This is a genomic window from Vibrio sp. 16, from assembly GCF_963681195.1.
Taxonomy (GTDB): domain Bacteria; phylum Pseudomonadota; class Gammaproteobacteria; order Enterobacterales; family Vibrionaceae; genus Vibrio; species Vibrio sinaloensis_D.
Map to the genome: position 1 here is coordinate 1,325,621 of NZ_OY808998.1, position 57,671 is coordinate 1,383,291.

The 57,671-nt window shown below is 47.3% G+C and carries 45 protein-coding genes and 2 tRNA genes (2 of these 47 running past the window's edge); 29 read left to right on the forward strand and 18 right to left on the reverse strand.

All coding sequences use genetic code 11. The features are described 5' to 3' along the window. Nucleotides 1-228, forward strand: partial view of a Lon protease family protein gene (locus U9J37_RS20185; protein ID WP_005473686.1) — the end only. The gene continues 2,133 nt to the left of window position 1, outside the view; 228 of the gene's 2,361 nt are visible here — the last part of the coding sequence; the start codon falls outside the window, past its left edge; its stop codon occupies nucleotides 226-228. 90 nt (nucleotides 229-318) lie between these two features. Here the strand turns inward: U9J37_RS20185 and U9J37_RS20190 are convergent, their stop codons facing one another. Next, nucleotides 319-1,347, reverse strand: coding sequence for a methionine synthase (locus tag U9J37_RS20190; protein ID WP_005473714.1), 1,029 nt, complete (start codon nucleotides 1,345-1,347; stop codon nucleotides 319-321). A gap of 22 nt (nucleotides 1,348-1,369) precedes the next feature. Continuing rightward, nucleotides 1,370-2,347: a DUF1852 domain-containing protein gene (locus U9J37_RS20195; protein WP_005473637.1), complete on the reverse strand. Its 978-nt coding sequence runs from the start codon at nucleotides 2,345-2,347 to the stop codon at nucleotides 1,370-1,372. Nucleotides 2,348-2,683: 336 nt separating this feature from the next. On the opposite strand from U9J37_RS20195, the gene U9J37_RS20200 reads away from it, so the two are divergent. Continuing rightward, nucleotides 2,684-3,466, forward strand: a complete 783-nt coding sequence (locus tag U9J37_RS20200) for a sulfite exporter TauE/SafE family protein (RefSeq protein ID WP_005473680.1) — start codon at nucleotides 2,684-2,686, stop codon at nucleotides 3,464-3,466. A gap of 48 nt (nucleotides 3,467-3,514) precedes the next feature. Here U9J37_RS20200 and U9J37_RS20205 read toward each other — a convergent pair whose 3' ends face one another. The 5 genes from U9J37_RS20205 to U9J37_RS20225 all read right to left on the reverse strand — a co-directional run bounded on the left by U9J37_RS20205 (nucleotide 3,515) and on the right by U9J37_RS20225 (nucleotide 11,274). Further along, a complete protein-coding gene (locus U9J37_RS20205) occupies nucleotides 3,515-4,234 on the reverse strand; it encodes a 3'-5' exonuclease (RefSeq protein ID WP_005473684.1) in 720 nt (239 codons plus the stop codon). A gap of 9 nt (nucleotides 4,235-4,243) precedes the next feature. Further along, a complete protein-coding gene (locus U9J37_RS20210; protein ID WP_005473647.1) occupies nucleotides 4,244-6,133 on the reverse strand; it encodes a DUF294 nucleotidyltransferase-like domain-containing protein in 1,890 nt (629 codons plus the stop codon). A 137-nt stretch (nucleotides 6,134-6,270) separates the two neighbouring features. Next, nucleotides 6,271-8,019 carry a formate--tetrahydrofolate ligase gene (locus tag U9J37_RS20215; protein WP_005473683.1) on the reverse strand — a complete coding sequence of 583 codons (1,749 nt, stop codon included), beginning with the start codon at nucleotides 8,017-8,019 and terminating at the stop codon, nucleotides 6,271-6,273. 252 nt (nucleotides 8,020-8,271) lie between these two features. Beyond that, nucleotides 8,272-9,726, reverse strand: coding sequence for a pyruvate kinase (gene pyk, locus U9J37_RS20220; RefSeq protein WP_005473614.1), 1,455 nt, complete (start codon nucleotides 9,724-9,726; stop codon nucleotides 8,272-8,274). Between the two features lie 168 nt (nucleotides 9,727-9,894). Further along, nucleotides 9,895-11,274, reverse strand: coding sequence for an MFS transporter (locus U9J37_RS20225; RefSeq protein ID WP_039480791.1), 1,380 nt, complete (start codon nucleotides 11,272-11,274; stop codon nucleotides 9,895-9,897). A 288-nt stretch (nucleotides 11,275-11,562) separates the two neighbouring features. Here U9J37_RS20225 and U9J37_RS20230 point away from each other — a divergent pair, with 288 nt between their 5' ends. From U9J37_RS20230 to U9J37_RS20245, 4 genes are all read left to right on the forward strand, one after another. Beyond that, on the forward strand, nucleotides 11,563-12,861 hold the full coding sequence (locus U9J37_RS20230; RefSeq protein ID WP_232280835.1) for an ABC transporter substrate-binding protein: 1,299 nt from the start codon (nucleotides 11,563-11,565) through the stop codon (nucleotides 12,859-12,861). Further along, on the forward strand, nucleotides 12,858-15,218 hold the full coding sequence (locus U9J37_RS20235) for an ATP-binding protein (protein ID WP_005473645.1): 2,361 nt from the start codon (nucleotides 12,858-12,860) through the stop codon (nucleotides 15,216-15,218). Before U9J37_RS20230 ends, U9J37_RS20235 begins: the two co-directional genes overlap by 4 nt. Further along, the gene (locus tag U9J37_RS20240; protein ID WP_005473651.1) at nucleotides 15,205-16,467 is read left to right on the forward strand and encodes a sigma-54-dependent transcriptional regulator; all 1,263 of its coding nucleotides are present in this window, start codon (nucleotides 15,205-15,207) and stop codon (nucleotides 16,465-16,467) included. The genes U9J37_RS20235 and U9J37_RS20240 overlap by 14 nt, the downstream gene beginning before the upstream one ends. A gap of 234 nt (nucleotides 16,468-16,701) precedes the next feature. Continuing rightward, nucleotides 16,702-18,618 carry a GGDEF domain-containing protein gene (locus U9J37_RS20245; protein WP_005473605.1) on the forward strand — a complete coding sequence of 639 codons (1,917 nt, stop codon included), beginning with the start codon at nucleotides 16,702-16,704 and terminating at the stop codon, nucleotides 18,616-18,618. 51 nt (nucleotides 18,619-18,669) lie between these two features. Here U9J37_RS20245 and U9J37_RS20250 read toward each other — a convergent pair whose 3' ends face one another. Both U9J37_RS20250 and U9J37_RS20255 read right to left on the reverse strand, forming a co-directional pair. Next, complete coding sequence (locus tag U9J37_RS20250) at nucleotides 18,670-18,858, reverse strand: hypothetical protein (RefSeq protein WP_005473708.1); 189 nt, start codon at nucleotides 18,856-18,858, stop codon at nucleotides 18,670-18,672. A 40-nt stretch (nucleotides 18,859-18,898) separates the two neighbouring features. After that, complete coding sequence (locus U9J37_RS20255) at nucleotides 18,899-21,256, reverse strand: fatty acid cis/trans isomerase (RefSeq protein ID WP_043887150.1); 2,358 nt, start codon at nucleotides 21,254-21,256, stop codon at nucleotides 18,899-18,901. 209 nt (nucleotides 21,257-21,465) lie between these two features. Between U9J37_RS20255 and U9J37_RS20260 the strand changes: the two genes are divergently transcribed. Beyond that, nucleotides 21,466-22,155: a M23 family metallopeptidase gene (locus tag U9J37_RS20260; RefSeq protein ID WP_005473705.1), complete on the forward strand. Its 690-nt coding sequence runs from the start codon at nucleotides 21,466-21,468 to the stop codon at nucleotides 22,153-22,155. Nucleotides 22,156-22,161: 6 nt separating this feature from the next. Here U9J37_RS20260 and U9J37_RS20265 read toward each other — a convergent pair whose 3' ends face one another. From U9J37_RS20265 to U9J37_RS20275, 3 genes are all read right to left on the reverse strand, one after another. Beyond that, nucleotides 22,162-23,772: a VRR-NUC domain-containing protein gene (locus tag U9J37_RS20265; RefSeq protein ID WP_005473643.1), complete on the reverse strand. Its 1,611-nt coding sequence runs from the start codon at nucleotides 23,770-23,772 to the stop codon at nucleotides 22,162-22,164. A 64-nt stretch (nucleotides 23,773-23,836) separates the two neighbouring features. Beyond that, nucleotides 23,837-25,069 carry an L-lactate MFS transporter gene (locus tag U9J37_RS20270; protein ID WP_005473679.1) on the reverse strand — a complete coding sequence of 411 codons (1,233 nt, stop codon included), beginning with the start codon at nucleotides 25,067-25,069 and terminating at the stop codon, nucleotides 23,837-23,839. Between the two features lie 329 nt (nucleotides 25,070-25,398). Further along, complete coding sequence (locus U9J37_RS20275) at nucleotides 25,399-26,856, reverse strand: DUF3360 family protein (protein ID WP_038136561.1); 1,458 nt, start codon at nucleotides 26,854-26,856, stop codon at nucleotides 25,399-25,401. A gap of 365 nt (nucleotides 26,857-27,221) precedes the next feature. Here U9J37_RS20275 and U9J37_RS20280 point away from each other — a divergent pair, with 365 nt between their 5' ends. Continuing rightward, on the forward strand, nucleotides 27,222-29,783 hold the full coding sequence (locus U9J37_RS20280; protein ID WP_005473677.1) for a DUF294 nucleotidyltransferase-like domain-containing protein: 2,562 nt from the start codon (nucleotides 27,222-27,224) through the stop codon (nucleotides 29,781-29,783). Between the two features lie 5 nt (nucleotides 29,784-29,788). Here U9J37_RS20280 and U9J37_RS20285 read toward each other — a convergent pair whose 3' ends face one another. Continuing rightward, nucleotides 29,789-31,447, reverse strand: a complete 1,659-nt coding sequence (locus tag U9J37_RS20285; protein WP_005473716.1) for an electron transfer flavoprotein-ubiquinone oxidoreductase — start codon at nucleotides 31,445-31,447, stop codon at nucleotides 29,789-29,791. Nucleotides 31,448-31,599: 152 nt separating this feature from the next. On the opposite strand from U9J37_RS20285, the gene U9J37_RS20290 reads away from it, so the two are divergent. The 3 genes from U9J37_RS20290 (at nucleotide 31,600) to U9J37_RS20300 (ending at nucleotide 35,157) form a co-directional block, all read left to right on the forward strand. After that, nucleotides 31,600-32,352, forward strand: coding sequence for an electron transfer flavoprotein subunit beta/FixA family protein (locus U9J37_RS20290; RefSeq protein WP_005473613.1), 753 nt, complete (start codon nucleotides 31,600-31,602; stop codon nucleotides 32,350-32,352). Nucleotides 32,353-32,362: 10 nt separating this feature from the next. Continuing rightward, on the forward strand, nucleotides 32,363-33,322 hold the full coding sequence (locus U9J37_RS20295) for an electron transfer flavoprotein subunit alpha/FixB family protein (protein WP_005473681.1): 960 nt from the start codon (nucleotides 32,363-32,365) through the stop codon (nucleotides 33,320-33,322). A 188-nt stretch (nucleotides 33,323-33,510) separates the two neighbouring features. Then, entirely contained in the window at nucleotides 33,511-35,157 is a 1,647-nt protein-coding gene (locus tag U9J37_RS20300; RefSeq protein WP_005473656.1) for a methyl-accepting chemotaxis protein, read from the forward strand. A 49-nt stretch (nucleotides 35,158-35,206) separates the two neighbouring features. Here U9J37_RS20300 and U9J37_RS20305 read toward each other — a convergent pair whose 3' ends face one another. From U9J37_RS20305 to U9J37_RS20320, 4 genes are all read right to left on the reverse strand, one after another. Then, nucleotides 35,207-36,337, reverse strand: coding sequence for a dihydrolipoamide acetyltransferase family protein (locus U9J37_RS20305; protein WP_005473692.1), 1,131 nt, complete (start codon nucleotides 36,335-36,337; stop codon nucleotides 35,207-35,209). After that, nucleotides 36,334-37,317, reverse strand: coding sequence for an alpha-ketoacid dehydrogenase subunit beta (locus tag U9J37_RS20310; protein ID WP_005473695.1), 984 nt, complete (start codon nucleotides 37,315-37,317; stop codon nucleotides 36,334-36,336). Before U9J37_RS20310 ends, U9J37_RS20305 begins: the two co-directional genes overlap by 4 nt. Further along, a complete protein-coding gene (pdhA, locus tag U9J37_RS20315) occupies nucleotides 37,310-38,401 on the reverse strand; it encodes a pyruvate dehydrogenase (acetyl-transferring) E1 component subunit alpha (RefSeq protein ID WP_005473690.1) in 1,092 nt (363 codons plus the stop codon). The genes U9J37_RS20310 and pdhA overlap by 8 nt, the downstream gene beginning before the upstream one ends. 441 nt (nucleotides 38,402-38,842) lie before the next feature. Next, a complete protein-coding gene (locus tag U9J37_RS20320) occupies nucleotides 38,843-40,393 on the reverse strand; it encodes an alanine/glycine:cation symporter family protein (protein ID WP_005473616.1) in 1,551 nt (516 codons plus the stop codon). Nucleotides 40,394-40,947: 554 nt separating this feature from the next. Here U9J37_RS20320 and U9J37_RS20325 point away from each other — a divergent pair. From U9J37_RS20325 to citC, 11 genes are all read left to right on the forward strand, one after another. Further along, nucleotides 40,948-41,487, forward strand: coding sequence for a DUF3332 domain-containing protein (locus tag U9J37_RS20325; protein ID WP_005473659.1), 540 nt, complete (start codon nucleotides 40,948-40,950; stop codon nucleotides 41,485-41,487). 195 nt (nucleotides 41,488-41,682) lie between these two features. Beyond that, nucleotides 41,683-41,757, forward strand: a tRNA-Gly gene (locus U9J37_RS20330). Nucleotides 41,758-41,781: 24 nt separating this feature from the next. Continuing rightward, nucleotides 41,782-41,856: transfer RNA gene (locus tag U9J37_RS20335), tRNA-Gly, on the forward strand. Between the two features lie 197 nt (nucleotides 41,857-42,053). Next, nucleotides 42,054-43,118 (forward strand): HlyD family secretion protein, encoded by a 1,065-nt coding sequence (locus U9J37_RS20340; protein WP_039473847.1) that lies wholly within the window; start codon nucleotides 42,054-42,056, stop codon nucleotides 43,116-43,118. Next, nucleotides 43,108-44,112 carry a DUF2955 domain-containing protein gene (locus tag U9J37_RS20345; protein WP_005473635.1) on the forward strand — a complete coding sequence of 335 codons (1,005 nt, stop codon included), beginning with the start codon at nucleotides 43,108-43,110 and terminating at the stop codon, nucleotides 44,110-44,112. Before U9J37_RS20340 ends, U9J37_RS20345 begins: the two co-directional genes overlap by 11 nt. A gap of 77 nt (nucleotides 44,113-44,189) precedes the next feature. After that, nucleotides 44,190-44,870, forward strand: a complete 681-nt coding sequence (locus tag U9J37_RS20350) for a hypothetical protein (protein WP_038136594.1) — start codon at nucleotides 44,190-44,192, stop codon at nucleotides 44,868-44,870. A gap of 21 nt (nucleotides 44,871-44,891) precedes the next feature. Beyond that, nucleotides 44,892-45,227 carry a hypothetical protein gene (locus tag U9J37_RS20355; RefSeq protein WP_005474550.1) on the forward strand — a complete coding sequence of 112 codons (336 nt, stop codon included), beginning with the start codon at nucleotides 44,892-44,894 and terminating at the stop codon, nucleotides 45,225-45,227. A 277-nt stretch (nucleotides 45,228-45,504) separates the two neighbouring features. After that, nucleotides 45,505-46,494 carry a Bug family tripartite tricarboxylate transporter substrate binding protein gene (locus tag U9J37_RS20360; RefSeq protein ID WP_005474582.1) on the forward strand — a complete coding sequence of 330 codons (990 nt, stop codon included), beginning with the start codon at nucleotides 45,505-45,507 and terminating at the stop codon, nucleotides 46,492-46,494. 85 nt (nucleotides 46,495-46,579) lie between these two features. Continuing rightward, on the forward strand, nucleotides 46,580-47,074 hold the full coding sequence (locus U9J37_RS20365; protein WP_005474542.1) for a tripartite tricarboxylate transporter TctB family protein: 495 nt from the start codon (nucleotides 46,580-46,582) through the stop codon (nucleotides 47,072-47,074). Nucleotides 47,075-47,083: 9 nt separating this feature from the next. Beyond that, entirely contained in the window at nucleotides 47,084-48,589 is a 1,506-nt protein-coding gene (locus tag U9J37_RS20370; protein WP_005474580.1) for a tripartite tricarboxylate transporter permease, read from the forward strand. A gap of 200 nt (nucleotides 48,590-48,789) precedes the next feature. After that, nucleotides 48,790-49,887: a [citrate (pro-3S)-lyase] ligase gene (citC, locus tag U9J37_RS20375; RefSeq protein ID WP_043887208.1), complete on the forward strand. Its 1,098-nt coding sequence runs from the start codon at nucleotides 48,790-48,792 to the stop codon at nucleotides 49,885-49,887. Between the two features lie 44 nt (nucleotides 49,888-49,931). Here the strand turns inward: citC and citX are convergent, their stop codons facing one another. Further along, a complete protein-coding gene (gene citX, locus U9J37_RS20380) occupies nucleotides 49,932-50,417 on the reverse strand; it encodes a citrate lyase holo-[acyl-carrier protein] synthase (RefSeq protein ID WP_005474506.1) in 486 nt (161 codons plus the stop codon). Between the two features lie 269 nt (nucleotides 50,418-50,686). On the opposite strand from citX, the gene U9J37_RS20385 reads away from it, so the two are divergent. From U9J37_RS20385 to citE, 7 genes are all read left to right on the forward strand, one after another. Continuing rightward, the gene (locus tag U9J37_RS20385) at nucleotides 50,687-50,941 is read left to right on the forward strand and encodes an OadG family protein (RefSeq protein WP_005474536.1); all 255 of its coding nucleotides are present in this window, start codon (nucleotides 50,687-50,689) and stop codon (nucleotides 50,939-50,941) included. A 9-nt stretch (nucleotides 50,942-50,950) separates the two neighbouring features. After that, nucleotides 50,951-52,750, forward strand: coding sequence for a sodium-extruding oxaloacetate decarboxylase subunit alpha (gene oadA / locus U9J37_RS20390; protein ID WP_005474564.1), 1,800 nt, complete (start codon nucleotides 50,951-50,953; stop codon nucleotides 52,748-52,750). A gap of 9 nt (nucleotides 52,751-52,759) precedes the next feature. Beyond that, nucleotides 52,760-54,064, forward strand: coding sequence for a sodium ion-translocating decarboxylase subunit beta (locus U9J37_RS20395; protein WP_005474540.1), 1,305 nt, complete (start codon nucleotides 52,760-52,762; stop codon nucleotides 54,062-54,064). A 100-nt stretch (nucleotides 54,065-54,164) separates the two neighbouring features. Continuing rightward, nucleotides 54,165-55,802, forward strand: a complete 1,638-nt coding sequence (locus tag U9J37_RS20400) for an ATP-binding protein (RefSeq protein WP_043887209.1) — start codon at nucleotides 54,165-54,167, stop codon at nucleotides 55,800-55,802. Next, on the forward strand, nucleotides 55,799-56,485 hold the full coding sequence (locus tag U9J37_RS20405; RefSeq protein ID WP_005474544.1) for a response regulator: 687 nt from the start codon (nucleotides 55,799-55,801) through the stop codon (nucleotides 56,483-56,485). The genes U9J37_RS20400 and U9J37_RS20405 overlap by 4 nt, the downstream gene beginning before the upstream one ends. A gap of 231 nt (nucleotides 56,486-56,716) precedes the next feature. Then, nucleotides 56,717-57,019, forward strand: a complete 303-nt coding sequence (gene citD, locus U9J37_RS20410) for a citrate lyase acyl carrier protein (RefSeq protein ID WP_038136616.1) — start codon at nucleotides 56,717-56,719, stop codon at nucleotides 57,017-57,019. After that, nucleotides 57,016-57,671, forward strand: partial view of a citrate (pro-3S)-lyase subunit beta gene (gene citE / locus U9J37_RS20415; protein ID WP_005474575.1) — the 5' portion only. 223 nt of this gene lie beyond the right edge of the window; 656 of the gene's 879 nt are visible here — the first part of the coding sequence; the start codon lies at nucleotides 57,016-57,018; its stop codon lies off the right edge, out of view. The genes citD and citE overlap by 4 nt, the downstream gene beginning before the upstream one ends.

The window sequence follows — 57,671 nt, forward strand, 5'->3', positions numbered from 1 at the left end:
CAAGGGGTGATCATCCCACGTTCAAACATGCATAACTTGATGCTAAGGCCAGACGTAGTTAAAGCCGTTGAGAAGGGTGAGTTCCACATTTGGGCGATTGACCACGTAACGGAAGCTATTGAGCTCTTTATGGGCAAACCTGCAGGGGAGCCAAGTGAAGAGGGTAGCTACCCAATTGATACGATTTTCGGTATCGCGCAAGCGAAGTTAAATGCATTGCGTAAATAGTGTTTCTCGCTTAGATAAACAACCCTAAAATGAAATGCCAGTTCACTGATTGAACTGGCATTTTTTATCCCGATAAGTGCGATTGTTTTACTATTCCGTTAACTCTTTGCGCACGATGGCGGCGCCTTCGCTGAGTGCATTGAGTTTTGCCGAGGCAACGTCACGAGCAAGGGGCGCCATACCACAGTTGGTACATGGGTAGAGTTTGTCGGCATCTACATACTTGAGTGCTTCGCGCAGTGTGTTTGCCACTTCCTCGGGCGTTTCAATCTCGTTGGTTGCGACATCAATCGCGCCAACCATTACCTTCTTACCGCGCACTAGCTCAAGCAGTTCCACAGGAACACGTGAGTTGTGACACTCCAAAGAGATGATGTCGATGTTGGACTGTTGCAGTTTCGGAAAGACCTCTTCATATTGACGCCATTCTGAGCCGAGAGTTTTCTTCCAATCTGTATTGGCTTTAATGCCGTATCCATAACAGATATGAACCGCGGTCTCACACTTCAAGCCTTCAATGGCGCGCTCCAGACAAGCAATGCCCCAGTCGTTGACGTCATCAAAAAAGACGTTAAAAGCAGGCTCATCAAACTGGATAATATCAACGCCAGCGGCCTCTAGTTCCTTGGCCTCTTGGTTGAGAATTTTTGCAAATTCCCACGCCAGTTTTTCGCGGCTCTGATAGTGATCATCGTAGAGCGTATCGATCATTGTCATAGGGCCAGGAAGCGCCCACTTGATCGGTTTATCCGTTTGCTGGCGCAAGTATTTTGCGTCTTCAACAAACACCGACTTTGGTCTTGATACTGGGCCAACCACGCTAGGTACACTGGCTTCGTAGCGATTGCGAATCGTCACAGTTTTGCGCTGCTCGAAGTCTACGCCGTCGAGGTGTTCGATAAAGGTTGTGACAAAGTGTTGTCGGGTCTGCTCACCGTCACTGACAATATCGATCCCCGCGCGTTGTTGATCGTGCAGTGATAAGTTGAGCGCATCTTGTTTTCCGCTAACGAGTTCATCGCCTTCCAACTTCCAAGGAGACCAAAGCGTTTCTGGTTGAGCCAGCCAAGAGGGTTTTGGCAAACTGCCCGCGGTTGAAGTTGGTAATAGAATTTTCATAATCAATGCCACCGTAAATGAGTTATAACGCGTAGTTTGCCGACCAATTCTCAAGAATCGATTGGTAAGGTTTGATGAAATGCTCTTCTGCGAACTTGCCTTGTTGTACTGCCAACTGGCTCCGTTCTACTCGGTCGTAGACGATTTGAGTCACAGAGTGGTCAGAGTTTTTCAGATTCGGTTTGTAACATTTCCCCGCAACTGCATTCGCGTTGTAGATCTCTGGACGATAGATTTTTTGGAATGTTTCCATTGTGCTGATGGTGCTGATTAACTCCAAGTTCGTGTAGTCATTTAACAAGTCACCAAAAAAGTAGAATGCAAACGGAGCAACACTATTTGGTGGCATAAAGTAGCGCACTTGCAGACCCATTTTTTGGAAATATTGTTCCGTCAGCGAAGACTCGTTAGGTTGATATTCGTAACCCAACACTGGATGCTGGTTTTCAGTGCGGAAATAGGTTTTATTGTCTGAAACACTTAAGCAGATCACTGGCGGTTTATTAAAGTGCTGCTTGTAAGTTGGAGAGTCGACAAAATATTTAAACAGCTTACCGTGGAGGTCGCCGAAATTATCTGGCACCGTGAATTGCGGTTGATCTTTATTATGGTCGAGAAGAAGAACACTAAAATCGTAATCACGAACGTAGGAAGAGAAGTTATTTCCTACGATGCCTTCAATACGCTCATTGGTTTTATGATCGACGATATATGTCTTTAGCACTTCGATTGAAGGGAAACTTTCGTCGCCTTCAACCACGTCCATATCGACAGAGACAATCTCGAGTTCCACCGAGTAACGGTCACCGTTTGGGTTGTCCCAGTGTGCTAAGGCATTGAAACGGTTATCGATCATCTTTAACGCATTACGAAGGTTGGCTTGGCGGCTTTCCCCACGTGCCAAGTTGGCGAAATTAGTGGTGATTCGAGTGCTATCTGCTGGTTGGTAATGTTCATCAAGGCTGATGCTTTTAATCGTAAAGTTGAAATCTGTACTCATGGCGGTCTGCGATCCTATTTCCTGAGATGAAAGCTGATTTATAATTTTGCTCGCTGCGAGATATTCCTTGTTATATTTCTCGCACTCTACCCGTATTTTGTTTGGTGATTCTATTGAGCGTCATGGGTATTTTGAGCGTTGATTGAGTTATACCGTTGAACAGCAGGTTAATAACAGCGGAAATCCTTCACATTCAATATGAGAAAAATTCATGTTTAATCCGAACTGCGAAGGGATATATTGATGTGCTACAAACGGCGAATGGAATCGTTTTAATCGTCGCCGCGATAAACAAATAAAGGTGAAGCAGTGAATGACATAGTGTTATTAGTGGTGATGTGTGCGTTGTTGGGCAGCGGCGTTGGTTTCTTAGCCGGATTACTCGGTATTGGCGGTGGGTTAGTGATTGTGCCGATACTAAGCGTGATTTTGTTGCACTTCCAAGTCTTGCCTGCAGAGCAGGTGGTGATCTGTGCGATCGCTACCTCCCTCGCGTCGATTCTGTTTACTTCCACCTCTTCGGCGCTTGCCCATCATCGAAATGGTAATGTGCCATGGGAATTGGCACCGTGGATTATGACTGGCGTGGCTCTTGGCGCGCTTGTGAGTGGTTTTCTGGCCGCGCTATTGCCCGAGCAGGTGGTGCGCATTGTATTCGCTGTCAGCGTTGTGCTTATCGCCCTTAAAATGTTGTTTGGTGGCAAAGGGGACAACTCGACAGAGCGCGCTATGCCAAATAAGGGCTTACTGACGGTGTTAACCACGTTGACTGGCGGTTTGTCGGCAATGATTGGGATCGGTGGCGGTGCGTTGTTGGTGCCTTTGTTAACCTTTTTCTCTGTCGATATGAAAAAAGCCATAGGCTGCGCATCGGCGTGTGGGATTGTCATCGCGCTGAGCGGTTCTGTTGGCTATATCACCTCGGGCAGTGCTGACTTTGCCCTTAGCGATGGGTTTGCGGGCTTTGTCTACTTGCCAGCACTGTTTGGCATCGTTTGTACCTCTTGGTTTACCGCGCCGCTTGGGGCGAAAGCAACACAATCCTTACCCGTTGCGGTTATTAAAAAAATCTTCGCGGCACTCTTACTCGCGATGGCAACCAACATGGCGCTTAGCTAAGGCTCTTCGTTCTGCCAAGCAATCGAGCGGTTTGCTTGGCAGAGTGGGTTAAAGCCAAATATGGTTTATTGGCGTTTTACGCTCGTAGTGATAAGCGATTTGTGCCTGTAATAGCTCGGCGGTGGCTACGGCATCGGTGAGCGCATGGTGTGGGGTGTATTGCGGTAAACCGTAGCGAGAGCGGCTCGCACTAAGTCTAACTGAAGCCGGTTTGCGCCCCTTTAATCGATTTAAAAGCCCACCGTTGGATTTTTGTTGGACTAAGGTTTCAAGCTGCATGGTGTCAACGACGGGAAATTCGATCCCTTCATTGATACGGGTAAGTAGCGCTCGGTTAAAAAACTCTCTCTCTATACGCTGATAATGGACGACCATAATTCGCCCATGCATTTGCGCCAATATCTCAGCAAACACTTCACTTAAGTCCGGCGCATCCAAGACATCCGAATGGGTGATACCGTGGATGATCACTGAGTCTTCTTCAAGTTGTTTCCGAGGACGCACCGTCCAGTGTTTGGCTTGGTTAATCAACACTCGGTTGAGCGTGAAAGGGACCGTACCAATGGTGATGATGTCATCTTGCTCAGAATCGAGCCCTGTGGTTTCAAAATCCATTGCCAAAAAAGTCACCTCGTCGAGAGGCGTTTGCGCGTCAACCACACCGGCTTGATAGTATTCGCGCAGTTCGGGATGCTGAACTGATTCCAGTTTGCGTTTGAACTTCATTGGCCAGTCTATACTCGGCGGCGTCATAATTCGTTTGATCATTGTCGCCTCTTACTTGAAGTTGTTACTGGCTTGATAGCGGAATTTAAGGAAGTTCTGTGCATTGCTTAAGATCTGGAACGCGTCTTTAAGGTTACGACGTTCGAAATCAGACAGGTTTTCAGGCTCAATATTGTTATCCGGATCGATCTGATTCTCAACATCGAATGCTTGGTGGCGAATACGCACCATGGAGATAAACTCCAGCGCGTCGCTCAGGTCGCGAGCTTTTCCTTTCGGCAAAATGCCCGCTTCCTGAATGTCGTCTAAGCGTTCGAACGAGTTCTTAGAGCGTGAGCCGACCGCCAAAGCGTGAACGCGAATAAGATCCGCCAGTGGGGCAGTGCCACGTCGTTTCAAATTGATAGAGTTTTTGTGCTGGCCATCTTTTTCCATGACAAAGTCTTTGAAAAAGCCTAAAGGCGGCGTTCGATTCATGGCATTTCGAGCCAAACACGCGAGGAAGCGATTGTTCCTTCTTGCTCGACGGACAATAAAACCGTTCAGCTGCTCTGCCCATTTAAGGCGGCCGTATACGCCATCGAGGTCGAAGAAGATCGAAGCGTTGAGCAGCGCTTTCGGGTTCGGGTCGTCAATCCAATCGGCGAAGCACTCTTCCCACTCGGTGCGTGTCATGCGCCAATCTGGGTTGGTCGCCATGATGTCACCAGTACAGTAGGTATAGCCGCATTTGTCTAAGCCATCACAAACGCGTTTCGCTAACTCCGCAAAATAGGCGTCGTGTTCTTGTTTGACAAAGGTGTTATCAAGAATGATGGCGTTATCTTGATCCGTGACCAGCAATTGTTCGTCGCGCCCCATCGACCCTAAAGCAACAAAACAGTAGGGGATGGGTGGTTCTCCCAGTTCTTCTTCTGCAAGTTCAATGATGCGCTGCTTGAAGCTTCGGCCAATCACCGACATTGCGCTGCCGACCATGTGAGAGTTGGCGTCTTCGTTTACTAATCGGACAAAGCTGTCTTTTACTTGTTCAGAGAGTGTCGCCAGCTCCTCTATCGATTGTTGTTGGAAGATGCTACTGACCAACAGCAGCGAGTTTTGTGATTCGTAGCGAACAATATCGGTAGCTTCAATGATGCCAATCGGTTTTTTGTCTTTTAATACTGGAAGGTGATGCACGTTATAGCGAAGCATAGTGAGCATGGCTTCGTAAACGTAAGCATTGTGGTCGAGCGAGATCACTTCGGTGGTCATGACACTCGAGACTTCATCATTCGGGTCTAAACCTTGGGCAAGCACGCGGGTACAAAGGTCGCGGTCAGTAATGATGCCGACGAGCGGGTTGTTGTCATCTTCGTCATCTTCGAGAACATCTGGGTCGATAATGAGCAAAGATGAGACATTTTCATCCGCCATCTTAATGGCCGCATTTTGGATCGACTCTGTTTTGATAACAAAAGGCGCTTCACCGCTGAGTAGGGTGCGCACTTTAGACGTCGTTAAGTCATTTTGCTCGTTATTGCTCGATACCGCTTGGCGCAATCGGGCGTTATCTTCAACTTCGACGAAGTCGGCAAAGGTTTCGTGCTTTTCATACAACTCTTGAAAGACCGCTTCTGGAATACAGTAAAGCAGCGTGTCTTTAATCGCTTTTGCGGGAAAACGGACTTTGTTGTTGGTTAGCAGTCCCATCTGCCCGAACAACGCCCCTTCATCAAGTCGATTGTAGAGCTCGCCTTTGCGTCGATACACTTCGACGACTCCGCTGCGAACCATATAAAGGTCATGGATTTCGTCGCCAAAATGAATCACAGGGGTATCTTCTCGGAAGTAAGAGATTTCAACATGCTTAGTGACGAAATTAAGTACGTCATCTTCAAGTTCGTCGAAAGGCGGGTGTTGGGCGAGGAAGTTTTTGATTTCCAGTAGTTCTGCTTCCATGAAGAGTTCCAGTTTTCGCGAAGTGATGTACCAATGGTACATGATATCGAGGCCAACTGCATGGAGAGACCGGAAATGAGGATAAAAAAGAGGCTAAGTTTGAACTACTTAGCCTCGAACTGCGGTTTAAATTGTAATCAACTTAAGCCAATGATGTTGCCGTCATCATCGAGATCAAGGTTCATAAAGGCGGGTTTTTCTGGTAAGCCCGGCATGGTCATGACGTTGCCACACAGCGCATAAACAAAGCCGGCGCCTGCACATAGACGAAGTTCGCGGATTGGCACATCAAACCCTGATGGCGCGCCCTTAATGCTGCCATTGGTTGAAATAGATAGCGGTGACTTCGCAAGGCAAACCGCTAGGTTATCGAATCCGTGCGCTTTGAGTTCATCAAGCTGTTTGCGAGCTTGATAGCTAAGTGTCACACCGGCTGCCCCGTAACCCACTTCAGCGACTGCCATCAGTTTTTCTTCCGTGGTTTGGTTGAATGCGTACAGAGGAGTGAACGTGACCTGTTTTTCGCATTGGGCGATCACTTTCTTGGCAAGCTCTACCGTTCCTTCTCCACCTTTGGCAAAACCTTCACTGATAGCCACTTCAACCTCGTTAGGTAACGACTCGATCATCGCTTTAAGGGCTTGCAACTCTTCATCGCTATCTTGCGGGAAGCGATTAATCGCGACCACCGCAGGGACACCATATTTGCTGACGTTGTTGATATGCCATTTAAGATTTTCGAAACCCGCAACCAGTGCATCTTGGTCGTCATTAAATAGGGAATCAGGGATTGGTTGGCCTGGCTTTAAGTCATAAAGACCGGAGTTTGCTTTTAGGCCGCGAAGGGTTGCGACGATAACCGCACAATCTGGCGATTTCTGTGACATTTGCGCTTTGATGTTACACGCTTTCTCAAAGCCCATGTCGGAGCCGAAGCCGCCTTCAGTGACCGTGAACTCACCCAACTTGGTCGCGATGTTATCGGCGATAATTGAAGAGTTGCCGTGGGCGATGTTGGCGAATGGACCAGCATGGATTAACGTTGGAACGCCCTCAAGCGTTTGCATGAGCGTTGGCTCGATCGCCTCTTTCATGCTTACTGCCATCGCACCGGCGACTTGCAAATCTTCCGTTGTAATCGGGTTACCATCAATATCGTAAGCGACAACAATACGGCCAATGCGAACACGAAGATCTTTTAGGTCAGCGGCAAGGGCAAGGATAGCCATTAGCTCAGATGCAGCGGAAATATCGAAGCCATCTTCACGCTCAAAACCGTTAATGGTTTTGTTAGGTTCGTTGCGACCTACGGTGACCATGCGTAGAGCACGATCATTGTGGTCCATCACGCGCTTCCAAACGACGCGCTTTGGATCGATCTTGAGCGCTTTCATCTCCGTGCGTTGCTCAAAGTCTTTATAGCCTTGGCGTTGCTCGTGATAGATGCGCGCGTCAATTGCGGCCGCAGCCAAATTGTGCGCCGCAGTCACGGCATGGATATCACCAGTAAGGTGCAGGTTTAGCTCTTCCATCGGGGCGACTTGCGAGTAACCACCGCCCGCTGCACCGCCTTTCACGCCAAAAACGGGGCCCATAGAGGGCTGGCGAATACACGCCATCACTGAGTGATTTAATTTGGCAATGCCCTGAGCTAGGCCAATGGTTGTGACCGTTTTACCTTCGCCAAGTGGCGTGGGGGTAATGGCGGTGACAAGAACCAACTTTCCGCTATCGCGGTTTGACAGGCGCTTCAGGCTATCAAGGGAAATTTTGGCCTTGTATTTTCCTTGGCTGTGGAAGTCTGATTCTAGTAAACCAGCTTGTTGAGCAACCTCAGATATAGGCAGCAGTGATGTCGTACGGCAGATCTCGATATCGGACAGCATAAAACCCTCTAAAAACACACACAAATAGTAAGGCAAACGTTTGCGGAAGGATAATAACGTTAAATAGTACGTTGTAAAGCGATAGTTTTAGTTTGATGTCGACTTTAACTGAAATCGGACCATGATGGAACGTAAAGAGACAGCACCGAGAAAAAAAGGACCTACCGTAAAGGTAGGCCAAATCCCTAAGTTTCCCTGTGGAGCAAGGATGGGGGAGGGTGATTAGATATAAATATCTAAGGAGGAGAAATCTTAAGCGGCAACCGACTCTTTGTTGGCAATCGTAATCAAACGGCTGATGTTGATGTCGCCTGAACCTTCAACGGACTCAAAACGCGAGATCAGCAGCGAATGAATGCCGCTATCACGGATCGGCTTATCGAGGATATCCAATACCGTATCGGATAGGTCGCGGTCCTCTACCGAGGCGTAAACGGGCTCGACACCACGCAGCAGTGACAGGCGAGCTAATAGCTTTTCATCATTGCTTAGTGCCCAAATCACGGCTTTGCTGTGGCAACGAGACATGAGCAGAGGAGTCTCACCGCTGTTTGTGAACACCGCAACACCAAGATTTTGTTGTGAGCGTGCGGCCAGCAATATCGAAGAGATGGCAAAGCTCTTACTGCTGCTGCTGCACAGTTGTTGAACGTTTTCCCAGCACTGGCTTGAGCATTCGGTTTCCAACTCAACGCCGCGCGCGATACGTGCCATCGCTTGTACTGCCTCGACAGGGTAAGCGCCAGTGGCCGATTCAGCGGAGAGCATCACAGCATCGGTGCCGTCGATGACTGCGTTGGCGACATCCATAACTTCCGCGCGGGTTGGCAGCGGGTTTTCAATCATGGATTCCATCATTTGTGTGGCGGTAATGACTGGCTTGCCAAAGTGTTTTGCACGGCCAATTAAGGTTTTTTGCACGCGTGGTAAGCGAGCGTCTCCGATTTCTACGCCAAGGTCCCCGCGGGCGACCATAATGACGTCGGACGCTTGAATCACCTTATCCATTGCGTCTTGGTTAGCAACGATCTCGGCGCGCTCAATTTTAGCGACGATTTGCGCTTGGCAACCTGCTTGGCGAGCGATCTGTCTGGCATCTTGCAAATCTTCCGCGTTGCGTGGAAACGAAACTGCGAGAAACTCAGCATCAATCACAGCGGCGGTTTGAATATCTTGTTTGTCTTTTTCAGTTAAGGCAGGGGCAGAGAGTCCGCCACCGAGCAAATTGATCCCTTTGCGATTGGAGAGCTTTCCGCCGTTGATTACCTTGGTCTCTACAATGGTTTTCTCGTCGTTTATTGCAGATACTTCCAGTTGGATTCGACCATCGTCAAGCAGCAGTTGGTTGCCAAGTGAGAGGTCTTTGATGAGTTGCGGGTAATCCAAACCGACACGTTGCTCATCGCCTGATTGTGAGTCTAGCGTACCATCGAGAATAAATGTGTCGCCAGCGTTCAGGTGAATCGCGTCATTTTTAAATCCTGCAATGCGAATCTTAGGACCTTGAAGGTCAACCAATATACCGACGTGTTTGCCTAATTTTGCGGCGGCCACTCGCACTCGTGCTGCGGTAGCGATGTGATCCGCTGGGTTTCCGTGAGAGAAATTCAGGCGCACGACATTCACACCAGCGAGGATCATCTCTTCTAACACAGGGGAGCTTTGGCTTGCTGGACCAACTGTTGCGACAATTTTTGTTTTGTTCATAACCTTACCTTTAACAACATAACTGAAATTGGGTATTAAAAAAGGGGGAGGCTGGTGGTCGTATTCCTTGACAGGGCAGATACTCGTCATGGATATGAGCCTTTAAGACGAGCATTCACAGTAGAATGACGACCGCCAGCCAAAGGGGAGCGAACTCCCCGTATGTTGTTAGCTTGCTGGGTTAGCTTTTAGCTCAGGGTTTTGCTCTTCGTCGATATCGACCACTTTCTTCGCATTCCAAACGGTCAATGCTAAGAGTAGTGACACAACACCTGCCGCTAGCCAGAAGTACTGAGCTTGAGAGAAGTCATAGTGCTTAACGCCATCAACCTCAGTGATTGTGATAAGCGATGCTGATACCACTTCTTGCGCAGAGGCTGCCATGTAAGAGAACAGACCAATGAAGCCTTTTACCGCACCTACTGCGTTCTTCGGCATTAGGTCACAAGCTGTTAGACCCGCTAGGAATACCACAAGACCACCGATCGCGAAGCCAATCAATCCAAGTGCGACGGCATCAATAATGCGGTTGTCTGGACCAAAGAACATCAAACACATACCTGCAATGTTTGCCAATCCGTAAAGTAGGGTTGGGATATGACGGTTTGCATTGAATAGTTTGTCAGACACGATACCGGACAAAATAGCACCTGCAAGGCCAGCAATAGGGTACGTTGACATCGCAAAACCAGCATCAATCAGCGAGTAGCCTTTTGACTCTTGAAGGTAAAGCACTGCCCAAGAAGACATAGCATAGCGAGAGACATACATAGCCGCACACGCTGCTGCAATAAGCCATACCGCAGGCTGTTTTAGAACAAACATCTGAGCACGACGTGTCTCTTTAGGATCGTTTGCTTTCTTGATTTCTGGCTCTTCATCGAATGCTGTTGCAGCATCTGGTAGACCGTACGTTTGAGGGCGGTCTTTAAGTGCAAAGAACATACAAAGTGCTGCTGCAATGGCCGCGATACCTGCGCCAATGAAGCCTGCACGCCAGCCTAGGTAGCTCACTAGCGTTGCGGTTAGGATCCAAGTGATACCTTCACCAATGTTACGTGAACCGCCCCATACAGAGTAGCGAGAGCCGCGCTGTTTTGGCGAGAACCATTGGAACAAGGAAACACATGATGGTGCTGAACCAACCGACTGGAACCAACCGTTCAAGCCCCAAAGCAGAACAAAGAAGAAACCTGCGGTGTTCAAGCCCATTACCACGGCCGTTGCACCTGATAAGAGCAGTGAAAACGACATAAAGCGGCCAATGTTGGCGTAGTCAGAAAGGAAGCCGTTTGAAAACTTACCTATCGCATAGGTAAAGAAGAACGCCGAGCCCATAATACCCAGCTCTTCAATGGTTACGATGCCTGCATCAAGCATCGGTTTCTTAACGACACCTAAGCTCATACGAACAACGTAGAAAACGGCATAACCAAAGACTAAGCCTAGAAATACTTGCCATTGGTAACGCTTAAAGCGAGATTGCATGGCTTCTTTCGAACCATCGGACAAAGGTAAGTCCGGACGTGTTTTAAAGAAATTAAACATAAATGTTTCACTCCGTGAATGTGTGACGGTAAATGAGTTGTCGGGAGCATCATGCAGAAGGTAACGGAAACGCTCAAAAGTGACTTTTTGAGACAAAAGTGACTCAAATGAACGATTGGGCTGGGTTAAAAATGGCACTTTTAACCGATCTATCAGTGGCGAAATTGATAGAATTACAGTTAGTGAAATAACAAGATGCGTCAGCAGTGACCCAATTGCTCAAAAAAGAAATTAATGGTGTTTTCACCAGTTTTTGAATTGACGCACATTTCGAAGGGATTTTGTGAAGTGAGATTGATTAGAAAGTTAACCGCGTGGCGCCATTCTATCCTTGCCGCATGGCTGACATTGAGCTCATCGGCTGCGATCAGTCAGGAGCAATTGGTGATATTGACCACCTTCTCTAGCGAGCCGATTGCCGAGCTGATGTTCGAGTACAAACAGCAAAACCCTAAGGTGGACATCAAATTGATCCACCGTCGGACTCAATCTGCAATTCAACTGTTGAACAAAAGCTATATTCAAGATGTCGATGTGGTACTCAGCTCATCGCCGTTTTTGATGGAAGAGCTCTACAAGCGCAACCAACTGGCCAAGGTTGCCTACGGGAATGAAATGCCCCGGTGGTTAGTGCCGTTTGTGTTACCCAAGCGCAATAAAGTGGTGAGCGTTGGCTACTCCGGTGCTGGATTGGTTTGGAACAAAGATTACTTAATGGCGAACAACCTCAAAGTACCCACACGGTTTCAAGATCTTGCTCGGTTTGATTATTTTGGCCACATCACCATGAGTACACCAAGCCGCTCGGGCACGACACAAATGATGATCGAGAGCATTCTTGCCAAGCATGGTTGGGACAAAGGCTGGGCGATCATTTTGAACGTAGGGGCAAATTTAGGCACGATTTCTTCGCGCAGTTTTGGTGTTGCGGATTATGTGGCGAAAGGGCAGTTTGGTATTGGCCCAACGATTGACAGTTACGCGCTGGTGCTCCCCAAACAGTTCCAGTATGTGGAATTTGCCTATGACTCTGACTTTACCCTGATGCCGACTTACATCGGTATCTTGAAAAAATCGGGCGATAATGCCGCGACCGATCGTTTTATTCGCCTGCTGCTCTCGCAAGATGTCCAAAAAAGTATGGTGGACACCAATTTTGCCAAGCACTCGATCAATGATGATTCGCTGTTCAGTAATAAGAACCCCGCACTCAACTTGGCTAAGCTGATGCAGCGTGAGAAGTTGGTCAACATCATCTTTGATGAAGCGATCACTAAGCGTCTCCCTGAGCTTCAAGATATTTGGCACAGTCTGGCGCAGTTAGAACAAGACCAAGGAGCTGATGTCAAAAAACTCACACAGTTGAGAGAGTTAAAACAGCAGTTGTTTACTATCCCTGTCAGCGAACAAGAAATTGAACAGCTTGGTGACTCAATCGTTTCTAGAGTAGAGTTTGACGGCCAATCCAATGGGTTAGAACAAGCGATCCTTGCCGAGTTTAGCTACCGTTTTGGACTAAAGTTCGAAGCCAACCTCAACCAAGTCGCTCGCGAGCTGCGCACATTTCAAGTTGAGTCTCCATTATGAATAAGTGGAGTACCATTGGCGCAAAACTGATCATCGCTTTTACGGGATCAACCATTCTGTTAACGGTGGTCAGCGCGGTCGCGTGGCTTACTTGGAACCGTCTAGACGATCAAGTGAGTGAACTGCTTGAAAACAGTGTGCCCAAATACAACACCAGTTACTTACTAGAAAGCCGAAGCAGTGAGATTCGTCATCGCGTTCAGTTGCTCTCTAGACTCACTAATAAGGTTGAGCTCAACCGCCAAATTGAAGAGCTTTCGGAGCAGTTAGAGGGCATCAATCTGGCGCTGCATCACCAAGAAACAGGGGCTTTGACAGACAAAGAAACGACCACCTTGGCTGAGCGCTATCTTGTACTGGGCGAAACACTCAGCCAATACAGCGCGCTTGTCTTGCAACGCGTTGAGCAAAGCCGCCGGGTCAACAAACTGGAAGAGCAGATTCATTGGCTCCACCAAGATGTGCGATCTGAGTTAACTCCGATTCGACAAGAGTTGCATTGGCTTATCAAGCGAGATGAGAGTGATACCGAGCGAACAACCGCACTGGAGCAATTGCGCACCATTCAGCATCTACTAGATGTAGAGTCGAATGTGTTTGCGATGACCAGCGAAGTGATTCAAGCGCAGCAACTTGGGCAAGTGCATAATGCAGCGAAAGTGATTCAGTACAAAATGGACGAGCTTCTGAGCAGCAGTGAGCCGATCTTTGAGTTGCCTTCGTCCATCGCCTACCAGCAATTGATCCAAGAGTTGTCCACCTTGTTGGCGCCTGAAGGGGTGTTTTACCATCAATTGCTCGACAACGTGGCGCTGAACCAGCGGATTGATGTGCTCAAAGCAAACATCGATCAGCAACTTGACGATATCCACCAACAAATCGGTGGCGTAGTTCGCTTGGCAGACGACAGTTTCCTCAATGTGAAAGCACAAACCGCGAGTTTAGTCTCGTACGGTAACCATATATTGATCGTCTGTTTTAGTGTTTCAATCTTGATGTCACTGTTTTTGACCTATTACTTTATCAATCGTCGCATTGTGGCTCGCTTAACGGCACTGAGTTCGAGCATTGATGCGATCACCAAGGGCGATCTCAGCCATCCTATTCAAGTGGATGGAGCGGATGAGATTGGTCGTTTGAGTGAAAAACTGATTGAGTACGGCGAGAGCGTCAAAGAGATACAGCGAACCAATGCGATCAGTTTGATCAACAATACTTCGGCAAGCCTACTGACATGTGACTTAGCAGGCTACGTGGAATCTGCGAACTTAAGTGCGCGTCGCTTGTTAGCCGTGCAAGGGGACGTAGAGAAAAAACTGATCTGGGATTCATTTGAAAACAGCAGCCAAAGGGCGTTGGCAAAAGTGTTTCGACGTGGTGGCGCTCTGTTTAATCAAGGGCACGATGAGATTGTACTGTCGGTGTCTGATCAAAAAGCCTGCTATCTCCATTTTGATTTCCATCTTTTCTCTCATGGACAGCTCAACAAAGTGATTGTCACTATTACAGACATCACCGAGCAAGAGCTCAATACGCGTGAGTTAGAAAAACGCGTGGCAGAAAAAACCTCGGACTTAATTGAAAAAAACCAGCGTCTGTCCGAAGAAATTGTCGAGCGTGAACGCACTGAGCAGAACTTAAAACAGACTCAAGGTGAGCTGATTCAAGCGGCGAAAATGGCGGTGGTTGGGCAAACCATGACCAGTATGGCACATGAGTTGAATCAACCCTTGAATGCCATGTCGACCTACCTCTACAGCGCCAAGCTTTCAGCGCAATCGGGTGACGAGAAGGCACTGAATCAAACGCTTGAACACATTGAAGGTTTGGCTATGCGAATGGGCAAAATCATTTCCAGTTTGCGCAACTTTGCCAAGAAATCTGATGGTGAACAGCAGGCCAAAGAACAAAATCTAAAAGAGATTGCGGAACAAGCGATCACCATAGTCAACCCCAAAGCCAAACGTCAGATGGTTGAGATAGACAATAAACTGGATGACGACCTGCGCGTCCATGGCAATGCGTTGGCGATTGAGCAAGTGTTGATCAATTTGCTGGTCAACAGTTGTGATGCGATTGCAGAGCACAATGGCCCGCTACGTCAGATTCGAGTAGAGAGTCTCTACAGCACCCGCTCACATCATGCGATTGGTGTGTTCGATAGCGGTCAAGGGTTTGATAGTCATATCGTTGATAAACTGTTTACACCGTTTACCACAACAAAAGAAGTTGGCCTTGGTTTAGGTCTGAACATCAGCCAATCTTTAATGGAAAAGTACGCTGGCAATATAGTTTTAGCCTCTGGTTTGGACAAAGGCGCTCTTGTGATATTGGAATTACCTCATGCAAACTCTTAATTACTCTGTTCTTCTTGTGGATGACGATCAGGATGTTTTAGATTCCTATAAACATTTGATGGATATTGCAGGTTTAACGGCAAAAGCACTCCTTGACCCGACTGAGGCAACAGGGTATCTCAAACGAGACTGGCCCGGTGTGGTATTGCTGGATATGTATATGCCGCAAATGCACGGCATGGAGTTACTGGAAAAAATCAAACAGATTGATGATCGCATTCCGGTGATCGTGATTACAGGGCACGGTGACATTCCGATGGCTGTGGATGCTGTCAGAAAAGGGGCGTGCGAGTTTATAGAGAAACCGATTAACCCAGCGGAACTACTCGAGATGCTAAAATCTCACCTTGACCTGCGCCGCGCTTTTGTTGAGCAGAAGAAACAAATGGTGGCAACGATTGACAAGTCGCTGGTGGGTAAATCCGCCCAACTGGAGCAAATTCGTCATCTCCTTTCTCAGTACTTGTTGCTTGAAAACCATGTTGTCATCTGGGGAGAGTCAGGAAGCGGGCGACACTTAGCGGCGAATTTATTGCATACCATGTCTTCACAACCAAACAGATGCGAGGCGATACACGCTGACCCTAATTTATCGGAGTCGCAATTGAGCGAGATGCTCGCAAGAGTGACCGCAGGCACCTTGCTGCTTGATGGCGCAGAGCAACTCTCTGAGCCCTGCCAACGAATGCTGGCGCAGCATTTGATCGCCAATGAGAGGGAAGGGAAGGCGTTTAGAGCGATTGCGATATTTGGCAAAGATCCAGAACAGCTCATTGCTGAGCAAAGCCTAATCCCCGAGCTCTATTACGTTTTGAATCAGGGAGTCATAGAGATGCCACCGCTTCGCCAAAGACCCGATGATGTCGTGGTGTTGTTCCACCACTTTTTGAAACAGAGCTGTCTCAAGCTCGGTAAAGTCATCCCAAAAGTCGAACCTAACTACCTTTCTGTGTTACGCGGTCACTTATGGCCGGGCAACGTTCGAGAGCTAAGAAATGTGGCTGAGTTGTTTGCAGTAGGTATCGTTAAGTTGACGGGAAAAGACAAAATTTACACCCAAGCTGAAACCATGTTGCCACTGGACGAACTGGTCGATGATTTTGAAAAGGGCGTGATAGAAGATGCGTTATTTCTTCACTCAGGGCGAGTTAGCGACGCTGCTGACTATTTGAAAGTGCCGCGTAAAAAACTCTATTTACGCATGAAAAAGCACGATATTGATAAAGAATCGTTTAAAAGTGCAAAGTAGTGAGAATAGAAAACAACGTCAGTAACCGATTAAGAGTGGTGAACATCCGCGGAGGACAGCATCACTCTATCGCGTGATTTGACGCTAAGGCTAAAAAGGAATCACCGATCAACTGATTGCTTATCTTACTTAAGATACTGTACGATATGCCAAAATTAATAATAAATAGAAAAATAAGTGAAGTCGGGAATACACCTTTTATTGCTCAGCCTCTGTGTGTTTTGCATAGATGCAGTGGCTGCTTCTGCTCGGGAGCGGCAAAACTATGACGTTGCTATTACCGCCGATGATTTTGTCGCCAAGCAGCTTTTTGGCGCATTAAGTGAAGAGTTTGGTCTCCAGTTTACCTATCGTCACTTTGATACCTTCGGCGAAGTGCTCGATTCGGTCAGATCGGGAGAGAGTGATTTTGCACCGAACACAACTTACACCAAAGAGCGGGCGGCATACCTGCATTTGCCCGCTCCAACCAACATTGAATACACCTACCTGTTTTACAAAGACAACATCGATTTTAAGCACGTCAAACGTGTCGCCGTACCGATACGAACCATATTTGTAGACCTTGTGAAGCGTCATTACCCCAGCATCGCAATCTATGAATACTCAACAATAGAAGAGGCGAAAAAGCTACTCAACGCTGGCCAAGTTGATGCCATTGTTGCCGGTATCAACTATCTGAAAGCGTTTAACAGTGCCGGTTTTCAAGCGGAAGTTATCAACAACAAAATTGGTGCACCTCCTGTCACCATTGCAGTGGCAAAAGATAGCGACGTAACATTGGTTGAGCAGTTCGTTCGTTATGCACAGACAGAGCCTGTCCAACGGTTGCTCCATGACTCCATGATGCACTATCAAAAACAAATCCGCTTGACTGCGATTAAGAAAAACCTAGTTCGCCATGGCTTAGACCAAGCAAAACCACTCTCAATCAAGTTGGAGCCTGTGTATCCCTACGTGATTTATCAAACCAGCGGGGCAATCAAAGGGGTGACTTACACGATTTTGCAGCAAACGTGTCAAATGCTCGAGCTCAATTGTAAGGTGACGAGCCGGGCTGATGAGTCTTGGCAAAGCATGTACACTGATTTCAAAGCGCAGAACATTGATGTGATTGCGCCGATACATGTTTCTCCGTCACGTGAATCGTATACCTACTTTGCGAAGCCACACTACCGGGCAATGACCATTTTGGTGAAACGTTCCGGCTACAAAGATGGCATCTATCGCTATGTATCGGAACTTATTACAGAGCGGATCGGGGTAGTGAAAGAGGATTATGCGGTCAAAAAACTGCAAGCCGCTTTGCCTCAAAAGCAATTTTACTTTGTCGACAATCAGCAAGCTCTGATTGATGCTTTGGTTGCCGGTGAAGTGGATTACATTGTGGTTGATCGCGCTGCTTTGAATCGAATGCTACGAAAAGATAAGTTGTTGAACATTGAGGAGGACGACAGCTTAGGTGTGTTCTTTGAGTCCAACATTGCATTTGGTTTTAATCGAACTGAGGAAGGGAGACTTTTGGCAGAAGCCTTCTCGCAAGTGCAGGACATCATTGATATTCAATCTATTGCCAACATGTACAACATTCAGCCCGCTTGGCGTAATTTGTACAGCGCCGAGCAAAAATTCAATATCCAAGTTAGGGTGTTGTTCGTGATGTTTGTCTTGTTTGCCACTTGCGCTTTGCTCTATTTGAATCACCAGTCCACCACCGATCAGCTTACTGGACTGAAAAACCGAAGAGCGTTAGATCGATACCTTGCTAAATCAACGGTGGAAAATGGGACGGTTCTCTATCTCGATATCAATCGTTTCAAACAGTTTAATGATACGTACGGGCACCATTTCGGTGATGAAGTATTGCGAGCGGTTGCCAAGCAGATTAAACGCCTGACGAAGGAAAATGCCTATCGTGTCGGTGGTGACGAGTTTATTGTCATCAGCCGGCTCGGTTCGAGTGGAGTAGAGAGGCTTAAATCTCAATTGTCGACTGTCTGTGTAAAGAGATCCAACGGCGAGGAGGTTGAGGTCACCGTCGCTATTGGTATTGCTCGAGACATTAAATCCCATTCAGGTTTACGTCAGCTACTCAAAAAAGCCGACACTGCCATGTACAGCGACAAATCATCCTACTATCAAACGGACTGATGCTCACTGACGCAAAAACAAAACACCCCACATGATTGTGGGGTGTTGGTATTAGTACCAGTCATCCTCCGGGAAGAACTTTCCCTCTGGAGCATACGGGTCTTCATCAAATGGGTGCTCCGCTTTGGTGCGTAAGTTATCCAATTGATGTTCTAGCATTTTGACTGTGTCGTAGTCTCCTTCCGAGCACGCCACATAGATCTGCTGTTCCAAAATCTTAATGCTATCTTGAATTCCCATAATACCTCCCATGAGCAGCGGCACTGCTTGTTAGTTGGTTTTACCTATTTTCAAAACGATTATAGTCTAGCAATCCAAATTCGATCGGTTGATTTTGCTGATACCAGCGATGAACGCGGTCGCTAAAGGGCCAGAATTCATCAGAGCTGCGTCTAACAGCGAATCTATCCAATAACTTAACGTAGTCTTCTTCACTCTCAATGTTACTAAGCAAAGTTACAAATTGTGGAATGTCGGACTCCTCGAGAGATAGATACGCGGCTGGGTAACTGCCGATCACTCCTCTCACTAGAGTAAGGCTATCGTTTTTCGGGTCGCGATTGCTCTCTTCATCAAACAGGCTGGATATATTGGTATGCGCGTTGTCATGAAGTAGGGTGAAGAGCTGGTCGTCTCCCTGCTTAGAGCGGATCATCACCATACTAATTTGCGGCACATAGAGTAGACCTTCGCCCTTAATGTGATTGATGCTTCTTAATCGCTGTTCATTGGCGGTAGAGAAGCCAGTTTGCTCTATGTCATAGCGATTGCTGAGGACAGGCCCAAGCTGGGTGCGGAGGATATCGTAGAGTTCTGCTTTCGGGTTATCGGTTTGGTAAGCGACTTGGGTCGGTTGATCAAATGGCGCAACATTTCGCTGTAAGAAGTCGCTCAGTTGCGGGTTTTGATCTTGGTACCAACTTGACTGCTCTTGATGGCGTACATCTCTTGGCAGCAACGCCACGAAATTACTTTCACCCTCTAGGCGCAAAAAGTCCATGAACATGCGTGTCATAAGTTGATGACCAAAGTTGCCATAAACGTCGAAACCGGCAACCAATAAGTAGTGGATACGTTCAATTAACGCATAATCGAGCACCCATGCTGTTTTAGGCGGCGTGCCAACCAAACCTTGCACCACTGAGGCACTGTCAAAGTGTCGGAATACCGTTAATGCGGCGTTCGGGTTGGTGCCATTTCCGGTCCAAATGACATCAGTGGTCAGGTGCTTACCATCTTTAAACCACTCATTAACAAACTCCGATTTTGCCTTTAAATAACGGGCTTGTTGGCGTGAATAGGAGACCCAACTGGTGATCGGTAGGGTATTACTCTCTAGCTCTGCCGGTAGCTTGAGGTTGTCAGCCTGAGAGCGATAGAACTCGTTGACTTCCGGTATGTCGGACTTGTCTGGGTCGAGGAAAAACACCCAAAAACGGTCATTGATAACGTTAAGCGCCAGTTGTCCACGACAAACCGGACCTTTAATAAAGGCGTTGATGGTGTTCTGCGCATTATCAAGCATGAACTTAAATCGCGCTTTAACTGGCAAGTCAATAAACGCTGTCATTGGGTTAGCGGCAACCTCTGGCTCGTAGCCTGGTAGTTGAGCAACTGTGTAGTCAGCGTCGATAAACCATGTTTTCCAGTTGAGCATCCGCTCTTTGTTAAGCGCAAACGGCATATGCGTTTTGTCAACAATTGTGCCTTGTTCTGGTATTAGGCGGTAGTAGACGCGCTCTACGTTAGGATCGTCATACGGTCGGCGGGTCGCAATGCGCTCTACAGGTTCACCAGGTGGTGTTTTAGAGCGCACCAGCGTAAAGAATCTTGGCTCTGGCTCATTTAAGTCAGAGAAGTAAAGGTGCGACAGAAACAGATGTTCATAAATGTAACGAGCGGCAAGTTGAACTTTGCGTGAGCTCTTATTCAGTAACACTTCGTATTCGCCGACAAGGCGTTGCTGCGCTTGCGTCAGGGGCAGTGGCGTGTTCATGATGGCGCCGTCTTGAAGCCAATTGATCAGTGTTGAGTATTCGTGTTTGGTCAGGTTTGGCATTCCGTAGGGCATCCCCCACGTCGGGTAGTCATTTTGATACTGCTGATATTCTTCAATGGTTGGGCACACTTGGTCGCGATCGACGGAAAAATCAAAACCAGTCAGTTGAGTCTCGTTTGGTAGTGGGTGGGCTTCTTTTTGCATCAACATCTTTGCAACCAAGCCCGCTTCTAGATTGGCGGTTGGCGTTTGCATACGTTCATTGAGCACTGGGTGGAACCCCATGGTTCGCCACTCTTGTGTTGATTGCGCATCCTCAAACAGTCGACTCGGTTTTGCCGCTGTTAAGCGCGTACCTTGATAGACTAATTCTTTGCTCGCGCCGCGGTCGATGCCTTCGACAGAAGACATTTTGAGTTGGCAGGGGGCATCATAGCAGGCGTGGCAAACGACGCAGCGTTTATCAATAATCGGTTTAACTTCGTCAAGAAAGAACACGCCTTCATGAGTTTGTGCGTCGACGCGGCGTTCAACCACTTCGGCTTCGCCAAACAGTTGGTCGAAATTTAGTCCTGCATAGGTCGCGCACCCTGCGAACAGAGTGACCGCAGCCATTACAAAAAATGTCCGTAAATTCATGCTTATAAGTGCTCAAGTCTTATGGAGGCTAAATTGCAGCAGAAAGTCGACATAGAATCAAATAAAACTCCGAGTTTGATGGGATGAGGCATTAATAAGTATGCTGTATGATTAATGTTAGATTAACTTTTCACCTTATGAGATTGCGCCTGTTGCTTGCCAACTTGGGTTAGTTATGCTGTGACAAAACAACCCGTTGGCGAAAATAAATGATTAAACGCGGAAAATGGCTTCCTTATCTCTTTGTTCTACTGCTCATGCTGACTTTTTGGCTAGCAAAGCTGATAAGCGACAAAAAAGAGCAAGCGGTAGAGCGCCAAGAGCAAAAAGTTGCCCCGATTTTGGAGAATATCATTGCGACCTCTAATGGGCCTTATCAATGGCCACTTAAGGAAACTGGCGTGCTCCAAGATTTCGCGGAATTTGGTCAGGCGTCGTTGTTTCCCAATCTCTATCACTCAGCGGTGGACTACTTTGCCGCTCCCGGTACGAAAGTGTATGCAATATCTGATGGAACGGTCTATTTCTCGGACCATGAGGCGGCGTATGGCGGCGTGATTATCATCGAACATACTCCCAAAGGAGCTTACTCTTTGTATGGTCACGTGTCGGCGAGACGATGGTTGATTGAAAAGGGAGCCTCTGTGACCAAAGGGCAGCTTATTGGATATATTGCCGAAACGGATGAAGGTTATGGTATTGGTATCGTGCCACACTTGCACTTCTCGATACGGCTCGGATCACCGTCTGACTACCCAACAAGTGGGCGTAGCAATTGGATGACAGGTTACACAACCGAACACCCGATTTTTCACCAGTTTGTTGACCCGAACAAGTTTATCGCCCAATCGAGGTTGTTTTTCAGAAATCAGCGTCAAGGCCAACATGCAACGAACTAACCTCATTTATTGATTGACGTAACAGACCGAAAATGGGACGTCGAGTCGTTCAAATTCTTTAAACCATCGCCACTGGTTGTCTTGCAGCTTGTCGCCTGGTCCTTTTACTTCAATCCACTCAAAGGTCCCGTCTTTAAAGGCGATAAGGTCTGGCATACCACTGCGGAAAAGTTTTAGATCGCTCAACATGACGTTGAACAACTCAGCGAGCATGTTAGTTGGAATGTGGGTCAATGCCATGGTTAACAACGCCTCATCGAACAGACCCCAATGGACAAATGGGTTGCTGATGCCAAATTTGGCTCGATAAGTGTCAAACAGCGATTTCGTATCCCCACATCGAATTTTCTCGAGTGCGTCATTGATTGCTTGCTGCCGCTTGCTAGCAAAATCCGAATGGTACAAGTCGAGTGGACGGTGCTGATAGGCGTTGATAAATGCCCCTTCAATTGGCGCGAAGATCGCCTCCCAAAACGTCAATCCAAACAGGCTGTTTAACAATATGTTCTCGCTGTAGAAAACCGTCCAACCTAGGTTCTCAAAATAGGCTTTGGACGCCAGTTCAACACGTTGTTGGGATAGATCCAGTTCAACTCGATACTCACTGCACGTTGGCTTGCTTGCGCGGGGGATTTTAAAACCTTGTTTGCGCATAACGCGTTGTTTTAACTTTTCTGCGATTTCAAGCTCAGAAATATCGATAGGGGAACTGATCATTTCTGTGACAATGTCACTAAATAGGTCGTTCTGTTCCAGCTTGTCGTAGATGCGTGCGCGGCGTTCTCTGCTCGGTGTCAGTTTAGTCTGCTCAAACAGGATAAGAGCCGTCTCAAATTCGTTTATCCGTTCGTAATCACGGGCGATATCGTTGATCATGTGCTCGCGTTTACGGTCGACGTATCGATGTTCAACAGGAGCGGGCATAGCTCCGATTAAGGTGTCGAGATTGGTTTTGTTTTTTCTGTCACACTGCCAATAGAGGTTCGACAGCTGGCTTAGTTCGATAAGGCGATCGATTTGCTCTCTGCTCTCGAAAAAACGTCGAGTTTTGCTTAGTTGATACTGTTCAAACTGATGCAAGCCCAAATCATCCAGCACAAACTGACTCAAGTCTTGATGGGTATTGGCAAAAAAGAGAGTGAGCAAGAGATCAATCATGTGGGCGGAGTTGAGCTTGATCACGGTAAACTCAAGCGCCTCAAATTGGTCAAAATTCTCTTCGCTTAGACATGCCACTAATGCTTCTTTCTTGAGGGATTTCGGATGCTGAGGATAAAGCGCTAGGATCTCTGGTTTGGTCAGTAGATTTGCGGCTAATTCTTGGTTTGTCAGCTCAGGGGAGAGTGAAACAAAATCATGAGCGGCCAATTCAGCCAAAGCCGACTGGATAGTGTCGATTTCTGGATAGTTGAGTTTGTCGCTGCGAAACCAATGCCCTTTGCGGCTATAAAGACGAACAAGCAGGCATTGAGCCCCTTTGCTGATCGCGTCGAACGTCGCAAGCCATTGATGTTCATCTTGGCTAAGTAAATCGCTGTACCACTGGGTGGCGTGATGAGTGAGTTTGAAAAAGTTATCCAGGTAGTAATCTGGGGCGAGCTCGACCGTGTTTTCCATAACCAATAGACAATAAAAAAGGCTTAACCCTTAGGTTAAGCCTTTCTCATCGTAATTCAATCGATTATGCGTTTTTCAGCTGCGCAACTTTCGCTTCAGTCAGCGGCTTGGTGATGAACGCTAGCACAATACATACCGCCATCATCGCTGCTGAGATAGTGTAAGCAAGACCGTAGCCGTCACCGTTAGTCATTGAGAAACCAACCACAGCAGCACCGATTGCACCACCGATACCCCATGCTGTGTATAGCACGCCGTAGTTAGTGCCGTAGTTCTTCAGACCGTAGAATTCAGCCGTTAGAGTAGGGAACACCGCTAGAAGCGTACCGTAACCAACCGCTGCGATTGCAGTACCGATGATCAGCGTAAATTCAGATTTGAACGTTGCAAACAGAACCATGTTGATGCCCTGTAGAACGAACGCTAGAAGAAGTGTACGAACGCCACCGATCTTGTCTGCAAGCATACCCGCTGCTACACGACCGCCTGAGTTAAATACCGCAAGGATAGACGCTAGGTAAACCGCGTTTGGCAGGTTCGCTTGAACGCTTGCAATCGTTGTGATGTTACCGATGATCATAAGACCAACAGAAGCGGCGAACGCGTACATGATCCACAAAGAGTAGAACTGTGGCGTTTTTAGCATTGCTTTCCAAGTTAGGTCGTCAGACTTCTTCACAACCTTAGGTGCTTGACCTTCTTTTACTTTAGGTTCAGCTGGCGTGTAATCCGCTGGTGGGTTGTTGATTGTCGCTGCTAGAGGAACCGCGATAGCAAGAATACCCACACCAAGCACTAAGAAGCTTGTTTGGATGCCCATGCTGTCGATCAGCGCAGAAGTCACAGGCGCTAGGTAGATAGCAGCAAGACCAAAACCTGCGGCGATGATGCCGTTAACCATACCTTTCTTAGATGCGTGGAACCACTTCATCGCAGAAGGAGAAAGACACGCGTAACCAAAGCCGATACCTGCACCCGTGATCACACCAAACGTGATGTTTAGCATCAGTGGCGAGCTAACAAAGCTCGATGCGATCATACCTAGACCTGTTAGAACAGTACCTAGGATAAGAATCAAACGTGGACCCATACGGTCTTGAAGAATACCTGCAACAAGAAGACAGATAGAGAAAGTGATAGTTGCAGTCGCGTAAGGCGCCGATGCTTCAGCAGCCGTCCAGCCTGATTCAGTCACTAGTGCTTTGTTGAATACACTCCAAGCATACAGGATGCCAAGACAAAGGTTGATACAGAAACCTGCTAGCAGGATGCGCATAGCTTTATCAATCTTGCTCATTTTTATTCTCGGTTGTCCTCTGGGGGGAGGAGGGGTTAACAGTCGATTAATTCAAATTAAGTTTGCGTTTATCAACATAAAGCGCAATGGGCGCGAATTATAACCAAATAAAATGTGATTGGAATCTCTTTTTCAACTTAATCGTATATTTTTCAAATATTGTTGATTTTTTGTAGCGAAAACGATTTCTATTGATAGATTTGATGAGTAGAAAGCGGTGAGAATAACCGATAATTGGATATTTCTTGTCCAATCAGAAGAAGCGCATGAAATAAAAAAGCGCAGACCAAATGGCCTGCGCTTTTGATGTAAATAGAATGATTTATGGCTTAGCCAATGAGTGCTGGAATTCCAGGCAATTGACCAACAATCGCCAGTGAGCCGACACAAATCACGAACGCCAATCCAGGGATCAGGTACTTATCTTTCGCTGACAGCTCTTTTGCACGTTCATGGTCGCCAATCAGACCCATGTTATCGAGCAGCATGGTGGTTGCCCAGCCAAATACAGGGTTAACGAAAGCACACGCAAAGATACAAATACCCGCGCTGAGTGAGTCTTTATGCTTATGAATCATCTGCATACCTGCTTCAAGAAGAGGTAAGAATACACCAACGATCAAGGCAACGCGCAGAACCGGTTCCCACATTGCTAGATCCATTGGGTAACCAATGACAGCTGCGGCGATACACATAATACCTGTGAGTAGCGCGCCACCCGGAATCGGACGTTTTGCGATAGCCGCTGGAATCATGTACGTACCCCAAGAAGAGGCTAGGTTACCACCACCAAGGAACGAACCAATACCTTGGCGAATCGAAGCCACCATCATAGTGTCATCAACGTCCATAAGAACGCCTTTCGCTTCTTTCGGGTAGTTTAGCTCTTGGAATACACGGTGACCAAGATAGTCTGGCGACCACATCGCGACAGCAAGCAACGCAAACGGAGTTACCGCGATAAAGTGTTCTAGATTTGGCCAGCCAAGTTGCCAACCTGTGTCTTCACCCCACCAGTAGAAAGGGCTGAAGTGCGGTAGACCCGGCTCTGTAGTAAAGGCGAACTCTGCCCCTAGAACATAAGCAACAATACCAGCAATCAATGAACATAAGGGAATCGCCAACCAACGCTTGTTGATTTTCGCAAGGTAGGCGTAAACGGCTAGGGTGACACCAATGACTGCAAACGAGATGTAGCCTTGATCGGTACTGGCTGCCCACGCTTCAGTTTTATTGATCTGGCCAATCAGGCCAACCGCCCCAAGGTAGATAAGCAAACCGCCCCGAACGCCAACACCTGTCAGCGTCATCAGCTTTGATCCCCCTTTGGTATAGGCGAGGATAAAACCGAACATACAGACCATGATACCTAAAGCGAGCGGGTGTCCACCGGCTGCGGCAATTAAGGGGATTAACGGAATCATCGGGCCATGAGTGCCCGCCAAGTTTGAGTTAGGGTTTAAAATTGCAGAGAAAAGGATAACGAACAGCGCACCTGCGATCAGCAGTTCATAGCGAACGTTTTCTGCGACAAACTCTGGAGATAAGCCAAATTGTGCAGCAAATACCGCAACCATGGCGGTCACCATCACCACCTTACCAATGGTTGCCGCCAGTGCTGGAACTAAGTCTTCAAGCTCGACACTGTAATCGCGTGACGGTAAATGAATACCCCAGCGGCGGAAGTTCATGATTTTTAGATCATGGTTGAGAAACTCTTCGCGGCTCTCAAACTCATGCGCTTTCTTGCGCATATCCCTATAAAAGGTTTTACTTTTGTTAGACATTTCGTCTTCCTTTGTAATGAGACGAAGTTGAACCATGTCAATGAGTGCTCCACTTGCACTTGGTATACTGACCTTCGATCAGTACGAGACGACATCCCAGACGCTACCAAGAGCCTTATCTTATTGAAAAGGCGGGACTAACATAGGTTCACTTCGTTGGTGAAGACAAGACAACTCTTGGGCATCTTGTCAAAAATCACTTCGAAACATTGGCCTCATACTAAGAAAGGGGTATGACGTGATTATTGATTTCGATTAAATAATGCTTCGGTGTCATTGGTACGATGATTACTTCGTAATAAAAATGCTACGCACCACACATTTTTGACTAATTTATCAATATGCAAGAAAGTGGCTAATACTGCATGAAAATTTCAGAACACGCCGATCGCACAGAGCACCTGTATGGGATACGAGCGGAAGACATCCACCGTTGGATTGACGGTTTTTTCGATTACAGTGGTCAAGGCCACAACGAGACGATGGCGAAAAAAGTCGATTTCGATCCTTATTCCCATCGTCGTTTTCGTCATTGCAAAGAAGCACTAGCCGAAGCGATCCAAGAGTTCGGTGATAAGTACACCAGCCAACAGATCAAAGATGTGCTCGAAACTCATATACGTGACGATTACCACGGCTATCTACCGACCCGAGCGGATTTTGAAAACGGCTCTTTCACCGCGAAATACCACGACACTAGCCACCATGCTCAACTTGGCGACGTGCTTGATGAATCGGAACTGGCTGACTATTTCAGCGGCTTAAGCGCAGTGCAAAGTGAGCAAGACTCCCCTTTAAGCCGTTTTGGTTTGAGAATTGTGCTGCCAACCATCAGTGCCATCATCCTGTTTGTCACCGCCATCATTTATCTCATTCTGCCTTTAGTGGAAGCGTCAATGGTGGGACAAAAGCAGCAGATGCTCAAAGAGCTCACCTCCACTGCGGTGAGTGTTGTTGACCGCTACGTCGAAATGGAAAAACGCGGTGAAATCAGCTTAGAAGAGGCGCAACGTAAAGCAGCGCTAGACATAAAAGCGATGCGCTACGGTCCGGAAAACAAGGATTACTTTTTCATTACTGACATGCATCCAAGAATGATCATGCACCCGTACCGCAGTGACTTGACCAACCAAGATTTAACCCATTACTACGAAAGCGAAAAAAGCTCGGATTTTCCTATTTTTGTCGAGTTGGTAAAGCTGGTCGAAAGCTCTCATGAAGGGTATTTGGAATACCTCTGGCAGTGGAAAGATGACGCCACGATCACTGCTCCGAAAATGACCTACGTTGAAGGGGTTGAAGAGTGGCAGTGGGTCGTTGGAACTGGGGTTTACCTAGAAGATGTACAACAGGAAATTGATCATCTCGAGAGCACGCTGTATCGCGTTTTCGTTGCGATTACCCTCGGCTTAGCTCTTATCATGTTCTACGTCATCGCCCAGTCGAAAGCGATGGAAAAACGCAAAATGCGCGCCGAAGTTGCCTTGCATGAAGCGAAAAACCGTTATAAAGCTTTGGTCGAATCATCGAATGAGGGCTACATTTTGGAGGCCGATGGCAAAATTGTCTTTTCCAATACTCGGCTGCACCAACTGCTTGGCTACACCGACACCGAGCTAAAATCACAAACGATCTGGCAGCAGCTGTTTTCGACAGCGGAACAAAACTCCCAGGTTCTTGAACATCTCCTTAAGCTATTTAGCTATGAAGCTGAGCCCAACGAGTTTGAAGCGCAAATCGTGACCAAAAGTGGCCGTGAAATTGACATTATCCTTAGTACTTCACGCATTTTCCTTTCCGAAAAGCTCGGTCACGTGATTTCATTTCGTCCGATTGTGCGCAAAGTCTATGGCGCAAGTTTCCACTCGATGACGGCCAGCTCTGACTATCGCAAGACCAGTAGCAGTATCGTGGCGGATATTGAGCAAGGAGAAAGTCATAGCCATGTGGTTGAATCGCTTAACCGATTAACCGACCTGATTCGTGAAATGATTGCTGCTGGGACGCGACCTGATCATCTAAGACGGTTAATAGGGCAAACCTATGACGCGGCAATCTGCCGTTTTATTGAGTTGACCATTGAAGAGATTGGTGAGCCACCCGTGCCTTTCTCGTTTTTGTCTTTTGGGAGTAATGCCCGCCATGACATGACGTTGTTCTCCGATCAAGATAACGCCATCGTCTTTGAAACGCCCGATGACCAAGACCTCAAGGCAACGCGACGCTACTTCCTGCACCTAGCAGAAAAGGTGTGTGCGATGTTGAACCAAGCAGGCTATCGCTATTGTGATGGCTTGATCATGGCGTCTAATCACCAATGGTGTTTGAGTGAAAAGGAGTGGCAAGCCAACTTCTCTCGCTGGATTGAGCAAGCAACACCTGAGGGCATTTTGGAGCTCAATGTGTTTTTCGATATACGCTCAACATTCGGAGAGTTTGCTCTGGCGGATAAGATTCAGAGCCATATCCAGCATCTACTTAAGCAGAACCCCGAGTTTCTCAAAGTGTATGCGCAAAACTGTATGAACCATGCGATCCCTCTAGATAGCGATGGCCAATTAGTGACGGAAAAGAGTGAAGGGCGAGCGATGATCAATCTAAAAGATTGCTTAAGACCGATGGAAATCTTCTGCCGTCTCTATGCGCTTAAACACGACATTCGTGAATGCAACACCATTGAACGGTTGAAAGGGTTGTTTGCCGCGCAGGAAATAGATGCCAGAACGTACCGAGAGATGGTCTACATCTTTGATCACATCTGGCATCTGCGTTTTATGAATCAGGTGATTGAGTACAGTGACTTAAGACACATCAACGACAACCTGACGGTGAGCGACTTGACGGTGCTAGAGCAACAAAACCTCGTTAATGTGCTCAATCGAAGCATGATGTTTCATCAAAAAGTACTTCAAGACTTTTCCCTTTAGTCACGTTACATGATGGAGTAATTGGGGCCGCCACCTTCTGGCGGCTCCCACGTAATATTCTGGGATGGATCTTTGATGTCGCAGGTTTTGCAGTGCAAACAGTTACTCGCGTTAATTTGAAGATGACTTTGCCCCTCCACCTCAATAATTTCATACACCCCAGCTGGGCAGTAGCGTTGGCTAGGCTCATCAAACATGGGCAGATGCAGTTTGATCGGAATGAGCTGGTCGCCAATGTGCAGATGGCAAGGCTGATTCTCTTCGTGAAAGGTCGATGATAGGTACACCGAAGAGGTCTTATCAAAGCTGATGATGCCATCTGGCGCAGGGTAGTCGATGGGCTGAAACTTGGTTTTGGCTAACAGCTGGGCATGATCTGCGAGTGGGTCGCTTACATTCCATTGGCTTGTTCCACCTGTCATTCGTTGCCAAACTTGCTGTTCAAATAAGGAGAGAGCACCGCCCAATATAGGACCAAACTTGTGCACCATTCCCGCAAAGTTACGCGATTGGTCAAGTTCTTGGTAAAGCCAAGAGTCACGAAATAAACTGTGGTAATCGGCTTCGTCTTGATTATTTTGCAGTGCACTGAATATGGCCTCTGCAGCTAACATACCGGACTTCATCGCGCAGTGGCAGCCTTTGATTTTCGCTGGATTGAGTGTACCCGCGTCACACCCAATCAATAACCCGCCAGCGAATTGTTGTTTGGGTAATGAAAGCAATCCGCCTTTTGCGATCGCGCGTGCACCGTATGCGATGCGCTCGGCTCCCTCAAGGTACTGGCGAAATTGCGGATGGTGTTTAAGGCGCTGAAACTCATCAAATGGGCTGAGGTAAGGATTTTGATAGTTGAGGTCTGTAATTAAGCCAACGGCAACCAAATTGTCTTCTAGATGATAGAGAAACCCGCCACCAGTTGTGTCGCTCTCGCTGAGCGGCCAACCAATCGAATGGAGCACAAGACCAGGTTGATAACGCGGGTCGCCATTGGGTAGTTGCCACACTTCTTTAATGCCCAGAGCGTAGTGTTGAGGTTGGCAGCCCTTATCAAGCGAATAATGAGTCAGGAGCTGCTTTCCGAGGTGACCTCGAGCCCCCTCTGCAAATATGGTTTGCTTGGCGTTAAGTACGACTCCGGGTTGGAACGTGTTTTTGGCTGCCCCTGATTTATCTAACCCCATGTCGGCGGTAATGACTCCTGTCACTTGCCCCTGAGCATCAAAGCACAACTCTTTAGCCGGAAAACCAGGAAAGATTTCGACGCCAAGAGTCTGCGCGTGATCAGCAAGCCAGCGACACATTTTACTCAGACTCATCACTCTGTTCTCTGGGCTATTTTTTATCGCGTCGGGCGTAAGAAACTCTGGAATCGATAGATGGTTGTGCTCGGTGGTCAGATAAACCAAGTGCTCTTGCGTGACTGGCGTTGAGAGCGGCGCCTCCATTTGTCGCCAATTGGGTAATAGTTCATCAAGTGCGGTGGTTTCAAATACTGCGCCGGAGAGGATGTGCGCGCCAATTTCGGGAGCCTTCTCGACAACGCAGATGGAAAACGGGTACTCGTGTTCTTGAGACAATTGAGCCAGCCGACAAGCCGCTGATAACCCCGCAGGGCCAGCGCCGACGATGACGACATCAAAGTCCATACTCTCTCTTTCCATCGCATTTCACCTTTACTTGGTTTCATGACAACAAGCCGCTTGAAGACCATAAGGGTTACTCGAAAATCGGCAGCTTGGAGTAAATATAGTTACAGTTGACGTAAACGTAAACTTTACTAAGCTTCAAATTAACGCACTTGGCCGGAGGGTATATGAAAGTACTAGTCGCCATAAAACGAGTTATCGACCCCTACACCAAAGTTCGGGTAAAAGCCGATGGAAGCGGTGTTGAAGACACAAATGTAAAAATGACCATCAATCCATTTTGCGAAATTGCCGTCGAAGAAGCGATACGACTCAAAGAAGCTGGACACGCCAGTGAGGTAATCGTGGTATCGCTGGGGGATGAGGCGTGCCAAGAGCAGTTGCGCTCAGCCTTAGCATTGGGCGCAGACAGAGCCATTCATGTTCAGGTTGATAACACATGTCAGCCACTTGGCGTTGCAAAAATACTCAATGCACTGATGAGTAAAGAGCAGCCAGCACTGGTTTTGCTGGGCAAACAATCTATCGATACTGACAATAATCAAGTCGCGCAAATGTTAGCGGCTTTGTCACAGCGTCCACAAGCGACCTTTGCTTCCAAGTTGAATATCGACGGTGATTATGTGGAAGTCGAACGAGAAGTCGATGGAGGATTAGAGCAGCTTAGGCTTACGTTACCTGCGATTGTGAGCACCGATTTACGCCTAAACGAACCAAGGTATGCGTCACTGCCCAATATCATGAAAGCCAAACGTAAGCCAATGGAGGTTCTTAGCCTTGAGGCCTTAGGCGTTAGCTATCAGCCGACACAAACCATCGAAGCTGTGATGGCACCACCCGTTAAGCAGGCGGGTGTGATGGTGAGCTCCGTCGAGGAACTGGTCGACAAACTGCGCAACGAAGCCAAAGTGATCGAGTAAGGAGAGCACCATGAGTGAACGAATTTTGGTTGTAGCTGAACATGATGGTCAGTCTATCTCTTCTGGCACGCTCGCGGCCATTGAAGCTGCGCGCCAAGTGGCAAAGCATATCTCAGGCTCTGGCGTGGATGTGCTGTTGCTGGGTGAAAACCACAGGTCACTCAGTGAGTCATTAGCGAGCATTGAACAGGTCGATAAAGTTTTGGCTGCGGCTCACCCAGCGCTAGGTACACCACTCGCTGAGTGTTTTGCGCCCATTGTTGCCAAAGTAGCGGAGCCTTATTCTCATTTATTGATGCCGGCAAGCTCATTTGGCAAAGATTTGTCACCGCGTGTCGCCGCGCTGCTTGATGTTGGGCAGCTGTCTGATGTGATTGCCATTGAATCGGCTAGAACGGTGATACGCCCCATTTACGCCGGCAATGCGCTGGCTAAAGTGACCTCTCAGGATGACAAAGTGGTGATCACGGTGCGTGAATCCGCGTTTGATAAAGCGTCACTTGGCGTTCAACCAAGCGGTGAAATTGTCCCTGTCGAGGTGAGCCTGCCCGCGATCAACACTGAGCTGGTGGGGCAGCAACGATCAGAGAGTGCTCGACCGGATTTGACTTCAGCCAGTGTGGTTGTGTCCGGCGGTCGAGGTGTTGGCAGCAAAGAAAACTTTGCCCTAGTCGAATCCCTTGCGGATAGCTTACATGCTGCGATTGGCGCATCAAGGGCCGCAGTCGATGCGGGTTATGTGTCCAACGATCTGCAAGTGGGTCAAACTGGTAAGATTGTAGCGCCGGATCTCTACATCGCGGTGGGAATCTCAGGGGCGATTCAGCATGTTGCAGGCATGAAGGCATCGAAGGTGGTGGTTGCAATCAACAGTGACCCAGATGCGCCGATTTTCGAGGTGGCGGATTACGGTTTGGTCGGCGATCTATTTGAAATTTTGCCCAAACTCAACAGTTTACTGGCTCACTAACAGAGCGCTTTTCACCGCAAGCCTTGAGCGCGATTTGGAGGTCGCCTCAAGGCTTTTGTACATAAAAACCATAAACGTCATTGATTGACATAAACAGCATTAAGAAAGGTGTCTCATACCCAAGCATGTCGTTATCATCAAAAGTATAAATTGTAACAATAATAATAAAGTTGTAAGAAGGAACGACAATGTTTGCCAATAAGTTTACCCTACAAAGCCGCCTTATTTTTGCGGTACTTCTGCCATGTTTAGCACTGATTATCATCGGCATCACTGGTTTCAACAGTATGTCTCGTATTCAGCTCCAATCAGAAAAACTCTTCCTCAACACGTCTGCGCCGATGCGATCCATGGCTGAAGTGGCCTCGCGGATCCCGCGAATGCGTGTGGGTATCGATATGATGCTGCTGCAAGATAGCTCTCTACGTGACAAAAAAGGTGTATTAACTCGCGTGAAGGAAACGCGAGAAGAAGACATCCCCGAAATGCGCCAAGCCATTGAATACGCAGTTCAAGCGCAAGCCACGCCAGAGCTTAAGCAAGAGGTGAGCAAACTTTTGCGAGAGTTTGAGCGTATGGTCGCAGAGGAGCTTACGCCGATGCTTGCCGTGCTGGAAAACAATGATCTTGAAAGCGCACGCCAAATTTATAAAGCGAAATATGCGAAAACTTATGGTGTGCTGAAAAATCACGCCAATAAGATTCTCGATACCTTGTTGGTTCAGGCCGAGGCACAGTACGCGCAGAGTGAACAAGATTACAATGTTGGCCAAACCCAACTGTTCACCATCATCGGGATTGGATTGGTCATTTCATTGATTATTTCCGCTGTTACTGTGTTGAGCCTAAAGCGTCGTGTCGCGTACTTACAAAACTCCATTTCCCATGCTGCGGAAAACATGGCGTTGGATACACGTTTAGTGCTAGACGGTAAAGATGAGCTTTCATCGATAGCGGCCAGTTTTAACGCTTTTGTAAGCCGCGTGCATGAGTCGATCAAAGATGTGGCGATGAACTCTACACAACTGGCGATGACCGCGCGACAAGTCTCTGAACATGCAGGGCTTACGCAAGGGCATTGCACTAACCAGCGCGATAGAACGACGCAAGTCGCGACAGCGATTCATCAGCTTGGGGCGACAGTGAGTGAAATTGCTACCAATGCAGCGCAAGCCGCCGAAGTTGCCAAAGAAGCGACAAGCCAAGCACAATCAGGTTCGCACGTTGTTGGCAGTGCGGGTGAGCAAATTAGCGAGCTGAAACGAGAGCTAGAGCAGGCGAGCGAAGTGGTGACGTCCCTCGCCAACCAAGTCGAAGATATCAGCTCCATTTTGGATACGATTCGCGGAATTTCAGAACAAACGAACTTGCTAGCACTTAATGCTGCGATAGAAGCCGCCCGCGCGGGTGAGCAAGGTCGAGGATTTGCTGTCGTAGCGGATGAAGTACGCAAGTTAGCCAGCTTGTCGGCGGACTCGACTGAGGAAATTCAAGGCGTGATTGACCGCTTGCAGGGTGAGTCCAATCGTGCGGTGAGCGCAATGGTAAATGGTCGAGATCAAAGCTTGCTTGTGGTCACCAGTGCGGCTGAAGCGAACGAATCATTGCAGCAGATAGAGCAGCATATCACTCATATCAGTGATCAAAATATTCAAGTGGCGACGGCAACCGAAGAGCAATCGAGCGTGGTGGGTGAAATTAATCGCAACGTTGAAGAAATCAATCAGTTTACGGGGGAAACCGCTCAGGTGGCCGAACAGTTGAACGCCAGCAGCGAACATCTCATGCAGCTGTCCAAACAACTCGATGGGTTGGTGAGCAACTTCAAAATCTAACGGTTAGCAAAACGCCGAATTTTGATTCGGCGTTTTTGTGGTTGGTGTGCTATTTCTCGAGGTGTTCCACCAACTTTTTGGTAAAGCGCGCGGCTTCTCCTCCGGTACAGGCTCTATGGTCGAAGGTGATAGAAAGTGGCATTGCTTTAGTCATCACAGGCTGGTTGTTAACCAGAGTGAGTTTGTCGATGATTCGGCCAGCGCCAACAATAGCGACTTGCGGAGGCGAAACGACGGGCGTAGCGTAAATACCCGCGATGGCGCCAAAATTTGACAACGTAATAGTGGCGTGTTGCAGTTGCTCTCTGCCTATTTTTCGCTCTCGAATGCCTTTGACGGTTTCATTAAGCCACTGCCGGACTTGCTCCGGATTCTGCGTATCAGCGTGACGAAGTACCGGTACGTATAAACCGTGAGCACTATCGACAGCGATCCCGATGTTGACGGTGCTATGCACGCAGCGCGTCATGGTATCGGCATCAAACCAGGCATTCAAAGCGGGTTCTTTTTGGCACGCGTAGACCACAGCTTGAATTAACCGAGAGGAGATGTCTTCGCCTTCTGGCCAATTGATTAAATTGGCTTCCTCAGTGATGGTGACGGAAGCAACATTGTGGTGGGATTCTGTCATGGTTGAAACCATAGTGCGACGCGCCCCTTTGAGCACTTCGGTACCGGGCTGCTGCCTTCCTGCCTCATGATAGATATCATCGTCGGTGATCAAGCCTTTATCACCCGTACCTTCAATGCTATCAATATTCACGCCGAGTTTTTTCGCTAGCAAGCGTGCCGAGGGCATGGCGATCACGGGTGATGAATCATTATGGTTGCTGTCATTGCCGACCCAAAAATTGTCCACGGCAACGTGATGAGCCGCTTGAGAAACATTGCCAACAACCGTTGCTGCATCAGCCGTTTGAGTCGAGGCAACCGACACCGCGGCTTCGCTCTCTTCAATTTCCAACAACAGCGTGCCAATGTTGACCACATCGCCTTCGCTCCCGTATCGCTTGATGATCGTGCCGCTATAAGGCGCAGGAACTTCGACAACCGCTTTGGCAGTTTCCACCGTTAATACGGTTTGATCCAACTCGACATGATCGCCTTCGCTGACATGCCATTCGATAATTTCTGATTCGGCTAATCCTTCGCCTAAATCGGGTAGTAAGAAGCGTTTCATTTCCAGCCCTCCACTAGCTCTCTGGCTGCTAAGACAATGTCTTGCTCTTGAATCATGAAGTAATCTTCATTTCGGTAATAGGGCATGATGGTATCCATCCCTGTGACCCGTTTTGGTGGTGCTTTGAGAATACACAACGCCTTTTCCGCCACCCGAGTAACGATCTCTGCGCCAACGCCACCGCTCCGACTCGCTTCATGTACCACGAGCAGTCGTCCAGTTTTTTCCAGTGACTTTAATATGGTGTCCATATCGAGAGGTTTGATGCTTGCCAGATCGATGACTTCAACCTCAACCCCTTGTTTGGATAGGGTTTCGGCCGCTTGCAACGACTCAACAACGCACGCGCCCCACGTTACAAGTGTGATGTCGCGCCCTTTTCTTAACGTAAAGCACGTGTCGAGCGGGAGCGCTTCGCCGCTGTCGACCACTTCTGACTTGACGGTTCGATAGATGCGTTTGGGTTCAAAAAAGAGAATCGGATCGTTGCTGCGAATGGAGGCGAGCAACAAACCGTAAGCGCGCTGGGGCGAAGAAGGAATCACAACTTTGAAGCCCGGAATATGAGCGAACAAGGCTTCGATACTTTCAGAGTGATGTTCTGGGGCATGAATACCTCCGCCAAAGGGAGCACGGAAGACCGCAGGGCAGGTGAGTCGGCCCCGAGTTCGGTTGCGCATTCGGGCTGCGTGGCACATTAAGTGTTCCATAGCCGGAAAAACAAATCCTTGAAACTGGAACTCAGCAACAGGGCGCAAACCTTGGGTTGCCATTCCCACAGCTACACCACCGATCAACGCTTCTGCTAAAGGGGAGTCGATCACGCGTCGTAAGCCGAACTTCTCTTTTAAGCCTACGGTTGCGCGAAATACGCCGCCGTTATCACCGACATCCTCGCCAAGCACAATCACGTTGGCATCTTTTGCCATTTCGTGGTGGAGGGCGAGGTTGACCGCTTCAACGAGAGTCATTTCAGCCATGATGACCTCCTTGCATTCGCATTGCCTTGTTGATCAAAGCGTCTCGCTGTTCATTGAGTTCGACAGGGGCGGTTTCATAAAGGTAGTCAAACGCGGTTTCTGGTGCCTCGGGGACAATGCTCAGGTAGTTGGCAACGGCTTGCTCAACTGTTTCTTTGCATGCTTTGAGCCACGACTCATCTTGGCTTTCATCCCATGCACCTGTTTGGGAAAGGTGTTGTTTAAGGCGCGAAATGGGTTCATATTGCCACGCTTGTTTAAGCTCGTCGTCGCTGCGGTAACGAGTCGCATCATCGGCGGTAGTATGATCGCTAAGGCGATAACTGATCGCTTCAATCAAAGTCGGGCCTTTGCCTTTTCTTGCTCGGTCTAAGGCGGTAAGTACGGCATCATGCATAGCGACAATGTCGTTGCCGTCAACAGTGATGCCCTCGATACCTGCGCCCTTGGCTTTTTCGGCAAGAAAATCCGCCGCACACTGGAGCTGACGAGGGACGGAAATGGCCCATTGGTTATTGTTGACGACAAAGACCAAGGGTAAATTCCATGCTCCTGCGCAGTTGATGGACTCTAAAAAATCGCCTTTGGAGGTTGCGCCATCACCACAGGTGACAAGAGCAACTCGGTGATTGCCTTCGATTTTCAGCGCGGAAGCGACGCCAACGGCATGGGTGCATTGAGTGGCAATCGGAACACAGAAAGGCAAATCTGCACTGGGTGTTCCATCTTTGGCGTTGAAATCACTGCCTCGTTCATCACCGCCCCAATACTGCAAATTTTTTTCCATTGGCACACCGCGCACCCACATCGCAGGCATATCTCGGTAGTAGGGGATAAACACGTCGTTTGGGTGCATGGCATGGCCAATAGCAACGCCATACGCTTCGGCGCCTAAGTGAGAGGGGTAGGTGCCCAGTTTGCCAGTGCGCTGGAGTGCGACGGCTTTGTTGTCGTAGGTTCGCGACATTACCATGTCTTTGTAGTACTGCGTTAGGGTTGCGGAATCTGCCCAGCTTGGTAGTTGATTGACAGATTCACCCAAATGGTCGATAAATCGCAGCATGGGTAGAGCTTGTACGTTCATCGGAATCTCCTTCATCGCCTTTGTCCGGTGGATCGCACCAAATCAAACGCATAGCTGACTAACGCCATGTTTCGGCTTTAGCCAAGGTAGATACCTTTGAGTGAGTCGTGGAGGTCTCATTTGAAACAAATTACCAAAGATGATTCTCACCACGTACTTTTCAACTGCCAATACATAACAATCTAGCAATGAATATTGGTATCTACGGTTTAAGGTAAGTGTAACCAATATGTTAAATTGTGCTTAACTTTGTCTTGAGGGAGAGAGTAAATCACGATTTACATTAAGTGATTTGTCAGCAGGAAGTGCCAGTTTGAAGGTTTAGGGTTTAGTAGATATAGAGTTATTGCCTGTAATCGAAAGTATTGCCAGTAAATAAAATCAAACTCGTCAAAACAAAAACAGCAGGCCAAGACCTGCTGTTTTGCTAAGAGCTTGCCATTAAGACTCTGGCTGCTCAGTTAAGTTTTGCTTCTGTTGTACTTTGTACACTTTGCCCGCGTTGAAACGCTCTAGGTAATCCGCTAGATCACGTTTCACTTCAGGAACCAAGATGTATAGACCAACAATGTTCACCAACGCCATCGCGAAGATCATTGCATCTGAGAAGTCGATAACAGGACCTAGGTTCATTGCCGCACCGATAACAACAAATACACAGAATTTCACCTTGAAGATAAGCTCTGCTGTTTTGCTCTCACCGAATAGGTAAGTCCACGCTTTCAAGCCGTAGTATGACCAAGAGATCATGGTAGAGAAGGCGAATAGAACAACCGCAATCGCAAGGATGTATGGGAACCAGCTAATTGCGCTACCAAATGCCGCTGAAGTTAGCTCAACGCCTGCAAGGCCGTGGTCAGTATCAAGGTAACCGGTAATGATGATAACCAATGCGGTCATGGTACAGATAACAACCGTGTCGATGAAAGGTTCTAGTAGAGAGACAAAACCTTCAGACATTGGCTCTTTTGTTTTTACTGCTGCGTGAGCAATCGCCGCAGAACCGACACCCGCTTCGTTCGAGAACGCTGCACGTTTAAAGCCTTGGATAAGTACGCCGATAACACCACCCGCTATACCTTCACCAGTGAATGCACCGTGGAAGATAGCGCCAAATGCGTCATCAATCTTATCAAAGTTAATCAGTAGGATAACCAGCGCTGCACCAACGTAGATCGTCGCCATAAATGGAACAACTTTCTCAGTCACTTTCGCGATAGATTTGATACCACCGATGATAACGATACCAACGATAACCGCGAGGATCAGACCGAACAACCAGCCTTTGTCTGCGAAGAATGAAGCATCGCCACCCGTTACGCCTACAACCTGTTTGAACGCTTGGTTTGCTTGGAACATGTTACCGCCACCAAGAGAACCACCGATAGCGAACACAGAGAACAGCACTGCAAGAGTACGACCAAACGCTGCATTGCCGCGATTTGCCAGACCTTTGCTCAGGTAGTACATAGGACCACCTGAAACGGAGCCATCAGGGTTTGTGTTTCGGTATTTCACACCAAGAGCACACTCTACAAACTTACTGGACATACCAAGTAGGCCGGCAAGTATCATCCAGAATGTTGCACCTGCGCCACCAATAGAGACAGCGACCGCAACACCTGCGATGTTACCTAGACCAACGGTGCCCGATAACGCCGTTGTTAGAGCTTGGAAATGGGATACTTCGCCATCTTCTTTCGCTTTTGGATCAGAGAATTTACCAGACACCAACTGTACCGCGTGCTTGAAGCCGCGAACATTGATGAAGCCAAGGTAAAACGTGAAGAAAAGAGCTGCTACAACCAACCAAAGAACGATCCACGGCACCTGTACGTCAGTAAAAGGGAAAGGAATGGTCGAGAAGATCATTCCTACAAATGGGTTGACGATGGGTGCTACTACTTCGTTGATCTTGTCATCCAAGTTGGAAGCCGCAGCGCTACCTGCAAATGTGCTCGCCAAAAGGGCAAGCGAGATACGCTTTGTCATGCTTTTCCTGCCTGTGCATTAAAGTTTATATGAATAATATTTATATGATGTTGTGTTTTGTTACATGTGTGTAACAACTGCTATTATTCATTTTATCTATTAGTTCGCAACATCTTTGTCGGAAAACATGACTTAGAAAACAGTTCTGATTTTTACTAACAATGATCGGTAATTTTAAACTTTTTCACTGGTTTTATGTGTTTATATAGAGATATAGACCAATAAGAAGCGGCTGGCGTGATGCATTATTTTTAACATTTGCATGGTTGATAAAACTATCTGTTTATAATTTAACCAGATAACAGCCAGTTTTTTGGCGTATTTATTAGTGATTTGTATATAACAAATATGTTGTCAGGTGCATATTGGATGATATTTAGGTGATGAGTCCGATTTCTTGGGTGAATGAGAGGTTTTTCTGGATTGGTTGCAAAATAAGCTATTAAAAACAGAGCCTTAACACAGTTAAGTTTCTGTCAAATGTGGAGTGGGGGAGATTGATTATAAATGATTGAGGAGTAGGATGCGCGCCATCTTAATTGAGGGTAAATATTATGAAATCGAATGCTATTAAAATGGCGGTTGTTGCGGGTCTTGGATTAACCTCACTAACGGGCTGTATGGGTCAAATGGGCATCACGGGTATGGTCTCTAAATTCAACCTAGAAGTGGTTGATAACCGTTACGGTCGTGAAGGCATGTTCCTACTTCTTTCACCGGTTTACGGTATCGCTGGCGCAGCAGACTTATTTATTTTTAACGCAGTTGAGTTCTGGACGGGCAAAAACCCAATTACCGGTAAGTCTCCTGCGGTAGTGGATATGCCGACAAAAAACTACATCAAGGTCAATGATCAACTCGACAGCGCGCTAACCACAGTACCGCTGGCGAACAATGGCAACATCGAAAAAGCGACTATGCATCAAATCGATGAAAATACCATGCAGATGGACATCTCATACATCGATGGAACGACTCAAGTCCTTCGCGGTGAAAAGGCAAGCGACAGCGTTGCGTTTTACCTAAATGACCAACATGTGACTACAGTATCGAACGAAGAGTTGAATCAGTACATCGCAGCAGCGAACATCTAATTCACGCTGGCACCTTCCGTTTAGTGGAAGGTGCCTCACTCAATTGGCTGAGATCTTGTCGGTGAAAACAAAATCAGCAGAGTGACGTCAAATATAGACCGAAGTGGTGATCAAATCACCAGTCAAACCAAATACGTCAAAAAAGACTTTTCTTTTCAGTTATCTGTGGCATATTGAAACGGTCTTCACGATGAAGCGTGCATCGTATAATGGCTATTACCTCAGCCTTCCAAGCTGATGATGCGGGTTCGATTCCCGCTGCACGCTCCAAGACATTAGCAACATCATTTCTATGCGTACTTCGTATAATGGCTATTACCTCAGCCTTCCAAGCTGATGATGCGGGTTCGATTCCCGCAGTACGCTCCAAAATTTCCAATCTTTATCACTTTCAAAATCACACTAATAGCTCGCTGTAGATTGACTGAATCGCGCCCTAAATGTACTTGGCTTCTTATTAAAAAATACGGCAACTTCGAGTAATTTAGGCTAAAAGTATGCCTTTTAATGGCAACAAATTTGTTCTGAGAGTACAGTAATGGCAAGTTAAATTTGATGAGTTTGCCATGTCTACTGCAGAAAAATCCTCACGTAAATTAAGTCTCTATATCATTTGTACCGTTCTTACGGTTTGGTTATACAGCCTATGGTCGGATCGTGTTACTCCGATTACCACAGACTCTAAGGTGCATACCTATTTGGTACGAATCGCACCAGAAGTGTCAGGCAACATCGTTTCTGTTGATGTGAACGACAACCAAGTGGTCGAGCAAGGCGAATTGTTGTTTCGCATCGATCCGCGAAACTATGAGATTGCATTGGCATCGGCGCAAGCAAACTTAGCAATAGCAGGGCAAAATATTGGCGCAAGCACCGCTGCTGTAGAGGTTGCACAGGCTAAAGTCGTCGATGCGTTGGCTGCAAGAGATAATGCCAGAGAGCAAGCAAATCGAACCAAACAGCTTGCTGATCGAGGTGTATTAAGTCAGTCTGATCTTGATAATGCTAATGAAGCAAAAGAGCGCGCTCAAGCGTCGTTGGATGCGGCGCAAGCCTCGTTAGTTCAAGCGAAACAAAACCTCGGTCCTACAGGTGAAAACAATCCACAAATTTTGGCAGCAATGGCGAGTTTAGAGAAAGCTGAACTGGACCTAAGGAAGACGGAAGTTGTCGCGCCATCAAGAGGTGTTGTGACCAACATGCAATTGACCACGGGTCAGCATGTTTCTTCTGGTGCGCCCGTGCTGACGTTTATCGACCCGAGGAATGTCTGGTTGTCTGCTCTTGTGCGTGAAAATTCGATGGAGTACATCAAGCCGGGTCAACGCGTAAAAATTGTTCTGGACGCGCTTCCTGGTCGAGTGTTGTCGGGTAAAGTCGAGAGCATCGGCTGGGGCACGGGTGGAAGCAATAGCATCGATCCGGAAACGGGCTTTCTGAATGCCAGTCAAGGCAATACAACGCCTCAGCGTTATCCTGTCAATATAGAGTTCGATAATCTTTCGGAACTAAGCAACATTCGTTACGGCTCTCAAGCTACCGTGGCGTTTTACACCGAGCAAAGTAGTTTCGGAGAGTTTCTAGCGGGTATCTGGATGAGAGTCGTGAGTATCTGGACTTATGTTTCATAGTACCGCGAACCCGATCATTCGGCTAGTCATTGCACCGACTCTGTTGCTCTTTTATCAGATTGCACAAGGGGCTGTTCTACCAGTTCTTGCCCCGTTGTTTGTGGTGATATTTTTGACCATCATGCCGATGAGACCGCCAGTGAGTATGATGGCTAAATTGTTTGTGTTAATCGCAGTAACGAGTTTAGGCGTTCTTCTTGTTGGGCAGGTGCTGGTGGACTCTCCTACTGGGTTTGGTCTGTTCTGTTGGTTGTCGCTGTTTTGGAGCTTTTATCGCAGCCATAATGACCCCAAGGATATGCTGGCGACGTTTCTGCTTTTGTTTATTGTCATTACGTTTACCGTCAACCTACAGTTTCATATCGCCGTCACCTACTTACCTTGGCTCATATTGGAAACCTTCCTGATTGCCATCGCTGTCACTTATGCGAGTTTCATTCTGTTTCCTGGTGATGAAAAGGAGGTGCTACCAGACGAGCAGGACATGGATGGAGCACAGACCCATATCGGGTTGATCTTGTTTAAAGCGACTACAGTATTGATCGCGATGTACCTTTTGGTGGGCACGGGCAGCTCTCAAACATTGTTAATTGCCATCACCCTTGGAAGCATGATTAAAATTCCAATATCGAGGGACCAGAGAATTTTTCGTAATAATCGTTTGGTGGCGACCTTGGTCGGTATTCTCGCCACATTACCGATTATGATTGCTCACTCGATATTGATGATGCCGACTTGGGCAGTTTTTGGTGTGAGTTGCTTTATGGGGCTTCAGCTTGCGAGTTTTGCTATTCGTCGTCAATGCCGCTTAAGCGTTTACCAACTCCTTTTTACCAATTTTATCGTTTTGCTCAATCAATTACTCAATTACCAAGGAAGTGAACCGCTCAACGCAGAGTTTATGCGTTTTGTCTCCATTGCTATCGCGATTGTAATTGCGACGGTGATTCTCAACCTGACGAGAGTGAAGCCGACCAGCGCGGACAACACGTAGTCACTTTACCTGAGTCACATCTGCGCTATCTTTCTGATATGATTGGTCAACCATAAATTGAACTCGCCAATGTCAGGATGATTAAATTACTCATTGATAGCGCCAACTTTCTTCGCTCACATCGCGGTCCTATTTTCACTATTGTGGGGCCGTTCTTCCTTGCCATGTCGGCGTTTGGCGCGTACTTGAACACCACCGAACAAGATAATGTTTTGTTGTTTTCTCTCTATTTGGCGGTCTACGCACTTGGGCAAGCATTTTATGTTTGCCGATTGATCAAGTACATGGCATCCGTTGTGACGGGCAGCAAACCAGAGTTGTCTGTTTCTCTTTATGAATGGTTGCGTCTGTTTTGTGTGCATTTGATGTATGGTCTTGCTGTTTTAGTCGGCTTGATGGTGCTCATTATTCCCGGGATTTATTTATCCGCTCGCTATGGGTTTGCGGAGTTTGAATCTGTACTCAATAAGCGAACGCCTTTTGAAGCGATGAGCAGCAGTTGGGGGCAAACACAATCTTACACCTCGACATTGATGCTCGGTGCTCTGGCGATTGGCGGCGGTGGTTTGGTGATGGATTTGCTGTTATCTGCGCCAGATGGGGCGGGGTTCAATCACCTTCTTATTTCAGGATTGATTGCTGAGCTTGTCTCTTCCATTGTGGTGGTTTTGATGTCGGTATTTTATTTCCGAGTCTATGTGTCGAGCTTGGATTTTGGCGATAACGGCGAGAGCGAAGCCCGTATTTCTGGTTCTTAGTTGAGGTAACAGGGAGCGCTTATGTTTAGGTTGATTCGATTTATTTTGCTGTGTAATGGCTTCATTATGGCGATGTTGCATGGTTCTTTTGTCTTGCTGAACACTCCCCAACTTAACTTTGTCAGCGACTATTTCTTTTATGCGTTAGTCATACAATGGAGCCTTGGCACCGTCTTTATGGTCGGCGCGCCAAGGCGTCTTTCTCATCTCAAACACAGTCCAGCAAAAGCGACTCGTGTTGCCGCCTCTATGGCGGACACTGAGGAACAATCACTCCCTTCCAGTATCGATCTAACATTGAGCAACAAGCTGTTTTTGTCTGGCGCTTTTGCGTTACTTGCCTGCCTTTTGTTATAGCCATTCGGCGATTTTTACCATTAACCCTCACCACGTAACAACAGGGTGTGGTGTGAGTTTCTGTTACCTATTATTTAATAAATACAATGGCTTAATATTATCATTTGAGTAAAGTCCATTAACGCCATAACCTACATTAAACAACTAATTTATAAGGTGACGTATCACATTACCTTTTCACTGTTCATTCAATAATAACTTCATCAATTGGTGCGGGATCTGTACCCCTTTGTCGCTGGTTGAAATCAAAACAACATAACCATAATAGGTATATCGAATGAACATGAAACTTAAGAGCTTGATGATTGGAGCGGCAATGACCTCGATTGCTGCTCTTCCATTAACGAGTATCGCTGGAGAGGATTACCCACCTAAGACACTTTCTTTTGTCGCTCCTTCTGGTGCTGGCGGTGGCTGGGATTTAACCATCCGTACCGTTGCTAAAACGTTGAAAGATACTGGGCTTGTAGAAGCTAATATGCCAATCACCAACCGCCCTGGTGGTGGTGGCGCGGTAAACTTAGCGTACATGCAAACACAGAAGGGTAGTGACAAGCTAATCTCCGTTTACTCTCCACCAATTTTGTTGACGCACCTAACTGGTTCAAGCAAATACAGCTACGAAGATACCACCCCTCTGGCTCGTCTGATTACCGATTATGGCGCGTTCGTTGTCTCTAAAGACTCAAAATACACCTCTATCAATGAGGTTATGGAAGCGCTTAAGAAAGATCCAAAATCGGTAAAAGTCGGCGGTACTTCGGCGGCAGGTAGTATGGACCACATCCAGTTCCTATTGATCGCCAAAGCTGCGGGCGTGCCAAACCTAAACCAGATCGACTACATCTCGTTTCAAGACGGCGGTGCGGTGGCTCAAGTACTGGGTGGACACGTTGACCTCATTTCGACCGGTCTTGGCGATGTGGCGCAGCTAGTTGAAAGTGGCAATCTTCGTGCGCTAGCGCAAACCGCATCTAAGCGAGTGGGTGAAGGCCAAGTGGCGAAAATCCCAACGGTTAAAGAACAGGGCATCGACGCAACGTTCGAAAACTGGCGCGGTCTGTTTGCACCAAAAGACATGCCCGAGTACGCGGTCACTTACTGGAACACCACACTTAAAAATATGGTTGAAACACCAGAGTGGGCAGAAGCTCGTAAGCGTAACGGTTGGGATGCGGCATACCAAAACGGTGAGGATTTCACGAAGTTCTTAGCTCAAACCAATGAGCAGTACAAAGAGATTCTTGCAGAAATCTTTAAACGCTAACGTTCCCTGTTAGTGGGTTAGGGCGTGTCAAAACGCTCTAACCTTCTATGACCAAGTTTCTCTCTCGGTTCGAAAAGGATTCAAAATGGAAAATAAAAAAGTTAGTCCAAACTGGGATGCATTTACCGGCATATTCAGCATCGCTTTTGGTCTTATTTATGGTGGTATGACATATGCAATGCCTAGGGCAGCATTTGGAAATCCATTAGATCCCATCTATTTCCCAATGGGAGTCGCCGTACTCGCCATTATTGTTGGCGGTATCTTACTGGCAAAAAGCAACATCAAAGCGTCGATTCAAGCATACGTAGACCTCATCAATGAAGATGAAACCAAGAAGTTTGACCGCAAACGTATCTTGTACACCTGTATTGTTTCAATCGTTTACGCCTTGTTGTTCGACACGCTTGGCTACGTTATTAGCACTTTCTTCTTCCTATTCGCGATGCTTACGATTACCAGTGGCATTAAGGCATGGAAGAAGAGTGCACTGGTAGCTGTTGCATTCTCGGTTAGTGTGTTCTTTATCTTTAACACTCTGCTGGCCATTAGTCTTCCACCACTACCTTTTATGGGTTAAGGCGCTTGTATGTCTGATATTTTTGTTAACTTATTTAACGGGTTTGGTGTTGCTTTTCAGCCTTATCACCTACTTCTTGTCACCGTCGGCGGTGTGTTAGGTACCATCGTAGGTATGCTGCCGGGCTTAGGTCCTGCAACTGGGGTCGCGGTATTGCTACCAATGACATTTGCAATGGGCCCAACCGCTGCATTGATCACCATGACAGGTGTCTATATCGGCGCGATGTTTGGTGGTTCACGTAGCTCTATCTTGATCAACACGCCTGGGGACGGGGCAGCCTTAGCTGCGACGTTCGATGGTTATCCAATGGCGATGAAGGGACGTGCGGAATCGGCATTGGCTATCTCGGCGATTGCCTCTCTGATTGGCGGTATGATTGCAGCGGTATTGATGACACTACTGGCTGAGCCAGTTGCTGGCTTTGCCTTGAAATTTGGCCCTGCGGAATACTTCCTACTTATGGTGGCGGCACTTTCAATGACGGCATCCATGTCGAAAGGGAATATGCTCAAAGGCTTCCTTTCTATGGTGATTGGTCTTGCTATCGCAACGGTAGGTATTGACGCTCAAACCGGCACAGAACGCTTTACCTTTGGTAACTTGCACCTACAAACGGGTATTGATTTCCTTGTGGTCATCATCGGTATCTACGCGATGGGTGAAGTATTCAAGAGCTTTAGTTCTTTGAGTAAGGGTACGAAGAAAGCACAAACTAAATTTAAACGTATTTGGATTGAAGGTGACGACTGGAAACGCTCTAAGTGGGCAATCCTACGTAGTGCGCCAGTAGGTTTCATCATCGGCTCTCTACCCGGTGCTGGTGGTACTATGGCCTCTCTAATGTGTTACAACAACGAGAAGCAACTTTCTAAGCACAGTGAAGAGTTTGGTGATGGCGCAATCGAAGGTCTAGCGGCTCCAGAATCAGCGAACAACGCAGCATCAATCGGTGCGATGATTCCAATGCTATCGCTAGGTGTACCAGGCTCAGGTACAACGGCGGTAATGATGGGCGCACTGCTGATGCTGGGTATTCAGCCTGGTCCGCTCCTGTTCGTTCAACACGCTGACGTAGCTTGGGGTCTAATCGCCAGTATGTTCGTTGCAAACATCATCCTAGCGGTTGTCAACATTCCTCTAGCGGGTGTCTTGGTTCGCGTATTGGCTATTCCACCTAAAGTGCTTTACCCAATTGTACTTGGTCTAGCGTTTATCGGCTGTTACGCAATCAGTAACTCAGTGATTGAGTTCTACATCCTAGTGATTTTAGGTGTGGCAGGGGTTGTGATGAAGCGTGCGAACATTCCAACAGCACCGATGATCCTTGCGGTTATCGTGGGTGGAACCATGGAGCAGTCGTTCCGTCAGGCGTTCAGAATCTCTAACCAAGATCTGTCTATCTTTGCAAGTTCGACAGTGTCACAAGTATTGATTGGTATTACTGTTCTGTCTATCGCGCTACCAATTATCGGTATGATGAAAAAGCGTAAGCAAGTTCAGCAACCCGCTTAATGGCTAACTAAGCCGTAATGCACAAAGCCAATTGATTTCGATTAATTGGCTTTTCTTTTTACTTGGGTCAACGCCCTGTATCTGAATAAAAACAATTAACGCCATTTAATAAGTTTTCCCTGTCTCTAGCTATGACGCGATTCATCCTTTGTCGTGCAGGGGAGATTGATAATTAAAGGGCAAACTTAACCAAAAGAGCCGTGCTCATGTCATACCGCTTCGAACAAATCCAAAGGCAAAACTCACGAAAAATGGGAGCAGTGAGGGAATTTCTGACTAAAATGGGGCTCGGAGTCGATCAGGACGTAGAGTTTTTCGTCGTCGCGTATTCGAGCCATTCCATCATTGCAACAGGCGGTTTGGCTGGCAACACGCTCAAATCAATAGCGGTCGATGAAAGTGTTCAAGGGCAAGGCTTGTCCACATCACTCCTAAGCGAGCTAGTGACAATGGCTTATGATTTGGGGCGCTACAACCTGTTCATTTATACCAAACCTGATAACTATCGCTTATTTAAGCAAGCTGGTTTTTACAAGCTGACTTCTGTGAAAAACCGTGTGATATTGCTAGAGAACAGTCGACATCGTCTAACCGATTACTGTGACGAGTTACGCGCTTTCAAGCGAGAAGGGGAAACAATAGGCAGCATTGTCATGAACGCAAACCCGTTCACGAATGGCCATCGTTACTTGGTGGAGCACGCAGCGTCACAATGCGATTGGGTACACCTGTTTGTGGTAAAAGAGGATCGTTCTTTTTTTACCTACCAAGATAGGTTGTTGATGATCAAAGCGGGTTTGAGAGACCTTCCCAATGTCATCGTGCATGAAGGGTCAGATTACATCATCTCTCGCGCGACGTTTCCAAGTTACTTCTTAAAAGATGAAGGGGTCATTAACTATTGTCATACGGCCATGGATCTCCAGATCTTTCGCAGTCATATCGCCCCTGCGTTAGGCATTACGCATCGCTTCGTGGGAACTGAGCCGATTTGTGCCGTCACACGATTTTATAATCAGCAAATGCAGCAATGGTTATCCACGCCAATCTTACAAGATGCGCCCATTACGTTAAGTGAGATCCCACGCGTCGAATGCGAGAACCTCCCTGTGTCCGCGTCACTAGTGAGAAATTTACTTTTTGATAATCAATGGGAGATGATTGAGAAGCTAGTACCAAGAACGACCTACCTACATCTCAAGCAGCTGTTTGACTTGGAAACCTCCGCCTATCAAGTGAAAAGAAAAGCGATGAAGATAGTGAAGCAAGCTCAGCAGCCATCAGAAGTGAGCCAATAAACCAAAAAAGCGCTGGAACTCCAGCGCTTTTGTTTTGGTGATTATTACTTGTTTATGATCGATAAGATTGCTTGCTCAATTTGCTGTGGTGAATGGCGCTTTAGTGCGGCACATCGCTGCGCAATATCATCACAAATTAGGCACGGCCTTGGGCGCATGTAAGATGAGCGTCGTGAAATGGTTTTGCCTTGTCGACACATGACATCGAAGTTAAAAAGCGCGCCGTAAGGGTGAGTATGTTCGATTTCAATGACCGCTTTTTTCAGCAAAGTGCTTGAACGAATATCGACGGCAAAAAGGGCTTCGTAAGTTGGTGTTGTCGCGAATTGCTGCTCAATGACCTTGACATCCATTTCTTCCATTTTGGCGAGAAAGCTATTTAAGGCTGATTTAAACAACATAGGTACCCAAGCTTGATTGGTTAGGTTTGCGGGAATGTTTAAAGTCAGTGCGATCACTGGAAGTTGGTGAGTTAAGCGAATCTTATTCTTACGCTCAGCGCGTCGTTCTAGTTGAGTTACGGTATCCATCAATGTGTCCTCGTCTACGTAACAGGCTTGTGTGAACACGTTAGCGAAAACTCGCCGTTACGAATTAGAGGTAAAAAACGTTTATTGATGACGGTTGAGTTTTAAATGGCGTAAATGGCGCTAACTCTTGCTTGGCAAATCGGTCAATGAATTAAATTTATTAACGCCATTAATGCACTTAAGGGGGAGCTATTACGATGATGCGCTTCACGAAGTGATTTCTAGCTTCAACTTAGACTCATACCACTCTTTTAATATGGGTATTCATAATGAGTCAACAACCAATCATTTATGAAGGCTTCGTTCTCATGGGCTTAGGCATGGGGTTCGTCTTCTTTTTTCTCTGTTTGATGGTAGGAGCCATTCGACTGCTAACCAAAGTCGCCTCGTTCGTTCAACCACCGAAAACAGAAACCGTCAATGAATCAATCAGTCACGCACCGTCGGATGGCAACCTTGTCGCCGCGATCACTGCCGCGATTCACCATCATAACCAACTCAAAACTAACAGCGCTAAAATCTAGGAGAAATCGATGTCTGATGTTAAAAAGCCGCTCGGAATTACGGACGTTGTCCTGCGTGATGCTCACCAATCACTGTTTGCTACGCGACTGCGTTTGGATGATATGTTGCCGATCGCTGAACAACTTGACCAAATCGGCTATTGGTCGTTGGAGAGTTGGGGCGGAGCCACATTCGATTCGTGCATTCGATTCTTAGGCGAAGATCCTTGGTTAAGGCTTCGTGAGCTAAAAAAGGCGATGCCAAACACCAAGCAACAAATGTTGTTTCGCGGGCAGAATATCTTAGGTTACCGCCACTATGCTGATGACGTGGTCGATAAGTTCGTAGAGCGCGCGGTTCATAACGGTATGGACGTCTTTCGTGTCTTTGACGCGCTGAATGACCCTCGCAATTTACAACGTGCTATCGAAGCGGTGAAAAAGCAAGGTGCGCACGCCCAAGGGACAATTTGTTATACCACGAGCCCAGTTCACACCATGGATTCTTGGGTCAACCTTGCTGAGCAGTTGGTAGAGATGGGCGTCGACTCCATCGCTATAAAAGATATGGCGGGTGTCATGACGCCGTACGAAGCGAGCGATTTAGTTTCCACGCTAAAAAAACAGCTCGATGTAGAGCTGCACCTGCACTGTCACGCAACGGCGGGTATGGCGGATATGACGTTGCTAAAAGCGATCGAAGCGGGTGTTGATCGCGTTGATACCGCGATTTCCTCGATGAGTGGTACCTATGGTCATCCGGCGACAGAATCGCTCGTTGCTGCCTTGCAAGGGACTGATCGCGATACAGGGTTAGACATCTCAAAACTTGAGAATATTGCCGCGTACTTCCGCGAAATTCGTAAGAAATATCATGTCTTTGAAGGGCAACTGAAAGGCGTGGATTCGCGAATCTTAGTTGCTCAAGTTCCTGGTGGGATGCTGACTAACATGGAAAGCCAGCTCAAGCAGCAAAATGCCATCGATAAAATAGACCAAGTACTGGAAGAGATCCCAAGAGTTCGTAAAGATTTGGGTTACATTCCATTGGTGACACCAACTTCGCAAATTGTCGGCACACAAGCCGTGATCAACGTGATGATGGGCGAGCGTTACAAAACCATCACCAAAGAAACGGCTGGCGTTCTTAAAGGTGAGTATGGTCAAACACCTGCTCCAGTAGACATTGCTTTGCAAGAGAAAGTACTCGAAGGAGCAAAGGCCATCACCTGTCGCCCGGCAGATCTCATTGAGCCAGAAATTGAAGCGTTAACATTGGATGTTCAAGAAAAGGCGAAAGAGAAAGGCATCTCGCTGACGGAAGATGTGATCGATGATGTCCTGACCGTTGCATTGTTTGAACAAGTGGGCTGGAAGTTCCTAGAAAACCGCCACAACCCAGATGCGTTTGAACCGATTCCGACAGAGCAAGCACCAGCGAAAGCAGATGATAAGAAAGTCGCCACTGAGCCAGGTCTATACACCGTCAATGTGAACAATCAAGCGTATGTGGTCAAAGTTAATGAGGGCGCAGACCCAGAAGTTCTTGCCCAAAGCACAATAGATACCCCCCAAGCAGCCCCTGCTTCGGCGGCGCCAACTGCTCCTTCAGGTAACGTTGAAACAGTGGCTGCACCCTTGGCAGGTAATATCTGGAAGGTACACACCAAAGCGGGTGAACAAGTTAAAGAAGGGCAAGTCCTTCTGATTCTTGAAGCGATGAAGATGGAAACCGAAATCAAAGCGTCGAGAGATGGGGTGGTTGAAGCGGTTTCAGTCAACGAGGGTGACGCAGTACAAGTTGGCGATTCACTGCTGGCATTGGCGTAAGGTGCAGCTATGGATAGTGTAATTGCGTTAATTAAAGACTTCGGGTTTCTCCATCTGCAATTTGGCCAAGCGGTCATGTTGCTTATCGGTTTGATTCTTCTGTACCTTGCGATCGTGAAGAAATTCGAACCGTTGCTGCTGGTACCGATTGGTTTGGGTGGCATCTTGGCTAACTTGCCTGATGCCAACCTCGCGGTCAGCGGTGTCGAAGCGGCAATATACAGTGGCAAGGCTGAAGTCTATCAAGCACTTAATGCCATTCTAAATGTGGCCGACATAAGCAAAGAGAGTTTGAAACATGCTTATGAAATGGCCACGCCGATGGAGACAGTGCAACTGAACTTGCTCGCACAGGAGTTCAACTATACCGATGGCATGTTGTACACCTTCTACAGTGTAGCGATCGCTTCTGGTGTTGGCCCGTTAGTTATCTTTATGGGTGTCGGTGCAATGACAGACTTTGGACCACTGCTTGCTAACCCGAAAACATTGCTCCTAGGGGCGGCGGCTCAATTTGGTATTTTTGCAACCGTATTGGGCGCGCTTGGTCTTAGTCAGCTGGGTATTATGGACTTTAGTGTCGCTCAAGCGGCTGCGATTGGCATCATTGGCGGCGCAGATGGCCCAACGGCAATCTACGTATCGAGTATGCTCGCCCCTGAGTTGCTTGGTGCCATTGCGGTAGCGGCGTATTCGTACATGGCATTGGTTCCGATGATTCAGCCGCCAATTATGAAAGCGCTAACTAACGCGGAGGAGCGCAAGATTTCAATGACGCAGCTGCGTAGTGTCAGCAAACTGGAAAAAGTCTGTTTTCCGCTCATGCTGCTTATCTTGATTGCGATGTTGCTCCCGTCCGCGACGCCACTATTGGGTATGTTCTGTTTTGGCAACTTGATGCGTGAATGTGGCGTGGTCGAGCGTCTCAGCGATACTGCGCAAAATGGCTTAATCAATATCGTGACGATTTTCTTGGGCTTGTCAGTCGGCTCTAAGTTAATGGCGGATAAGTTCTTGCAACCACAAACATTGGGCATTCTTGCACTGGGTATCGTCGCGTTTTGTATTGGTACCGCAACAGGCGTATTGATGGCGAAACTCATGAACAAAGTGTGCCAAGAGAAGGTCAATCCGCTGATTGGTTCAGCAGGTGTGTCGGCAGTGCCGATGGCGGCGCGAGTGTCGAATAAAGTGGGCTTAGAAGCGAACAGCCAAAACTTTTTATTGATGCACGCGATGGGCCCAAACGTGGCTGGCGTTATTGGATCTGCTGTCGCAGCAGGGGTAATGATCAAGTATGTGATCGGAGGCTAGTAAATAGATAAAAAGGAAGATCTGGTTATCTTCCTTTTTATCATTAATCTGGCACACTGTCTGAAAATATACTTGAAAAAGTATGGGAAAAGGAATTTGTATGAAAGCAGGTGTTATGCAACTGCTGGGTAATTTAAAAAGTGGACTCACTTTTAGAAGTCGCGTTTTTATATTAATTTTTGGATTGATGATCGTACAACTAGCCATTGTGACGACCAATTTTCACCAAGGCTTATTAGATACTTTAGAGCATCAAGTCGGTACACGTGCATTAATTCAAGCGAAAGAAATCGCCAGTGATCCTGAATTAATTCAAGAAGTAAGAATTAAAAACGTTCCTGCAATAGAACGACTTATCGGTCGTTTACACAAAATATCAGATGCCAGCTTTATAGTGATTGGTGATGAAAAAGGCATTCGACTTTCCCACCCGGTGAAAGAGAATATTGGTTTGCCGATGCAAGGTGGCGATAACGCAGGTGTCCTTGAACGGGGTCAATCCTATATTTCACTTCGTGAAGGAAGCCTAGGTTACGGGGTGCGCGGTAAAGCGCCGATCGTTGATTTTGATGGCCAAATCATCGGCGTTATTTCTGTTGGATATTTGTTCAACCGCTTTGACCAATGGGTGGCGTTTTACGCAGAGCCTCTGCTGGTCGAACTTTTGATGATGCTAGTGATCACTGCTGTCGGCGCTTGGTACTTTTCAAACCACATTAAACAGAAAATGAATGGCATGGAGCCGTCTGAGATTGGCTTGGCGCTTCATTTGCAGAAGTCCATTTTAACTTCGGTGTACGAAGGGGTAATTGCGATTGACCGAAAAGGTAAGATCCTAGCGGTGAATAAAAGCGCAGCGGAAATTCTTCGTATTGAGTCTTATTTCGAACAATTAAAATCAAGCTCAATCTTAGAATATCTTTCAAACTCGCAGTTCTTTTTTCAAACGCCGTTTGAAAAAAATGTCAAAGACGAAATTATTGTTTTAAATGGCCAAACCGTCATCGCTAACCGAATCGCAATATACGATCAAGAAGATCTATTTGGTTGGGTGGTGAGTTTTCGCGCAAAGAATGATATTAATTCATTGGCGGCGGAGTTGACACAGATCAAGCAATATACTGACAACCTGCGGGTGATGCGACATGAACATGCGAATAAATTATCAACAATCAGTGGTTTAATAGAAATAGGAGAATATAACGCAGCATTAGAATTAATTAATAGTGAAAGTACAAGAAAACAACAACTCATCGATTTTATTAGCTCAAGAATTCTATTAAAACAAGTCGCGGGCATTTTACTGGGTAAATATGCCAGAGCTTGTGAATTAGGACTGGAGTTAAAATTCGATCCAACGTGCCAACTAACAAAACAAAATGCTTCAATAGAGCCAAATGAGCTGTCAGCTATCATAGGGAATTTGATTGATAATGCCTTTGAAGCCACGTTGAAAAATCCTGCTAGCGAAAAAGTTGTCAATGTTTTGATTACGGATGCGGGTAGCGATCTCGTTATCGAAGTCTCTGACAATGGGTGCGGTATCTCTGACGATATTGCTAGTACTATCTTTAGCCGCGGCGTGACCAGCAAAGATGATAGGGAGGGGCATGGCATCGGACTGTATTTGATCAATCGATACGTGACAAATGCAGGAGGTGTCATCCTGGTCGATGATGCTGAGCCTAAAGGAACGATATTTTCTATTTTTATTCCGATTAAAGGTACAGAAGCATGAATTTAATAGATGTCTTAATTATTGAAGATGAAGTTGGAATTGCGGAGCTGCATGCCCAGTTTTTTCGTCAAACATTGCGATTTAACCCGATAGGAATCGCCTCTGACCTCGCGATGGCGAGAACCATGATTCGCATTCACAAACCTAAGTTGATTATTCTAGATAATTACTTACCGGATGGTCGTGGAATTGATTTACTTCGTGAAATCATTGCAGACAAAAAGTCTCCGCAACCTGATGTGATCTTGGTGACGGCATCGAGCGAGATGGATACAGTGAAAGAAGCCTTACATTGCGGTTGTTTCGACTACCTTTTGAAACCTATCTCTTACGAAAGGCTGCAAGAAACGCTCAATCGTTATCTTAAATACAACTGTGCGATTAAAGCGTTCGACACCATCAGTCAGCGCCATGTCGACGACTTGTTCAACATGCAAGCGCGGGACAAAAGTTCCAGTCGATTGCCGAAAGGGATCGGCGAGCTCACCTTGGATAAAATTCATCAGGTGTTTAATGCCAACTGTGGGATGAAATTTACCGCAGAGACATTAGGTGAAGCTGTGGGGATCAGTAAAACCACGGCACGACGTTATCTTGAGTACTGTTCAGCGAGCGGATTTCTCTCGGTTGAAAACGAACATGGTCGAGTTGGCCGTCCTGAGCGGGTTTATATTCGCAATTAATTACTCATCTAGCCAATAAGACAACGCCTTACTCTTTCGAGGGTAAGGCGTTTTAATTTTAGCAGCCAATCAATTAAGTTCATTGAAACCATAAGTCAACTTTACCCTATGGTGAAATTTGAGCGCAGTCCATCAATATCCTTACTGGTTCACTGACAATAGACCCATGCAGACAGTGACCTCACTGCCCGCAATGTCTGTTCTAATCCAAACCTATCCTAAGGATCCATTATGGAAATACTTCAGCGCTCATATGCTGGGACTTTGGAATCAAGCGATGTGCTTGTCGAAGTTTCGCCCGCGTCGAGTTGTTCTATTGATGTGGAAATCATCAGCTCTGTAGAGAAGCAATTTGAGCCCGCTATACGCAATGTGATCATGTCTACTCTCGAGGAAATGGGAGTCAGTGCCGTTCGTCTTAGTGTCAATGACAAGGGCGCGCTTGATTGTGTTATTCGAGCCCGTGTCCAAGCGGCAATTATGCGTGCGGCAAAAGGCAATCACTGTCACCAACTTGTGTGGGGGGCAATATGAGCGAAACACTAAGACGCAGCATGCTGTTTGTTCCGGGATCAAATGCCGCCATGTTAAGTACCTCGTTTATTTATGATGCCGACGCCATCATGTTTGATCTCGAGGATTCGGTATCACTGCGAGAAAAAGACACGGCGCGAATGCTGGTCTACAACGCACTACAGCATCCACTTTATCAGAACATTGAAACCGTCGTTCGTGTCAATGCACTGGATTCAGATTTTGGACCCGCCGATGTCATGGCGATGGTGAAAGCGGGTGTCGACGTTATCCGTTTGCCAAAAACAGACACGTTGCAAGATGTCATCGACATGGAAATGGTGATTGAACAAGCCGAGGTGGAGTTTGGTCGCGAGTTGGGCGCTACCAAAATGCTCGCCGCAATTGAATCGGCAATGGGCATCAACAACGCCGTGTCTATCGCCCATGCTTCCAAACGGCTCATCGGCATTGCCCTGGGTGCAGAAGATTACGTTCGAGACTTGAGAACCCAGCGTAGCGCCGAAGGCACCGAGCTGCTGTTTGCGCGCTGTGCGATTTTGCAAGCGGCTCGCTCTGCGGGAATCATGGCGTTTGATACGGTCTATTCCGATTCCGGGAATGAGGCAGGTTTCCTCAAAGAAGCGCGGCACATCCATAGTTTGGGCTTTGA

Bases quoted from the DNA above. Each gene is read 5' to 3' on its own strand.
- U9J37_RS20210 (WP_005473647.1), bottom strand. From the start codon at position 6,133: ATGGAAGCAGAACTACTGGAAATCAAAAACTTCCTCGCCCAACACCCG.
- U9J37_RS20340 (WP_039473847.1), top strand. From the start codon at position 42,054: ATGTCTACTGCAGAAAAATCCTCACGTAAATTAAGTCTCTATATCATT.
- U9J37_RS20235 (WP_005473645.1), top strand. From the start codon at position 12,858: ATGAATAAGTGGAGTACCATTGGCGCAAAACTGATCATCGCTTTTACG.
- U9J37_RS20320 (WP_005473616.1), bottom strand. From the start codon at position 40,393: ATGACAAAGCGTATCTCGCTTGCCCTTTTGGCGAGCACATTTGCAGGT.
- U9J37_RS20360 (WP_005474582.1), top strand. From the start codon at position 45,505: ATGAACATGAAACTTAAGAGCTTGATGATTGGAGCGGCAATGACCTCG.
- U9J37_RS20195 (WP_005473637.1), bottom strand. From the start codon at position 2,347: ATGAGTACAGATTTCAACTTTACGATTAAAAGCATCAGCCTTGATGAA.
- U9J37_RS20310 (WP_005473695.1), bottom strand. From the start codon at position 37,317: ATGGCTGAAATGACTCTCGTTGAAGCGGTCAACCTCGCCCTCCACCAC.
- U9J37_RS20365 (WP_005474542.1), top strand. From the start codon at position 46,580: ATGGAAAATAAAAAAGTTAGTCCAAACTGGGATGCATTTACCGGCATA.
- U9J37_RS20400 (WP_043887209.1), top strand. From the start codon at position 54,165: ATGAAAGCAGGTGTTATGCAACTGCTGGGTAATTTAAAAAGTGGACTC.
- citX (WP_005474506.1), bottom strand. From the start codon at position 50,417: ATGGATACCGTAACTCAACTAGAACGACGCGCTGAGCGTAAGAATAAG.
- U9J37_RS20285 (WP_005473716.1), bottom strand. From the start codon at position 31,447: ATGGAAAGAGAGAGTATGGACTTTGATGTCGTCATCGTCGGCGCTGGC.
- U9J37_RS20215 (WP_005473683.1), bottom strand. From the start codon at position 8,019: ATGCTGTCCGATATCGAGATCTGCCGTACGACATCACTGCTGCCTATA.
- U9J37_RS20190 (WP_005473714.1), bottom strand. From the start codon at position 1,347: ATGAAAATTCTATTACCAACTTCAACCGCGGGCAGTTTGCCAAAACCC.
- U9J37_RS20300 (WP_005473656.1), top strand. From the start codon at position 33,511: ATGTTTGCCAATAAGTTTACCCTACAAAGCCGCCTTATTTTTGCGGTA.
- U9J37_RS20280 (WP_005473677.1), top strand. From the start codon at position 27,222: ATGAAAATTTCAGAACACGCCGATCGCACAGAGCACCTGTATGGGATA.
- U9J37_RS20275 (WP_038136561.1), bottom strand. From the start codon at position 26,856: ATGTCTAACAAAAGTAAAACCTTTTATAGGGATATGCGCAAGAAAGCG.
- U9J37_RS20355 (WP_005474550.1), top strand. From the start codon at position 44,892: ATGTTTAGGTTGATTCGATTTATTTTGCTGTGTAATGGCTTCATTATG.
- U9J37_RS20325 (WP_005473659.1), top strand. From the start codon at position 40,948: ATGAAATCGAATGCTATTAAAATGGCGGTTGTTGCGGGTCTTGGATTA.
- citD (WP_038136616.1), top strand. From the start codon at position 56,717: ATGGAAATACTTCAGCGCTCATATGCTGGGACTTTGGAATCAAGCGAT.
- pyk (WP_005473614.1), bottom strand. From the start codon at position 9,726: ATGAACAAAACAAAAATTGTCGCAACAGTTGGTCCAGCAAGCCAAAGC.
- U9J37_RS20225 (WP_039480791.1), bottom strand. From the start codon at position 11,274: ATGTTTAATTTCTTTAAAACACGTCCGGACTTACCTTTGTCCGATGGT.
- U9J37_RS20395 (WP_005474540.1), top strand. From the start codon at position 52,760: ATGGATAGTGTAATTGCGTTAATTAAAGACTTCGGGTTTCTCCATCTG.
- U9J37_RS20385 (WP_005474536.1), top strand. From the start codon at position 50,687: ATGAGTCAACAACCAATCATTTATGAAGGCTTCGTTCTCATGGGCTTA.
- U9J37_RS20265 (WP_005473643.1), bottom strand. From the start codon at position 23,772: ATGGAAAACACGGTCGAGCTCGCCCCAGATTACTACCTGGATAACTTT.
- U9J37_RS20405 (WP_005474544.1), top strand. From the start codon at position 55,799: ATGAATTTAATAGATGTCTTAATTATTGAAGATGAAGTTGGAATTGCG.
- U9J37_RS20295 (WP_005473681.1), top strand. From the start codon at position 32,363: ATGAGTGAACGAATTTTGGTTGTAGCTGAACATGATGGTCAGTCTATC.
- U9J37_RS20250 (WP_005473708.1), bottom strand. From the start codon at position 18,858: ATGGGAATTCAAGATAGCATTAAGATTTTGGAACAGCAGATCTATGTG.
- U9J37_RS20255 (WP_043887150.1), bottom strand. From the start codon at position 21,256: ATGAATTTACGGACATTTTTTGTAATGGCTGCGGTCACTCTGTTCGCA.
- U9J37_RS20240 (WP_005473651.1), top strand. From the start codon at position 15,205: ATGCAAACTCTTAATTACTCTGTTCTTCTTGTGGATGACGATCAGGAT.
- oadA (WP_005474564.1), top strand. From the start codon at position 50,951: ATGTCTGATGTTAAAAAGCCGCTCGGAATTACGGACGTTGTCCTGCGT.
- U9J37_RS20260 (WP_005473705.1), top strand. From the start codon at position 21,466: ATGATTAAACGCGGAAAATGGCTTCCTTATCTCTTTGTTCTACTGCTC.
- U9J37_RS20350 (WP_038136594.1), top strand. From the start codon at position 44,190: ATGATTAAATTACTCATTGATAGCGCCAACTTTCTTCGCTCACATCGC.
- U9J37_RS20290 (WP_005473613.1), top strand. From the start codon at position 31,600: ATGAAAGTACTAGTCGCCATAAAACGAGTTATCGACCCCTACACCAAA.
- U9J37_RS20345 (WP_005473635.1), top strand. From the start codon at position 43,108: ATGTTTCATAGTACCGCGAACCCGATCATTCGGCTAGTCATTGCACCG.
- U9J37_RS20205 (WP_005473684.1), bottom strand. From the start codon at position 4,234: ATGATCAAACGAATTATGACGCCGCCGAGTATAGACTGGCCAATGAAG.
- U9J37_RS20200 (WP_005473680.1), top strand. From the start codon at position 2,684: ATGTGTGCGTTGTTGGGCAGCGGCGTTGGTTTCTTAGCCGGATTACTC.
- U9J37_RS20370 (WP_005474580.1), top strand. From the start codon at position 47,084: ATGTCTGATATTTTTGTTAACTTATTTAACGGGTTTGGTGTTGCTTTT.
- U9J37_RS20305 (WP_005473692.1), bottom strand. From the start codon at position 36,337: ATGAAACGCTTCTTACTACCCGATTTAGGCGAAGGATTAGCCGAATCA.
- U9J37_RS20270 (WP_005473679.1), bottom strand. From the start codon at position 25,069: ATGAGCAAGATTGATAAAGCTATGCGCATCCTGCTAGCAGGTTTCTGT.
- pdhA (WP_005473690.1), bottom strand. From the start codon at position 38,401: ATGAACGTACAAGCTCTACCCATGCTGCGATTTATCGACCATTTGGGT.